Here is a 57671-nt window from a genome sequence, read left to right as displayed (position 1 = left end):
AAGCTCTGCAAACACTCGTTCCAGTATTTGTTTCAATAACAATACCCTCAGGGCAAAATTCTTCATTTGGCAGGATAATTAATTGAGGCATAGTGATAGTTTATAGTTATTAGTTAAATTCATCAATTTTATGGCCTTTCATCGCGCTCATTATTGACTTGTTCATTCTCATCTCAACAAATTTTGAGCTAACCTTTTCAAGATCTAGGGTTGCATTTTTTATGAGGGCAACATCATCAGACTCTATTATTGATGATAAATAGGCTCTTGACTGAAGGATGGTTTTAAGCATCGACTCATCTAGAAGGGTTTTATCAGCCTCCAAGGCTGAATCAATTGCCTCTATTGTCCTTGTTGCATCAACTTTCTGCTCTTGAAGCTGCCTTAAGATAATATCTTCTTGGGCAAATACAACGGAGTCCTTAAGCATCTTTTCCATATCGGAGTCACTAAGACCAAATGAAGGCTTAATAATAATTTCAGATTTAACGCCAGAAGTTTCCTCTTTAGCTGAAACGGATAACAAGCCATCTGCATCCACTTGAAATTCAACTAGAATGCGAGCTCTCCCAGCAACCATTGGAGGGATTCCTTTTAACTCGAAACGTCCGAGTGATCTACAATCTTTTGTAAGCTCGCGCTCACCCTGAAATACATGAATACTCATTCCAGTCTGACCATCTTTGTAGGTCGTAAACTCTTGAGCCCTAGTAATTGGTATCGTGGTATTTCTATGAATCACCTTCTCCACCAGTCCGCCCATAGTCTCAAGACCTAAAGAAAGAGGCAGAACATCTAACAGCAATACGTCATCTCTACTTTTATTACCAACCAATATGTTTGCCTGAATTGCAGCACCCTTGGCAACTACCTCATCTGGGTTAATAGAGCATAAAACAGGCCTATTAAAGACCTCTCCAACTCGCTCTCTTATTGAGCTCATTCGAGTTGAGCCACCAACCATAATAACCTCTTTAACGTCAGATATATTAACGTCAGCATCTCTCAAAGCTCGCTTTGTTAGAAGTAAAGTTCTTTTGATTAGAGGCTCACTCATATCATCAAAATGAGATTTTGTAATCTTATAGAGCTGGTCTTCAATAGAAAATTCAGCAGCCTCATTGACTGATAGCTCTTCTTTTGCAGACTTTGAGAGTTTTCTAATTGTCTGGATTTGTGAGGCAGTTAAGTTAGTCAGATTTAGTGAATGAGTGCAGTCTTCAAAAATTAAGTTATCAAAATCATCACCGCCAAGACTTGAGTCACCGCCCGTTGAAAGGACCTCAAAAACTCCTTTAGTGAAATTTAGTATTGATATATCAAACGTACCGCCGCCTAAATCATAAACCGCATGAACACCCTCTTCGCCAGACTCCAAACCGTATGCAATTGCAGCCGCTGTTGGCTCATTAAGAAGCCTTAAAACATTTATCCCTGCAAGTTTGGCTGAGTCCTTAGTAGATTGTCTTTGTGCATCATTGAAGTATGCAGGGACTGTAATTACCGCACCTTTTAGCTCACCGCCAAGAGCCCCTTCGGCGCGAGTCTTTAAGGTAGAGAGAATTTTTGCTGAAATTTCAATAGCTGAGAGGCTGCCAATTGCAGTTTTAAATAAAACGCTACCTTTATGATCTTCAAAATCATAGGGTAAATTTTTAATTTCTTTTGCTTCACTATAACCAATTCCCATAAAACGCTTAATTGATAGAATTGTGTTTGTTGGATCTTTTATTGCCAAATCAAGCGCTTCATGACCAACGATAAGCTCCTTAGAGCCGCAATAAACGACAGAAGGGAGGATTGCCCTATCGCTTTGATCTAAAACTAGCTTCGTCTCACCGCTCATTACGCTAGCCACTAGAGAATTGGTTGTACCTAAATCAATACCACAAGCCAAATTGTGGTGGTGTGGCGCAGTGGATTGGCCGGGCTCTGAAATTTGTAATAACGCCATAAACTAAATCCTTAGAGCAGTTCGTCCATTAATTTATTAGCTTCTTTATAGAGCTGATCATAAAACTTGAGTTCTCTTACATTCATTTTGATATCCATGAGGTCACTCTTAAGCTCAAAAGCCTTATAAATTGATTCTGTATTCTCTTCGATATGAAGATCAACTCGCTCCAAAAAGCCCTCTAAGCCTAAGCTATCTCGATCTTCCTCAATTACTTCAAGCTCTTCACGTAAGTCAATCTGAGAAATCAAAAAATCATGATTCATTACTGTATCTCTCTCATCAAATGGGTCTAAACCCTGCATCTTAAGTAGATAACTTGCACGATTTAATGGGGTTTTAAGAGATGTAAATGCTGTATTTAAAAGCGATGTATTTTGAAGCGCCTGAAGCTTTTCAGACTCACTCTTTGTAGCGTATTTATCCGGGTGAAACCTGGATATTTCTTTTCGATATGAAGATTTGAGCTGATCATCATCTATAAAGAATGATGTTTCAAGATCAAATAACTCAAAATAATTTTGCATTAGGGTTTTACCTTGAGAGCTAACGAAAACGAATTAAACAGTAAAGGATTCGCCACAACCACATTCAGCTTTCGAATTTGGATTGTTAAACTCAAAACCTTCGTTTAGGCCTTCTTTTTGGTAATCAACTTCAGTACCATCTATATAAATTAAGCTTTTAGCATCAACAATAACTTTAACGCCCTTGTCATCAAACAGGGTGTCATCGTCATTAACTGCATCAACAAATTCCATGTTATAGCCAAGGCCAGAACAGCCTGTCGTTTGAACAGAGAGCCTTACACCAACACCTGTGCCTCGATTAGCTAAGTAATCGCTCATTCTCTCTGCCGCTTTTTCAGTTAACGTTATTGCCATAATTATTAGCTAGCCTTACTCTTCAGATCATTAATGGCTGCTTTTATTGCATCTTCAGCCAGAACTGAACAATGAATCTTTACGGGAGGTAGCTCTAACTCTTCTACAATTTCAGTATTTTTAATCTGAGCTGCTTCATCCAACGTCTTTCCTTTAACCCACTCGGTTAAAAGAGATGATGAGGCAATTGCTGAGCCGCACCCATACGTTTTAAATTTAGCCTCTTCGATTACACCTTCATCATTTATTTGAATTTGCAATCTCATGACGTCACCACAAGCAGGAGCTCCAACCATTCCTGTTCCTACATTTGCGGCATCTTTATCTAAAACTCCAACATTACGTGGGTTTTCATAGTGATCCATTACTTTTTTACCATATGCCATAAATTACTCCGAATTTAAGTTTAATTTTACTCTATACCGTTATATTTTATTGATTTAAACACTTAGCCTACTTAGTGCGCAGCCCATTCAACTGTACTTAAATCAACCCCATCCTTAAACATATCCCATAGAGGCGATAAATCCCTTAATTTTTGAACTTTTTCACGAACCAGTGTAATTGCATCATCGACATCTTTTTCAGTTGTATATCGACCAACACTGAAACGAATTGAACTGTGTGCCAGTTCATCAGTAAGCCCTAAAGCTCGGAGCACATAAGAAGGCTCTAAGCTTGATGAAGTGCAAGCAGAGCCAGAAGACACCGCTACATCAGAAATCGCCATCATTAGAGATTCACCTTCAACGTAGTTAAAACTTATATTCAAATTTCCTGAAATTCTTTGGTCTAGGTCACCATTAACAACAACCTCCTCCATGTCAGAAAAACCAGCAAGCAATCTATCACGTAGCTTTTGAACCCTTATACCTTCATCTTTCATTTCAGCTTTAGCAATTGCGAACGCTTCACCAATACCAACAATTTGATGGGTAGCTAACGTGCCAGATCGCATTCCGCGCTCATGTCCACCACCATGCATCTGAGCCTCAAGTCTTACTCTTGGCTTACGAGACACATAAAGCGCTCCCATACCCTTAGGTCCATATATCTTATGCGCTGAAAAACTCATTAAGTCAACCGGAAGTGACTCTAAATTGATCTCTAACTTACCAACTGATTGAGCAGCATCAACATGGAAAAACACCTTATTTTCTCTACAAATATCACCAATAGCCTGTAAATCTTGGATGACACCAATCTCATTATTAACATGCATAATTGAGGCAAGAATTGTATCCTCTCTTATTGTTTTCTTAAAAACATCCATATCTAACAATCCGTTCGGCAATGGGTCTAAATAAGTGACCTCAAAACCTTCTCTTTCAAGTTGGCGGCATGTATCTAGGACAGCCTTGTGTTCAGTTTTTAGGGTAATAATATGCTTACCACGCTTTTCATAAAAGTGAGCAATACCTTTGATTGCCAGATTGTTTGACTCAGTCGCGCCTGAAGTCCAGACAATCTCTCTTGGATCAGCCCCTACTAGATCAGCTACTTGTGAGCGCGCCTCATCGACCGCTTTTTCAGCCTGCCATCCATAAAAATGAGAGCGTGAAGCTGGATTCCCAAAATCACCTTCCATTGTTAAGAATTTAGCCATTTTTTTAGCAACACGAGCATCTACTGGAGTAGTAGATGAATAGTCCATATAAGTTGGAGTTAGCATTATTTATATTCCTTAATTATTAATGTAATTGTATATCTTGATTAATTTTATAATCATCAATGACCTGTTGAAGATTTCTGGTACTCAGAAACCCTCTTATTTGGTCACTTACCTCACACCACAAGTGATGTGACAAACACTGCTTACCCCTTAAGCAATCTTTTGAGCCGTGACAGCGACGTAAATCTATGTTCTCATCAACAGCTTCAATAATTTGTGTAAGAGTAACGTCCACAGCGTTAACATTTAAAAGGTAACCGCCACCTGGACCTCGAACACTTTTAACCAATGATGCTTTTCTTAGCTTAGCAAAGAGCTGCTCTAAGTAAGAAAGTGAGATATTTTGCCTTTGAGAAATCATATCCAGTGTGACAGGTTTAGCTGACTCATTAGATGCAAGATCAAGCATTGCAGTTACTGCGTATCTTCCTTTAGTAGTTAGTTGCATAACATTATTAGTTTATTAAAAAATTCAAGTAAATTATACTAGTAACCAACGAAAATAGTCAAGTATTAAATTCACTCAACAATTACTTATTTTCAACAATTTATGAGTCTTCTTTTATGGGCTTAGAATCAACAGGCAGATTGGCTATTTTCTTGTCGATTTCAGCCAAGCGCTCAATAATAGAATCTACAGCTTGAATAGTTGGGTCATTAGAGCGACCACTTGAGCTTGCAGCGTAAGAGTCAAACGTATCACTCTCACTAGCCTTCTTAACAACGACGCGTCCTGGGATGCCAACTACAGTGTCATTGTCATCAACTGACCTTACTACAACTGAATTTGAACCAACACGAACATTAAGGCCTAGAGTAATTGGACCTAGAATTTTTGCACCTGCTCCAATAACTACGCCGTCTTTTAATGTGGGATGGCGCTTCTCTTTATCCCAAGAGGTTCCGCCGAGAGTAACTCCGTGGTACATCATGCAGTCATCACCAATCTCAGCAGTTTCACCAATAACAACGCCCATACCATGGTCAATAAAAAAGCGTCTCCCAATGACAGCGCCAGGATGAATTTCAATGCCAGTAAACCAGCGCGCAAAAGTAGAAATAAAGCGCGCAAGCCAGAAGAGTTTATAACCCCATAATAAATGAGTTAAGCGATAAATAATTACAGCCTGAACCCCTGAATAACAGGTAAGTATTTCAAATACATTTCTTGCCGCTGGGTCGCGGTCAAAAACGCTTCTTACATCTTCAAAAATTCTCATAGATAAATTATACCATTATTGATAATGACAAGATTTTTGTGACAATAAAATAACAATTACTTGGATTCAGATAATTAGCCGTATGTATGCGTTGATTTAAATCGTTTGTAACTCCACATATACTGCTCTGGTATCTTTCTAATTAAATCTTCAATACAGTGGTTCATGGATGCAACGTGATCTTCTAAAGTATCACCATTTAAATTAAGTTCAACAGGCTCGAGATTAAGCTCATAACCCCTTCCTTTAGGAAGTCTTTTGGCCCAAAACATTAATACCTGCAGATCATTCTTATTTGCAATTTTAGCAAGCAAGGTCATTGTGTTGGCCTCTTTATTAAAAAATGGAGACATAATGCCCCCTTCCCCTCCTGGGTCTTGATCAGGTAACATCCCAATAAGTTCATTATTTTTTAATGCGCGTTGAATCTTTAAAATTCCAGATTTATCAGCGCTAGCCATAGTCAAGTTACCTTTATTTCTGCGCTTAAATAAATAATCATTTTGTTTTTGACTTCTCAGTGGTTTATACATAAACGTAACTTTTCTTGTATTAGCAAGAACCCTACCTGTTAGCTCCCAGCATCCAATATGAGGCACCAGTAGAATAGTTTTTTTTTGATTGTCTAAATAATGCTCACCATTAAAATCACGAACATAGTTCACATTTTTTGAAAAGCTTTGATTCCAAATTAAACCAGATTCAGTTAAATTTTTGCCTGTATGAATAAGTGCATTTTTAACAAGAGACTTTTGGTCTTTAAGGCTGAGCTCAGGAAAACAGATTTCAACATTTTGAACTGAAACTTTTTTTGCTTCAGAACCAAAAATATAGAGTAATTTACCTATTAATGCCCCAAATGTATGATTAATCTTCAGAGGCAAAATAGAGCATAAAGATAAAAACAGGCGAATCATTTTTATTTATACAATTGATCGATTGCTGCTTTGTAATCAATTACTATTTTTTGGTAAGTACCAGCTGCTTGCAGATAAGTCAGGTTTGCAAGGTTAGCATTTCTTTTTGCTGCAATCACTAATGATTTTTGACCACGAGCCTCACCAAACTTGATCTGTTCCTCAATAACCATTTCTTCGGCTAAAGAGCCCTGCTCCAAGTAAAGCACAACAAGTTCGGACAATAAGTCAACTTGTGCAAGCAAATAGTTAATTTGTTGAACATTTGTAATCTCAGTCTCTTGCCTTTTAGCATCCACATTATCAATGCTAATTTCAGCGCGCTCAACATCTATTAGTTCTTTTCTAGAGCCTAATGGATAAGAGATATCAACACCAACACTCCAAGAGTAATCCCTGTTACCAAAGCTGCCAAAATACTTGTCGTCCTCACCCAACGAAGATAAGCCTAAATTTAAATTAACACTAGGCATTGTTTTATCTTCAAAAGTTATTAACTGCCTTTGAAATCTAGCTTTATCAAAGTCAAACTTTTGAATTAATCTTGAGTTTTTGACAAAAGAGCTAGGATCAATTTCAGTTAAGTTATGGACTTCGAATAAGTCAAGTTCAACAATCATATCTGACTCTTTAGAGCCTATTAGATTAGCGAGCTCTCTTCTTTCGATAATTAATTCTTTACTGGACTGGAGTAATTGCTGCTTAGCTTTAACATATGAGTCTTTTTGCTGAATTAAAACAGACTTATCAATCAGCGAGTTTTCATATTTTTCTTCATCCAAATCAAGCTGCTGCTTTGATAAATCAAGTGAAATTTGATGGTTTTTTACAACTTCTTGTTTGAGGGCTAAATCGATAAATTTAGAAAGCTTAGACGCTAAAAATGTTTCAGCTTGCTCTTCAAGGCTCACTTGCTTTGCCATCATATCTAACGAAGCTAGATCAGTAGCAAGACGGTCATTCAAGCCATCTTTATTTTGAAGTAACGGGCGAACATAATCAAACGCCAAGAGATTTGAATGAGAGGCATTACTGTCTTTATCATTTCGAGTTAAAGAGTGCTTTAAATTAACGCTAGCACCTGAGTCTTCAACTTTTCTATTTGCAGAAACTTCATATTTAGTTGAATACAAATCTTTATAGAGTCTTGAAGAAGAATCTTCACCACCTGTAAATGCCTCACTTACGCCGGCCTTTATATTCCAGTCAGAGTAAGTTAAAGATGCTTTTTGATCCAATAGGCTTGTTTTTTCAGATAGAGATAGCTGAACAAAATAAGGGTGCGTTTCCACTAACCTTTCACTGAATTCATTTAGGGTTATGGCACTTGCATTTGATGATATTAACAAAAATACCGAAAGACTAGCTCTCTTTAACATCCTATCCCCTTTGTCTGTTCAAAACAATTAACATAAAAAAGTATCATTTTAGAGTAACAAATAAATATTTTAGTGAAGTTTTGATGAATTTTATGCAAAAAATAAAAATATAAAGCCTATAGCGCTTCAATAATTTCATCAATCACTTCATTAAGTTTTTTTCCATTGGTATTAATAATGACTGAAGCAACCTCTTTGTATAAGGAATCCCTAGCTTCTAAAATATCAGTAATCGTTTTTCTTCGATTGTTACTTTTTTCAAGTAGAGGCCGAGTTTTTGACTTTGCGGTCCTTCTAAGAATTTGATCAACGGATGATGAAAGATAAACCACTGCACCTGCTTTCTTGATCAGTTCACGATTTTCCTTAAGGATTACTGCGCCGCCTCCAGTTGCTAAAACTATATTAGGAGTAACACATAATTTTTTTATTACATCAGATTCTCGAGCCCTAAAGCCTTTTTCACCTTCAACATCAAATATATGATCAATGCTTACGCCTGTTGTATCAATAATTTCATGATCTGAGTCAAAAAAATCAAGACTTAACTTTTCTGATAAACGCCGCCCAATAGTTGTCTTACCTGAACCCATTGGGCCAACTAGAATAATATTTTTTATTTTTGATTGCATTTTTTCAAAGGAAAAAATTTTATGTATCTAACTGATAATTAGCGCCGCAATATGGGCATTTTGATTTTCCTTCTTCCGAAAATGAAAGAAATACTTTAGGGTGCATATTCCATGTCTTTTCACCTTTTGGAGGGCAATGGAAAGGGATTTCATTTTTGGAAACTAAAACAAAGGTGGAGTCAGGATGATTTAGTTTTTTCAAGAACATCTCCCACTCTCAATCCAATATTTATAGTCTTCATTACGCCCATGAACGCAATCAAAATATAAAGCTTGAAGCTTCTCAGTAATTAGGCCTCGTGATCCTATTCCTATTTGGTTTCCATCGAGGTCTCTTATTGGCGTAACCTCTGCTGCAGTTCCTGTAAAGAATGCCTCATCAGCATTATAGATGTCATCACAAGAAATTTTCTTTTCAGTAATTTTATAACCCAAAGATTTTGCTAAAGTAAAAATAGTATCTCGAGTTATTCCTGGCAAAGCAGAAGTTAAATGAGGCGTATAGAGAACTTCATCTTTAATTACAAAAATATTTTCACCGCTACCTTCCGAAACAAAGCCATCAACATCAAGCATTAAGGCCTCATCAAAGCCATGATCTTGGGCCTCTTTAAGGGCCATCATTGAATTAATATAGTTACCATTCATCTTTGCCCCACTTAAAGAGGGATGAGCATGATGCCTAATATAAGAAGAGGTTCGAATTCGAATGCCTTTTCTCATGTTGTCTTCACCTAAATAAGAGCCCCACTCCCAAGCAGCTATCATTACGTGAACCTTTAAATTGTCGGCCCTTAAGCCCATACCTTCTGAACCATAAAAACACATGGGTCTAATATAGGCAGAGTTTAGATTATTTTTTGTAACAACCTCTCTTTGAGCTTGGTTTAGAATATCCGCATCAAAAGGGATGCTCATTCCAAGAATCCGAGCTGAATTAAATAAGCGCTCAGTGTGCTTTTCAAGTTTAAAAATTGCAGGTCCATCGGATGTTTCATAAGCGCGAACACCTTCAAAAGCGCCCATACCATAATGCAAGGTATGTGTTAGGACGTGAACTTTTGCTTCACGCCAATCAACCCAATCTCCATCCATCCAGATGAATCCATCTCTGTCTTCCATTGTCATCATAAAAAACCTTAATTTTTAAAAATTAAACTATATATATTTGATATTTATCACGAAATTATACCCAGCAATTTATGAAATTTTCAATATCTAATATATGTTAAATCACTAGGTATAATTAGATCTGAAAACTTTTTCCCTTCTAAATTAAAAAAAATGGAATTCAACTTATTTACTTTTATTTTTTTATTCGCAATTTCAGCGTCTGTTTTATCATTACTTTGGCTTAACTTTAGACAAGATAAAGCAATAAATAACTCTTTTAATGCTGTTCCAGAAGGCTTTAGTGAATCCATTAAGCTTGAAGATCATCAAAAAGCAGGTAACTACACCAAAGCCAAACTTCTTTTAAATCATTTTGAAATCATTTTTTCTACAGTTGTGCTTCTTATTTGGACGCTTGGTGGGGCCATGGATTCACTTGATTCCTATTGGAGCCAAAGAATTTTAGATCCTGTTTTAATGGGGACAGTTTTTGTTCTGAGCATCATGTTAATTGCAAGCCTAATTGACCTCCCCTTTAGCATCTATCGCACCTTTGTTCTTGAACAAAGATTTGGATTTAACCGGATGACTATTAAAACTTTTGTAGGGGATCTATATAAAGAGATCTTATTAACTTTAATTTTAATGCTTCCTCTGATCTATGCAATTTTATTTCTTATGAATATTGAAGCTATTGGGAATTACTGGTGGATTTATGTTTGGGTAATTATTAGTGGATTTTCACTAATAATGATGTGGGTTTATCCTTCTTATATAGCACCAATTTTTAATAAATTTAATCCACTAGACAATGAGAGCCTTAAAAGTAGAATTACAAGCCTACTTACTCGAACAGGATTTGGGAGTAATGGTATTTATGTTATGGATGGATCTAAAAGATCGTCTCATGGAAACGCATACTTCACAGGAATTGGTAAAAATAAAAGAATCGTGTTCTTTGATACACTCCTCAAAGGTATGGAAGATAAAGAAATTGAAGCGATACTAGCACATGAACTGGGACACTTTCATCATAAGCACACGCAAAAAAGGATGGCAAGTTCTTTTATATTTAGTTTTGCTAGTCTTGCTTTGTTAGGTTTCCTAATAAATCAAGCTTGGTTTTATAATGGACTTGGAGTGTCTGAGCCATCATCTCATGCTGCGCTTGTTCTTTTCGCTTTGGCACTTCCAGTCTTTAGTTTTTTCATTACGCCTTTCAGTAACCTTGCATCTAGAAAGCATGAGTTTCAAGCAGATGCTTTTGCAGCTGGTCATACAGATGCAAATGACTTAATTTCATCTCTAATTAAACTTTATAAAGAAAATTCATCGTCATTATCTCCAGATAAGTACTACTCAGCCTTTCATGATTCTCACCCAAGTGCAGTTCTCAGAATTGAGCGCCTACAATTATAAATTGATCATTTAGTGGCCCTTACTAGAAGACAGCAGTGGCGAATTGATAAGGTTCAATCTGAAAAAATTGCCCGGTCAAATAAAGCATCTATTAAAGCAGAGTCAAATGTAGACAATAATGAGGCTGGACATAAGGGTTTAGTTATTACAAGGTACGGCCAGCGGCAACTTGTTGAACTTAAAAGTGGTGAAATTTTTCAGGCAGTCAGTCGTCAAAATATTGGATTTTCTGTCGCAGGAGACCAGGTTCTACTACAGACAACAAAAGAAGGTGAAGGAATAGTAACAGCAATATTCCCAAGGAAAACAGAACTAAAGAGGCAAGAGCGTCTAATAGCTGCCAATATTGATCAGCTTTGGCTTATTGTCGCTATTGAGCCCCACTATCAGTTTGAGCTTATTGATCGTTATCTTGTAATCGCAGAAGACTCCAATCTGCCAATTAACATTGTTGTTAATAAAATTGAACTTTCAAAAAATAATGAGCAATTAGAAAGTGACTTTTCAAACTACCAAGAGCTTGGGTATGACGTCCACTTTTTAAGCGTTAAAAATGAAACAAACCTGAAAGAATTCAAAACAAAGCTTGTTAATAAATCGCATATTTTTCTCGGTCAGTCTGGCGTTGGAAAATCGTCACTCATTAATTCATTAATCCCAGATTTAGAACTTAGAGTGAATGAAATTTCTAGTAAGAGTAAGCTTGGCAAGCATACCACGACAAATACAACTATTTATCATATCCCTAGTGGCGGTGACTTAATTGACTCCCCAGGAATACGAGAGTTTCAACTGGATAACCTTTCTGAAAAACAAATAGTTAATGGCTTTAGAGAATTTAAATCACTAGCCGGTGAGTGCAGGTTTAGAAACTGTCACCATATTAATGAGCCAGGATGTGTTGTTAAAGAGGCTGTTGAATTAGGAGAAATACACCCTAATCGCTACGAAAGCTATCTTAACATCCTTCCTTAACTATTTTTTTGGAAGAAAACCACCCTTTCTGAAATAAAATAAACCTCAATATTCAAATAGCTTGCTAAGAAACTTAGCGACTTTTTAGTAAAAAAGCCTATATGAGATGGGTCATTCTTGTAATACCATGAGCTAAAGTCAATTTGAGGGGTTAATATTTGGGTCATTACAGCAAGGTGACCTTGATTATTAAGCATTTCAATAAGTCTGCTTATCTCTGCCATAGGCTCACTCAAGTGCTCCACTACTTCAGTAGCACTAATAAAGTCATACTTTTTCTCAAATACAGAAATATCATTAGCATAGAACTTGTCATAGAGATCCACAGAGTGTCCACATTCTTCAAGCATAAGAGAAAGCGTTGGGCCAGGGCCTGAGCCGAAATCAAGGCCATTTGATTTTTGTGGGATCCTTTCTAAAAGGGGCACTAATAGTTGGGATAAGAAGTGTCGATAACGATGATCATTAGGATCATTATTATGGGTATCGTATCTTGATTTTTCCTCAGCATCTGAGAGGTGATACATTTTTGGAACAAAAACAAAATCACAACTTAAACAGCATAAATATTCACGAAACTTCTCTTTATAGAATTTAGAGCTATTAGTTATCTTACAAAGCGGACAAGCAATCTTATTAATCACTTTAGTCCGCTAAGAGTCATATTTATTTAGTGGGAGTGTCCACCAGCAGAGTGAGCATGACCATGAGAAACCTCCTCTTCCAATGCATCTCTAACGTCTTCAATAGAGACTGAAAAGTGAAGAGTTTCTCCAGCCAAAGGATGGTTTGCATCAACAGTAATCTTTTCATCATCCAGCTTAATAACAGTCACAACAAAAGGGCTTCCATCTTGGTCTTGAGATTGGAGCTGCATCCCAATAGTTACCTCATCAATTCCTTGTAGGGCAGTTCTTGGAATTTCTTGAATTGCATCATCCATTTTAAGGCCATAACCCTCTTCAGGCTCAATAGAAACCTCAACCTTATCGCCTTTCTTAGAGCCCTCTAAAGCTGTCTCTAATCCTGGAATTATGTTTCCATGACCCTGTAAAAAGTCCATAGTTTCTTTGCCTTCAGACGAATCAATAACGTCTCCCACATCATTCTTAAGGGTGTAATGCATTGAAACGACTTTATCTTTAGTTACTTTCATATCTTCTCCAAAATTTAATACAAAAAAAAGACCCTCCAAGATGGAAAGTCTAAAAGTAATTCTTTGTTACAGGGTGAAACTCAATATTATATTTTATCATATACCAAAGAAACTTCAGGCTAAAGCATTAAAAAATCTTACTAAGTAAGATCATCCATTGCACTCTTAATATCTGGATAATCAAAAATGAAGCCTTCCTCAAGTATTTTTTTTGGGATAACAGATATACTCTCTGTCAATATTTGTGATCCACTTCCAAAAAGTAGCTTTAACTGCCATTCCCAAAGCGGCACTAAAAATGGTCTTTTTAAAGCACTAGCAAGAGCTTTGCCCAATACCTTTTGAGGAATAGGCTCTGGCGCAGTAATGTTATACACACCCTTAGCTTTTGGATTATTTAAAATAAAATTAACAGCTCTTACAAGATCTTTTATGTGAATCCAAGAAAAACATTGGTTTCCACTTGCAATTGGGCCGCCTAATCCAAAAAAATAAGGCCAATAAAGCTTCATAAAAGCGCCTCCACTTCTTGAAAGAACAACCCCAAATCTTAAAATTATAGTGTCTTCTGAGATTGACTTTGCAGCGCTCTCCCATGCAACAGAAAGCTCAGCAAGATAACCCTCACCTCTTAAGCCATTCTCAGAGTGAGGGTTACTGCAATCTGACTCAGGATAAAAACTAACCCCTGAAGCGCACATAACCTTTGGCTTGGTTGTCATCATGCTTATTGCTTTTGAGAGCATTTGAGTAGTATCGATTCTACTCTCCCAAACTTCTTTTAGATGACTCTTAGTCCATCGCTTTGCAATAGTCGATCCAGACAGTTGAATAACAAGATCACTATCTTTTAATGACAATGACAAAGTATCTATAGATTTGAAAGCACTTCTATTTAAACACTGAACTTCATGACTAGCTGAAAGATTTTTTGCAAGCGCATTACCAATTAATCCCGAACCACCAAAGATGACAATCTTCATCTTATTACATCCACCCTACTGCATTTTTTAGTAGAAGCTGTGTTAGGAATTCAATGTGGTCTTTTCTGTCATTAAGTGCTGGAATATAGCCAAATTTTTCACCGCCTGACTCCATAAAGTAATCATGATTTTCTTCACTAATCTCTTCAATCGTCTCAAGACAATCTGCAGAAAAACCAGGACAGATAACTTGAACATTTTTCACGCCTTTGGCTGGAAGTGCCTTTAATGTTTTGTCAGTATATTCCTTCATCCATTCGCCAGCTCCCAGTCTAGATTGGAACGTCATAGTATATTCATTAGGCTTTAAATTTAACTTAGATGCCAAAAGAAACGTAGTTTTGCAGCACTGACATGGGTAGTTATCTCCCTTATCAAAGTAGCGCTTAGGTATTCCGTGGTATGACATTAAAAGGAGATCGGGCTTACCATGAGCTGCTTGATATTCTTTAACACTATTAGCTAAAGCTTCAATATATAAATCTTCTTTACTGTAGCTACTAATAAACCTTAAGTCAGGAACATTTCTCCAGTTCATCAGCTCTCTAGCAGCTGCATCAAAAACTGAACCAGTTGATGCCCCAGCATATTGAGGATATAAAGGTAAGATAATAATATTATTACATCCCTGAGCCTCAAGCTCGTTTAGTGCAGAGCCCATTGATGGATTTCCATAGCTCATACCTAAAGACACAGCAAACTTACCAGGTGCAAGCTTTTCAAGCTCTATTGCTATTGCATTTTTTTGTTTTTTTGCAATTGATAGAAGCGGTGATCCTTTTCCATGCGTATCCCAAACAGTTTGATAGGCCTTCGCTGATTTTCTTGGTCTTAAGTTAAGAATTACCCCATTTAATATAATTTTCCAAATCCAGCGAGGAGGAGGAGGCTCAATAACCCTTGTATCTGATAAAAACTGCCGTAAATAAGGCTTAACTGCCTTCTTCGTAGGTGCATCAGGAGTTCCCAAATTAGACAAAAGAATCCCAATTTTTGCGTCACTCGCAGATTCGTGTATTGAAGTACATTGGTACAATTTAGTCTCTCAAATTTATTTTTTCAAGGTGATAAGATACCCTATAAAGTGCCTTTCACTGTAAAACATGTTATCTATATCTATTGTAGTTATTTACATATTACGACTTTCATTATTATATAAAAAATATGCATATATTATTACTAGTTGCCCACGGCAGCAGAAGAAAAGAATCAAACATTGAGATTGAATCTTTATCAGAAAAAATTTCGACACTAGAACCGAAAGAATTTGACAAAGTAATGCCTGCCTTCTTGGAGTTCGCCTCACCTTCTATTCCAGAAGCAATTAAAGAGTGTACTGAACTAGGCGCAACTAAAGTTACAATATTGCCTTATTTCCTATCTGCCGGGGTTCACATCACCAAAGATATACCTAATGAAATTACTGAGGCCTCTGAAGGAAGTCCAGGTTTAGAAATTAAAGTAGCAAACTACTTTGGATCTCGTGATGAGATCGCGCAAATCCTTCTTAAAACGGCCCTAGACATTAAATAAAGCTCTTTACTTGTTTAGTTGGTAAGTACTTCCAATTAGGCCCATATTTTCTTTTTTTGATATAAAGATTGGAATATCAGTCATATAATATTTTAAGCGCCCTTTGTCTTCAAAACTTTTTAAAAAGTCACTATCAATAAAGAAATCTAAAAAGTTTCTTACCAGATCACTTGTAATATAAATGCCACCTAAGCAGCCTGTTGATAAAGCAATAGTTCCAGTGACTGAGCCAAATATTTGACAAAACAAGTGGAGTGTTTCTTTGGACATTGAATCTGGATTAACTTTTATTGCAGCAGAAGTAATCTCTGAGGGTGAATTAAACAACACTTCTTTTTCATTAATTTGGCATAAAGCTTTATACAAATTAACAATACCTGGCCCAGACAATATTCGCTCAACTGCAACATGGCCAAATTGCTTTTTTAATAAAGTCCAAATCTCAATTTCTAAGTTAGAGTTTGGCGCAAAATCTGAATGCCCTCCTTGCGCAGGAAGTGGAACCCATCCGTTAGATGAATTAATCAGTCCGCAAGTTCCTAAGCCCGTCCCAGGACCAATAACCAGCCGGACTCTTTCAGGCTGAACAGCTCCCTGATTAATAATAATAACATCATTATCCTTGAGTGTAGTAGTTGCAAGGGCTTGCGCTGAAAAGTCATTAATCCAATTAACCTGAATATCATTCAAAGCTGAAGAGACATTACTTTTATTAATAACCCAATCATTATTTGCAGGTTTAAAGATGTCTAAGTGCGTTGTTCCTGCAGAGGCTATGCATGCTGAAATAATTTCAGCGTCATTAATTGAAGAAATATAAGAATTAATTGCTTCCTGAACTGTTTCAAACTTTGTGCACTGAAGCGTTTTTATACTCATTAGCTCAGACTTACCTGGAGCAACAAGGGCAAATCTAGCATTTGTACCGCCAATATCTCCTACCAAATTATAAGGCTGATTACTAATAATTAAACTCTCCAGAAATAGTTAGGATTTATAAACATTTTCTCGCTCTCCATCAAATATGCAAACCATATACAAATCGACTTCGCCCAAATTATGAACCCGATGAAAAACGCCATCCTCAATCAGAACCATATCACCACCCTCGATTAATATAGTCTTGTCGTCAAGATCCATTTTTCCATTTCCACTCATAATCATGTAGACCTCTTCTTTACCAGCATGGCTGTGACCCTTTGTTGATTTGCCAGCATGAAGCGTTGTTGAGCTTATTACAAAGTTATTTAGTGAGGTGTTATCCTTAAGAATATAAGTTTCATTATCTTTAACAACTTCGCCGTCAATATTATTAATTTTCATAAGTGAATTTTAAATTTAACTATTAAACAGATTATTATCCATTGCTTTTTCAAAAAATAAAGTGCATTATGACAGACAACTTAAAATAAAATTATTTAAGGGCTCCAGTAGATGCTAAGTCCATTTTCTAAAAAAGTATAGATTGGCATTTTGCTTGAATCTTTATACTCCATTACACTTTCTAGAGTATGGAGTTTGCTGGACCCATTCAGATGCAGAAAAACATTTTTAGCATCAATAATTACCCTTGCGGTAAGGCTTAAGCGCTCATAAGGCGCAGTCTTTGGAGAGGTCGAAATCAAACAGTTTAAATTATTTAGATTCATCCCCTCAGAAAGCTCTTCCGAGCAAGGAAAAAGAGATGCAGTATGTCCATCAGAGCCCATACCTAAAACAATAACGTCAAAAGGAAGCTTGATATTTTTTAACATCTCTTCACTATTTCTTTGACCATCTTTAGCTGTTTTTGAGTCATTTTTTAACGGAATAAAATTGACCTTGGACGCCTTATTTTTTATAAAAAGCGTTCTCACAAGCAATTCGTTACTATCTTTACTCTTAGGGTCAACCCATCGATCATCAACTAATGTTAAATCTACTTTTTTCCAATCAATATTTAACAACGAAAACTTTTTAAAAAGCGGAATAGGCGTACTTCCTCCAGAAACAGCGATACTTGCACGGCCTCTTTTTTTGATTGCTTCAGTTAAAATTTCACCAATACTTTGAGATAAATCTATAGCCAATGATTCACTATTATTTGTACTATAAAAGTCAACAGAATCGGGCAAATAATAAGTTTTACTACTCCTCATACCATTCATGTCCGTTGCTCTGAATAAGTAGCTCACTCTCCTTAGGTCCATTAGTCCCTGCAGGATAGAAATAAAGCTCTTGATTTGTTTTTTTGTGGGCTTCTAAAGCATTATCACACCACTGCCAGGCAAGCTCGACCTCTTCTTTACAGAGAAATAAACTCTGGTTACCATTGAGAATATCCATCAAGAGACTTTGATAGCCGCTTGGAATATTGAGTAATTTTTGCGTTTTTATAAAATCTAGGCTCATAGGGTCAGATCTTAAAGTTGAGTGCTTGTCAACGCCGTGGGGCTTAGTAAAAACCTGCAAAGAGATACTTTCAGAAGGATGTAAACTGATAATTAAGGTGTTACCTTTTAAACTTTCAGTGTCTTGATCAAAAATATAGTGCCCATCAGATTTAAAATGAATAACAATTTGCGTCATTTTACTTGTCATTCTTTTGCCAGTTCTTAAGTAGAAAGGGACCCCTTTCCAGCGCCAGTTCTGTATTTCTGCCTTAATACTTACAAAAGTCTCTGTGTCACTTGTTACGACTGCACCTTCTTCATCAATATAGGCAAGTTTATTTTTACCATTGGTATATTGCGCAGAAACAAAATTCGACTCAATCCCTTCCTCATTAATCGGTTTTAAAGCTTCAAGAACCTTCACCTTCTCTGAGCGAATGCTCTGATCATTAAGGTGGTTGGGTGGCTCCATTGTTATTAGGCATAGTAACTGAAGAAGATGGCTTTGCACCATATCTCTTAGCTGCCCCATTCCATCAAAATAACCCCAACGATCCTCAATACCAACAGATTCTGTGGCAGTTATCTCAATATAATCAATACCCTTACTGTTCCATTGACTTGAAAACAATGAATTTGCAAACCTAAGAGTGATAAGGTTTTGCACTGTTTCTTTTCCTAGATAGTGATCAATTCGATAAATTTGAGACTCATTAAAGTGCTTTAAAAGTTTGGCATTAATGTCCTTAGAAGACTCAAGATCATACCCAATAGGTTTCTCAACAATAATTCTGCATGAACTGGTTATTATTTGTTCGCTATTTAGACCATCAAAAACACTTTCAAAGAGCTTTGGGGAGATTGCTAAATAGTAAGCGACTGGCTTACTCCACTCCTTAAGACTTAAACTTAACTCTTGGTAACTATTAGGATTCTGAAGATCACAGCAACAGTAATCAATGCGATTCAAAAGTCTAGAAATAATATCAACGTCTAAGTACTCATCTGAGACATTAGTGCTCAGAGCATTATTTACTTTTTCTTTGAACTGAGACTTCGTTAGCACCTGTCTTCCAACACCTAAAATCTGTAAATCATTATCAAGCTTATGGTCACGCTCTAGATAATACCAGGCAGGTATTAACTTACGAATAGATAGATCCCCTAGGGCCCCAAAAAGCACAAAGCTTTTAATTTTTATAGCAGCTTCAGGCTTCATAATTAACTATCCTTGATCCACTCAGTATGAAAAAATTCACCTTTTTTTGCATCTAGCCGCTCATAGGTGTGGGCACCGAAATAATCGCGCTGAGCTTGAAGTAGGTTAGCTGGCAGTCTCTCAGTCCTGTAACCGTCAAAATATGACAGAGAGGAGGTCATTGCAGGTATTGGCACGCCATGACTAATTGCTAATGAGCAAACTCGGCGCCAGCCATCTTGAGATTTATTAATCTTATCTTTAAAAAAAGGATCTAGTAATAAGTTTTGCAACTCAGAATTAGCGTCATAGGCATCTTTAATTTTAGTTAAGAAAGCCGAGCGAATGATGCAGCCTCCGCGCCACATAAGAGCAATACCGCCGTAGTTAAGATTCCAATTAAATTCTTTAGCTGCTTTTGTTAGTAAGGCGTATCCTTGGGCATAAGAAACAATCTTTGAAGCATATAGTGCATCATGAATATCATTGAGAACTTGCTCCTTGTTACCTTCAAAAGCATGGCTTGGGCCACTTAACAACTTTGATGCCTCGATGCGTTCTTGCTTAATGGATGAAAGGTATCTTGAAAATACTGCTTCTCCAATTAACGTAAGAGGCGTGCCAAGTTCAAGGGCAACCGTTGCAGTCCACTTCCCAGTTCCTTTTTGACCCGCCGCATCTAAAATATTATCAACAAGATAAGTCCCATCTTTATCTTTAAATTTAACTATGTCTGCAGTGATTTCGATTAAATAGCTACTAAGCTCTCCCTCGTTCCACTTTTTGAATACTTGATGTATTTCATCGTTCGAAATATCCAAGACATCTTTCATGACTTGGTAAGCTTCACAAATAAGCTGCATGTCACCATACTCAATGCCGTTATGGACCATTTTTACAAAGTGGCCAGAGCCATCTTCACCTATCCAGTCACAACAGGGCTCGTTATTTTCAACTTTAGCGGAAATTGCCTGAAATATACCTCTTACTTCAGGCCAAGCAGATACTGAGCCTCCTGGCATGATTGAAGGGCCCTTTAGAGCACCCTCTTCACCTCCAGAGACGCCGGCACCAATAAACTGAAAGCCCTTGTCTTCTAGCTCTTTAGTTCTTCTAATAGTGTCGGGGTAATGAGAGTTGCCACCATCAATAATGATGTCGCCTTTGTCAATAAGAGGAATAAGTTTATTAATATAATCATCTACAACTGTTCCAGCTACTACCATCAGCATAATTTTTCTTGGCTTCTTGATAGAATCAACAAAATCATCGAGATCAACAAAACCTAAGATATTATTGTTTTTAGATCGCTTATTTACTAAATTATCTATTTGTGGGGACGTGCGATTATGAACAGAGACTCTAAAGCCATTACTCTCCATATTTAAAGCAAGACTAGATCCCATTACACCTAGACCTATTAGGCCAATATCCGAATGTAGTTTATTCATAAAGTCGCTAAAAAAATATTTAAAGTAGAATGCAAAAACTTTCTAAATTTTAAACTATGAGATTTTTTAATTTGTGTCAAAGTGTCACAATTTATTACCTTTAAGGTTACATTTGTACGCAATATTTAGACTATTTCTAAACCAATAATCCTTGTTTCCGAGCCTTTAAAAACTCCTGGAACTTAATGGCACTTCGCTTAAGCGTTCTTTTTTGAGTTTCATAGTCAACATATACAATACCAAAACGCATTTTGTAGCCCTCTGCCCACTCAAAATTATCCATAAGGCTCCATGCAAAATAACCTCTAATATCAACTCCTTTGTTAATTGCTTGATCAACCATAGACAAGTGATTTTGGTAATAACGATAACGCTGCTCATCATCAACCACCCCATCGATTAAGTGGTCATCTACTGCAGCTCCATTTTCAGTAATATAAATCGGTGGTAAGTTGTATGTTTCATGAAGATCCGTTAACAATTTAAGAAGCGCTTTTGGGTGAACTTCCCAACCAATATGTGTTCGCTCTACTTCATCTAAATCAACATTTTGATAGTGAGAATTTTTTTGATTCATTAGCTTTTGTAGCTGCTCTGCCTTAGTGTCCTCAGCAGAAACATCATTGAACTCTTGAACACGAGCTTCTGCACGCTCGAGTTTTTTCAAAATAGTATCAGAAACCTTTCCTTGTCTGCCACTCTCAACCATACTTCGGGAGTAAAAATTGACCCCCAAGAAGTCAATTTTCTCACTAATAATAGACATATCATTGTCTTCAATGGTCGGCATTGCATCAATAAAATGCTGAAACACAGATTCAGGATATTTCCCTTCCATAATTGGTTTAATAAACCAATGGGAATGCTCATCATCTGCAAATTGTGCAGCTTCAATAGCGGAATCATCAACAGGATAATTAGGAGTAAAGTTTAGTACAATTCCGTGCTTAGAGTTTGCGGCATTTTTTCTTAATATTGGCATTGCCAAGCCATGAGCCAACAGCAAATTATGGCAAGCCAAAAAACCAGATTTATCACCTACAATACCTGGGGCATGGATTCCATAACGATAGCCATGATAAGCGCTACACCATGGCTCATTCAAGGTAACGTAAAAATCAATTCTGTCGCCAAAATAGGAACTTATAACCTCGACATACTCAGCAAATTTAGTTGATGTCTCTCTGTTTAACCAGCCACCTTCATCCTCTAAATATTGAGGTAAATCCCAATGATAAAGAGTAGCCATTATTTTAATATTTTTTTCTTCTAAGGCGCTGATTAACCTATCATAAAAATCAAGCCCTTTCTGGTTAACACTTCCATCAAGTTTTATAATACGAGGCCATGCAATTGAAAGTCTATATGCATCAACTTCTAATGATGAAATTAAGTCAACATCTTGCTGATATAAGTTGTAATGATTGCAAGCAACATCGCCATTATGTTGCTTATAAACCTTACCTGGTGTGGCGCAAAAAGTATCCCAAATTGAAGTGCAGCGCTCATCAACGTTTGTTGCGCCTTCAATTTGATAAGATGCAGTTGCAACACCAAAAAGGAATTTAGGATCATTTAATTGCGAATCTTTAGGAAATTTATACATAAATATCAACCTATATAATATTAAAAAATTAGTTATAGCCTATCTTCGCTCTCAAAGTCAAAGATAGAAATGTGAAGAGGATCGAAACCTAAGTTAATTTTTTCGCCTATATTGATAACTTTATTTCCGTCAACAGTAAATCGAAATTCATGACCATTAAAATGTGACCAAACAAGTGTGTCAGCACCCATAGGCTCAATAACCTCAACGACTACATCAAAATTAACAGGCATACTTTTATTGCCGTCATTAACCACTATATTTTCGGGCCTTACTCCTAGCCATACAGGCCTTTTGTCCTCAACAATTGTTTGAAAATTATAGCCATCTAATTCAAATAAAGTATCGTCAATTTGAAAGCTTACATTGTCCTTATTATTAATCTTTCCTTGAAGGAAATTCATACCTGGAGAGCCAATAAACTCTGCAACATATTTATTAATAGGAAAATTATAAATATTTTTTGGGTCATCCAATTGTAAGACCAACCCGTCTCTCATAATTGCTATACGATTTGCTAATGTCATTGCTTCAATTTGATCATGAGTTACATAAATCATCGTATTGTTTAATTTTTGATGAAGCCTTTTAATCTCAACTCTTAGCTCAGTTCTTAATTTAGCATCTAGGTTAGATAAAGGTTCGTCGAATAAAAAAACGTCAACGTCTCTTACTAAAGCTCGCCCTATTGCTACTCGTTGACGCTGACCACCAGAAAGCGCTGCAGGCTTCCGCTTTAAAAGATCCTCAATTTGAAGGATCTCTGAAGCATTCTTCACTCGTCTATTAATCTCATCTTTAGCAAGTTTTGCATTTTTTAAGCTAAACGAAAGATTACCCTCAACCGTCATTTGCGGATAAAGCGCATAAGATTGGAATACCATACCAATACCCCTCTGCGCTGGCTCAAGCCAAGTAACATTTTGCTCATTGATAAAAATCTGACCATCCGTAACATCCAGTAAACCGGCGATGCAGTTAAGCAAAGTTGATTTACCACAACCTGAAGCGCCTAAGAGAACTAAAAATTCTCCTTTTTCAATCGTTAAATTAAGGTCTTTAAGAACTTTAACATCACCAAAATTTAGTGAAAGATTTTTAATTTCTATACTATTCATTTTTTAATTATCCTTTTTTAACCTTTAACGGCGCCTGCAGCAATGCCGCGCACGAAGAGCTTTCCTGAAATAAAGTAGATAGCCAAAGGCACCAGACCGGTCAACAAGGTAGCGGCCATATTTACGTTATATTCTTTAACTCCTTGAACTGAATTCACAATATTATTTAGCTGTACAGTCATTGGATAATTTTCTGGTTTTGTATAGATCACACCAAATAGAAAGTCATTCCAAATTCCTGTCACCTGCAAAACAATAGCGACGGCAAAAATTGGTAGCGACATCGGCATCATTACTCGGAAATATATCCCCCAAAAACCTGCTCCATCAACCCTAGCTGCTTTAAAAAGCTCTTCAGGAATGGTCGTGAAATAATTACGAAATAATAACGTTAAAATAGGCATTCCAAATATAGTATGAATAAGAATTAAGCCAGGTAATTTTGTATAAAGTCCCAAATCACGCAGCAATATTACAAGTGGATAAATCATAATCTGATAAGGTATAAATGCGCCAAATATTAAGATTGTAAAAAACAGATTGGCTCCCTTAAAGCGCCAGTTTGCCAGAGCATAACCATTAATTGATGCAATTACTATTGATACAAAAACTGAAGGGATAGTTATCTTTACTGAATTCCAAAAACCCCTAGATAGACCGTCGCAATTAAGACCAGTACAAGCCTGTGCCCATGCCTTTACCCAGGGCTCAAAAGTAACCTCAATTGGAGGTGAAAAAATATTACCTAGACGAATTTCGGGCATTCCTTTTAATGAAGTAACAATCATCACATAGAGAGGAACTAAGTAATATATGGCAACAAATATAAGCGTCCCATAAAGAATAATATTTCTTCGACTTAGCATCTTGCGTGGTTTTGGCCCTCTAGGGCCATCTGTCATTTTTACATCTGAAGAATTAGGCATTTTTACGTCTCCCAAATTCCAAATATGTAAATGGAATTAATACAATTAAAACAGAAACTAACATCATAGTTGAGGCAGCAAAGCCTTGAGCTAGATTTTGTGCGCCAAACATGTAGTCGTATACGTATTTTGCAGGGACCTCTGAGGAAATTCCTGGTCCGCCTGAAGTCTGAGCAACAACTAAGTCATATACTTTAATAATTCCAGCAGCAATGATAACAAGTGTTGTAATAAAAACTGGGCGCATCATTGGAATGACGATTTGAATATATGTTTTCCACATTGGAATACCGTCAATTCTTGCAGCCTTCCATATTTCTTGATCAATGCCGCGAAGACCAGCCAACATAAGGCACATAATAAACCCTGTACCCTGCCAAAGCCCCGCTGCTAGAATTCCATAGATGACAATATCCATATTGTAAAGTGGGTTAAATACAAATGAATCAAACCCTAACGATCGAACAATTTTTTGAACACCATAATCTGGGTTTAAAATCCATTGCCATACTAGCCCTGTAACAATAAAACTAAGAGCAAATGGGTATAAAAAGATAGTTCTAAAAGTATTTTCAAATCTTGTTTTTTGATCCAATAAAGCCGCTAACATAAAGCCAATAACTAAAGAAAAAATTAAAGAGCAAGCGCCATAAATAGCTAAATTCTCTATAGACATGTACCAGCGATCAGAGTTCCAAAGTCGTTCGTATTGAGCAAGTCCAATAAACTCACTTTTTGGAAGCATGCGGCTATTCGTAAACGAATGATAAACCGTCCACAAGGTTGCTATAACGAAAACACCAACGGCAGTTAACACCATAGGTAATGCTGCAATTTTGCTAGACAAATTATGAACAAGGGAGCGCTCAATAAATCCTGGACGCTCTAATTTAGAATCTCTGGATCCAACGATAAACAATATCAAGGCAAATAAAATAAATACAACTGTCGCAAACAAAGCAAAAGGCTCAAACGTATTCCAAATCTTTCGAAACTCCTTAAGAGCTGGAAATACTAGCTGAGTACTTTTATGAGCAAATGACCAAAGAGCTGTTGAGAATGTTGCTGCAATAAGCCAAGCCACTGCTCTATTGCGAAGTCGATTCGTAATAATATCAAATTTACCTGCTTTAATCCCAATCCAAATTACTAAAAGGAGAGATACAAATAATATTAGAAACTGAAGACTTTGAAGCAGTTGAGGCTTAATACCAACAGTAGCCATGATTAATAATGCAAAGGCCAACATAATTGAACCAATAAATAATCTTTCAGGATGGACTTTTGTAAGCATAGATATTAATATAATTTACACAAAAACGGTTAAAAAAATTATTAGAAACTAGGGTTATCAAATAAAGAACTGCCGAGCCCCTAGTTAAGCTCAGCAGCTTTTTTTATTTAATGCCTAGTCAGCACTTGCAATGATCTTAGCATATTTAGCTTGAGCATCCTCAGCACTCATATACAAATCACTCCAAAATGTTGTCATCAGTTCATTAATCTGATTGCTTGTATCAGGTGAAAGAAGAATATCACCTGAAGGCAGAACATTTCCACCAGCAAGAATCTTCAAACCTTTCTGCATACAATCATTCGCAGTTGACATATCAATGTCTCCACGGATTGGTAGCGAACCTTTCTTCAGGTTAAAAGCGACTTGAACTGCTGGAGATACAAGAAGTGCAGCAAGCTCTTTTTGAGCTGCTTCGACATCCGCATCATCCTGAACTGGGAAGTAAAAAGCGTCTCCTCCAGTGTCCAGTATTTCACGATTTCCTAAACCAGGAAGACATGAATAATCAGTTCCAGCAACTGAACCAGCTACACTAAACTCACCTTGCGCCCAGTCTCCATGAATTTGACCACCTGCTTTACCAGTTATTACTAGATTAGTAGCCATATTCCAGTCACCAACGTTTGATCCAATAGCCATTTTACGAGCATCATCAAAAGCCTTCCATACACGAGCATATTCAGAACCACCCGCAACTATAGCGTCTTTATCGCGATTAACTGCATACCAAGCATCTTCACTAACTAGTGCTGTAGCTAATACACCAAAAGTTAGGCCAGTTTGCCATCCCTGCTGACCTTGGGCCAAAGGAACAATTCCATTAGCACGAAGTGCAGGACCTGCAGCCACAAACTCATCCCAGTTTGATGGAACAGCTACACCAGAACTTTCATAAGCTTCATGACTTAGCCACAACCATTGAGCTGAGTGAATGTTCACAGGCGCACAATAAACACGACCATCAACAGTACATGCGTCTAGTAAATTGCTTGGATAGATAACATTTCTCCAGTTATTTTCTGAAGCAACATCAGTTAAATCCAAAAGTAGTCCAGCTTCAATTAATTCTTCAGCTTGACGTCCATGGTTAAGTTGAGTAGCTCCCATTGGCTCACCACCAATGATTCTACTGATAATAATAGGTCTTGCAACACCGCCTGAACCGGCAATCGCCCCATCAACCCATTTGTTACCAGTTGCATCAAAAGCTTTAGCAAGCTCTGCAACAGCATTCGCCTCTCCACCTGATGTCCACCAGTGTGTAACTTCTAGTTCAGTTGCTGATGCTACATTGACCACACCTGTTATAAGTGCAGTTGCAACAAGAGCTGACCTTTTTATCATTTTTCTCATAGTCTCTCTCCTAATTTTAGTTAAAATACAAAAAATATTCCATAAGATAGTAAATAATGGAACCGGTTCCAATTATAAATAAATAAATTAATCACTTATGTGTCAAAGTGTGTCAAATTGTAATGTTTAATATCAAAGTTTAATTTATAAAATAGCTTACAATTAACTATGAAATAGGATTTATCGATAAACTATGAGTTATTATGTCAACAATTAGAGATGTAGCAAGGCTAGCCGGTGTTGGAATTGGAACTGTTTCCAGAGTACTGTCTGAAAATGGATCTGTTTCTCAAAAAACCCTCGCAAAAGTTAATGATGCCATGGCCGTACTTAATTTCACACCCAACAGCTCGGCGCGCGCATTATCCTCAAAAAAATATAACACAATTGGTATTTGGGGCACTGAAACTTCTGGTGAGCTTGACAGGAAAACTCTTATAAAAATTGAACACGAGCTTGAGCCATTTAATATCAAAATAATTGTTACTGATGGTGATAAAAAATCTACGAAAAACAATACTCATAATAGTCCTCAAACAACACACAGAAAATCTATTGAAAATATTTTTAGAAGCGGTTGTGATGGCTTAATCATATGGGGATCTGACATTCCAGATCTTGAGATTATTCAAATTGAAAATGAATACCCTAACATCGTCCTACTAAATAATAAAATTGACCTTTTGCCAAATAAATGCTTTACTTTTGACCACTATCAGGCAGGTTATCTTGCAGCTAAAAATTTAATTGATAATGGTCATACAAAAATTGCATGCATTACTGGTTGGCTTGATACTGATGATGGAAATCTGAGGCAACAAGGATTTTTAGACGCCCTTAATGAAAATAATATTGACATCCCAAACACTCTAATTTTTGAAGGAAATTACACTTTCCGCAAGGGTTATGAAGGCGCGTTACATTTATTAAATCAAAAAACTCCCTTTACCGCTATTTTTTGTGGAAACGATCAATCTGCTATGGCAGCAATTTCAGCTCTTACAAAGAAAGGTTTTAATGTGCCTAATGATATTTCAATTATGGGTTACGATGATATGAATATCGCATCCTACACCTTGCCTCCATTAAGTACTATTCATATGCCTTTTCAGAAAATGGCTATCTCTGCAACTAGACGTCTATTAAATCTATGCTATAACTTAGATCTAGAAGTTAATTATGATTTTCCAATTAAACTAATTAACAGAGAGAGTGTCAGAAATTTAAAAGATTAAGTTTAATCCAGCCCTTGAAAGGGCTTTAGTCATAATGGAATTATAATCGACTTTATCGTATTCTTAAACCTGAGTTAGGGTCAAATAATATAGCCTTACTGGTATCTACTTGAAGTTCAAATCCCTTGCCCGCAGAATTTCCAGATTCCGGACTTAATCTTGCCATAACCTCATTTTCATTCCATTGACCTATCGCTACAGTATCTGCGCCCATAGGCTCTATAACTTCAACATCAAATTTAATTTTTTGAACAAATGAATTATCAGAAACTGAAGGTTGGATTTCAGTGAGCATCTCTGGCCTTATACCTAACAAAACAACATCTAAATTTGATTTAATTAGAGCCTCAGTACATGGGATTATTAATTCATATTTTTGTCCTCCACTCTCAATTATCAAGTTTTGGTCTTTAACAATACATTCGATGAAATTCATCCCAGGCGAGCCCATAAAATCAGCAACAAAATGACTTACTGGATCATTATATATTTCATAGGGTGTGCCTATCTGTTGTAACTCTCCGTCTTTAAGGACTGCTATACGATCTGCTAAAGTCATTGCTTCAATTTGGTCATGGGTTACATAGACCATAGTTGTTCCAATACGCTTATGTAATTTTTTTATTTCTGTGCGCATCTCAACTCGAAGCTTTGCATCTAAATTTGATAATGGCTCATCAAAAAGAAAAACTTTTGGAGATCGCGCTAATGCCCTTCCCATAGCTACTCTTTGGCGCTGTCCACCTGAAAGTTGCCCTGGCTTTCTGTCCAGCAAATGATCAATTTGTAAAAGTTCCGAAACTCTTTTAAGTATAGATTCTTGCTCATTTTTTGGAACTTTATTCATTTCCAATCCAAAACAAATATTCCTTGCTACATTCATTGTTGGATACAAGGCATAGGATTGAAAAACCATGGCAATGTCTCTATCTTTTGGAGACTCTCCAGAGACATCTTTTCCGTCAATAACAATTTCACCAGCATTTAGCTCTTCAAGCCCAGCAATTAAGTTCATTAATGTTGACTTTCCACACCCTGAAGGACCAATTAAAATTAAAAATTCTCCATCTTTAATATCAAGATTTATGTTTTTTAATACTTCGGTTGAGCCGAATGACTTATTAATACCGTTTAGGCTTATACTTCCCATTTTTATTATCCTGTTTTAATTATTTCTTAAAATTTATTAAATATCATCATAGATTTTTTGGCACATTCAATACATAAAGCTACTGTTAGCCTTTAACTGCTCCAGCGGTAAGCCCCCGAACAAAATATTTACCTGCGATTACATATACAGCTAAAGTAGGAAGTGCTGCAATAATTGCGGCAGCCATATCAACGTTATACTCTTTGCCACCAACTGAGGTATTAACTAGATTATTAAGCGCTACAGTGATTGGCTGGGTTCCAGAGCCTGAATAAACAACTCCAAATAAAAAGTCATTCCAAATCTGAGTAAATTGCCATATTATTGTTACAACAAAAATTGGAGCAGACAATGGAATAAAAACATGCCTAAAGATTGCAAAAAATCCAGCGCCATCAAGTTTTGCAGCTCTGACAAGCTCTGTTGGAATTCCTACATAATAATTACGAAAGAAAAGTGTTGTAAAGGCGACGCCATAAATAACATGAACCAATACTAACCCTGTGACTGTATTTGCCAGGCCCAACATGCCAAGTAATTTTGCCATTGGCAAAAGGATTACCTGAAATGGTATAAAGCAGCCAAATAACAGGGCACCAAATAAAAACTCGCTACCTTTAAATTTCCATTTAGCTAAAACATAACCATTAAATGCCCCAACAATTGTTGATATTATGACTGCTGGAAAGACAATACGAACACTATTCCAGAAATATGGCGCTAAGCCATTACAATCACTACCAGTACATGCAGAAGACCAAGCTTTTTTCCAAGCATAAAAAGTTGGATCAATAGGAATCGCCATCAGATTGCCACTTCTAATTTCTTCAATATCCTTAAGAGATGTTGTAAACATTACATAAAGAGGGGCTAAATATATAAACGCAAAAAAAAGCAATATAAGATATATAAATGCACGCCCAATATTATATTTTGTTAATTTAAAACTAGTCATGATTTTTCTCACGTAATTCAGAGTACAAATAAGGAATTAATATAGCCAGAACTCCAAAAAGCATAATCATCGCACTTGAGGCGCCAAGACCAATTTGCGCTCTATTAAAGGTAAATGTGTACATGAAGTTTGCTGGAAGGTCAGATGCATATCCTGGACCACCTCCAGTAAGCGCCTGAACCAAGTCAAAGCTCTTAATTGCTATATGGGTCAGAATAACAATTGCACTAAAAAAAACAGGTCTCATTAATGGCAATACGATATGCCAATAAAGTCTAAACGTTGATGCACCGTCAATTTTAGCCGCCTTAGTAAGGTTTTCATCTACGCCTCGTAATCCTGCTAAAAATAAGGCCATTACAAAGCCACTAGACTGCCATACAGCTGCAATAACAATCGTATAAATTGCCATATCTTGTTCAACAAGCCAGCGAAATTCAAAACCAACAAACCCCCAGTCATTCATTAACTTTTCAATACCTAAGCCAGGGTTGAGAATCCACTTCCATGCAGTTCCTGTAACTATAAAAGAGATCGCCATTGGGTATAAATAAATAGTTCTTATAGCGCCTTCAGCGCGTATTTTTTGATCAAGAAAAATTGCTAAGAGTAGTCCTAAAACTAGTGCAATAACAATAAATAAAATTAGAAAGATAAAAAGATTGTCGACTGCTACGTCCCATCGAGGGTTAGCAAACAAACGTCGATATTGATCGAGACCCACAAAGTCCCATTGAGGCATCATTCTGCTTTTGGTTAGCGATAGTAAACCAGTCCAGACAATGAAGCCATACATACAAATAACCATCACAATCGTAGTTGGTGCTAATACAATTTTTGGTAGATTTTTTTCTAGAAAATTTAGCACAGTGATTTATTATATTGTTTAATTAAAAAAATGGGGTACCTAAATTAGGCACCCCTAATCTAAACATTAACCAAAAAAAAGGAGATCTTAGTGGTATGTGCTTAGAAAACTAACAACTATTACATTGCAGCCTTGATTGAAGCAACTAACTGAGCAACACCTTCTTTTGCACTCTGATCAGAGTTGAAGAAGTTTGTTGCAGTGTCTGTTACCGCTCCACCTACTGCAGAAGACATCGCCATACCATGTGCAAAACTAGGTACTAAAGATCCACTAGCAGAAGCTGAAACAAATGCGTCCATTGAATCATGGGCACACGTGTCAAACTCAGCTCTTGAAACGCCTAAACGCGCAGGAATAGATCCTTTGTTTAGATTGAACACTGTTTGAAAATCAGTACCTAAAATTTCAGCAGCCATTATGTTTTGAGCTTCAGTGCTTGCAGAATCTGATTGCGCAAAAAATGCAAACGAGTCTATGTTAAATGTATGAGCACCTGAAGTTCCTGGAGCTGCAGTACATACATAGTCAGTTCCAACGCTCTTACCAGCTACTTTGAATTCACCTTTAGCCCAGTCACCCATAATTTGACTACCCGCTTTACCTTCAATTACCATTGAAGTAGCAACGTTCCAGTCACGTCCTGGTGAGTTTGCATCAACAAACTGACGTAAGTTTCCAAATGTTTCAAAAACTTTTACAGTTGTATCACTGTTCAAAGCATTCATATCTAACTCAACAAAAGCCTTGTTGTAGTAATCAGCACCACCAACACCAAGAACAACTGCTTCAAATACAGTTGCATCCTGCCATGGCTGGCCACCATGTGCTAAAGCAACAAAACCAGCTGCTTGTAGTTTTTTCGCTTGAACCATGAAGTCATCCCAAGTTGTTGGAATAGTAGCGCCTGCATATGCATATACTTCAGGATTAGACCACATCCAATTTACACGGTGAACGTTTACTGGAGCAGCAACATATTTACCATTGTGCTTCATTACATCAGAAACAACTGCTGGCAATAAATTGTCCCAGTCATTAGCTTGTGCAACACCATCAATGTCAGCTAAAAATCCTAACTCACCCCATTCCTGGATTGATGGGCCTTTTATTTGAGCAGCTGTAGGAGGGTTTCCTGAAATAGCTCTTGACTTTAAAACAGTCATCGCATTTTCACCACCACCACCAGCAACAGCGAAGTCAGTCCAACCAACTCCAGCTCCACTTAGCTTTTCTTTTAAATAGTTCACACTCGCAGCCTCACCTCCACTAGTCCACCAATGCAAAACTTCTACATCTGCAGCACTTACTGAAGTCGTACTTGCTAGAAGCGCTGTAGCTGCTAGCGTAGATAATGTATTCTTCATTTTTTTCTCCATTTATATAATATTAATTCTAAACATCATTGATCAGAATTGGCATCCAGTTTATTACTGGCAACATGTCGGATTGTGGAGTTTTGTGTCAAAGAATGACAAATTGAATCGAATAATGATCAATATGTATTTGAATTTAATGGAAAATTTTTTATTGATCAGTTCAGACTTAGATCGAACTCAAATGGAACCCTAGAGGAGTGGTGATGTTTAATTGGCGCATCATCAGACAGGTCTATTAAAAAGCTATACCAAGATAAATATTTTTTACCCCCCTTACTGCCTAAACAAAAAACATAACTACCCGTCATTAAAAAAATATTTCCAGATAGTTTCTTTTTTATAGCATCTTTTACGTTAACCTCAACAGAAGCACCCCCATTAAAAGCAACTTCAAAATAACCTTTAATCTCATTATTACTTTCTAAAAGTTTTGGTAGAAAGGTCGGTAAAAGAGTTGCATTATCATGATACAAGCTCAGAATAGCTTTCATATCAGCATTATTAAAACACTCTGCCCATTGCTCAATTATATTTTCAGGTGTCATAAATATATAAATCTTAATAAATTAATTAAGTATTTTAAACAAGGTTTCTTAGATTATTTTTAAAATTTCGTAGCAAGCGCCCATTGTGTGATAATCCGTTTTTCCAGCTGGGCTTTTAAGGTCATCATATTTATTATTATTTGAATCTAAAATACGAAACCACGCACCATACTTATGATCAATCATGTGCTTCCAGCTATAACTCCAGATTCGATCATACCATTCCCAATAATAATCATCGCCTGTTCGATTAGCTAATACTGCAGCAGCAGCTAATGATTCTGCCTGGACCCAAAAATATTTATCTTTATCACTGATATCTCCATTTGGTGCAAAACCATAAAATAGTCCTTCTGATTTTTCATCCCAACCCATCTCAACTGCATCATCAAACAATTCTTGCGCCCTAGGAAGCAACCAATCTTCTTTAACATGCCTCTCAAGGATTAATAATAATTTTGCCCACTCGGTAAGATGCCCAACTTGAAAGCCCCAAGGGCGAAATAGATCATCAGGACGATTTTTATTATAAACCCAGTTAATTTCCCAGTTACTATCGTAATGCTCCCAAATTAGGCCTTCTGCAAGACCAGCCTGCCTAATACATATGTTTTTCCCAATGAGAAGTGCTCGATCTAAATATTTTTGACTACCTGTGGCTTCAAAAGCCATAATAAGGGCTTCACAAGAATGCATATTCGCATTTTGCCCACGATAACTAGAAACTACTTTCCAATCAGTAGAAATTTCATCAGAATAGAGTTCGTACTCTTTTGACCAAAAATGCTTTTCCATTAATTGATAGGTTTCTTCAATATAATCTTTTGCTTTTAAAATGCCAGCCTTATAAGCACTCGAGTAAGCCAGCAGAACAAAAGCTAAACCATAACAGTAATTAGTTGAATCATTTACCTCTGCGCCTTTCATAGTCCATGCATAGCCACCAGTATTTTTATTAAGATGTGAATCTCTTAAATAATCTATGCCATGAAGAGCGGCATCAAGATAATCTTTATTATCGAACTGAATAGCAGCCATTGAGTAATTAAATATAAAGCGAGTACTACTTACCAAATGCTTGGAATCAAAATCATAAATACTGCCATCGTCTCGAAAGTACTGGAAAAAACCGCCAGTATTATTATTAATACAATGAGGGTGGTAAAACTTCATAATCGCCTCAATGTGGTCAATTAAAAACCTTTTATCATTAAATATTGGGTTACTCATTAAACAGGAAAATAGACTTCAACAATTAGGCCGCCACCTCTTCGGTCTTTAAGCTCAAGCTCACCGCCATGAATATTTGCAATATTACGTGCTATTCCCATTCCAAGACCAGAATGAGCATCACTTAACTTATGCTCTAAGCGGTAATAAGGTTTAAATACATTTTCCTTATCAGCATCGCTCAAACCTGGCCCTTTATCTTTTATCTGGATAAATATTCCAGTCTCTTTTTTCTCTCCAGTCACCTCAACACCTTTGCCATATGTAATCGCATTATTAATCAAGTTTGAAAACAAGCGCTCAATTGCAAGAGCTCGACCTTTCATTGAGATATTACCTTTTATATTTATCTTAATAGGAAGATCATGAATCTCTTCTTTTTTGAGGATTGAAACTAACAATGATGACAGCTCAATCTCGCTAGTATTTTCATGTTCAACACCATCTGTCATAATCTGAAGACTTCCTTTAACCATCGTTTCAAGGTAGTCTAAATCACCAATTAGATTTTCTTTAACAGGTCCATCATTAATTTCTTCAACTCTTAACCGAGCTCTAGTCAATGGTGTCTTAAGGTCATGAGAAATTGCTGCAAAAGAGCGCTCCCTATCGGCAATAAATTTTTGAATACGTTTTGCCATAGAATTAAATGCTCCTATCGTTGCTACCATTTCTTTAGAGCCTTTTTCTTCGAGCTGACGAGGGTTACGTCCTTTCCCTAGAAGATTTGCCTGATGCGCTAATATTTTTAGTGGATGAACGAGCCAACGAACAAACAAAAAAGTTAGCAAGAGTACTGTGAGTGATACTGCTGAAAGACTAAAAATTCTCTCGCCATTAATCCAGTCAACGCCTAATAATAATTCTCCTTTAGGAACTACCGCAGCTAGATACATCCATTCATCTGCATCAATTGGAAATTGAATTACGACAAACGGACTTCCATCCCCAGGCTCTAGGAGTGCAAACCTTTTCCAAGTTGGCGATAAAGACACCATCAAGTTGTTACCTGTTAATATTTTTAAATTATCAAAATCAACAAATGTAATCTCCATATCATCAACCTGTCCTAACTGGGCTGTCATACTTTTATGTAGGTTATCCCGCACGAGTGATGAAAATCCTGACTCTTCAATTTGCACTAGATTAATATATTGCTTATTTACTGAGACAAAGAAGCGAGTTCCACCCATATCTCTTAATTGATCCAGAACAATATGCCGATACTGTTTTGGTAATTTTTCAAAAAAAGCAATAGTTTGAGCTATACGAGAACCCATAGCTTCTGAAACCTCTACCATTCTGTCTCTCTCAGATGATTGCAGTTGCTCCACCCATAACCAAGTTCCTAGCAGCTGAGCTATAAGAATTCCAATAAAGAGCACTGAAGTCATTCTTGCAACAACAGTTTTTGGGGTGATCCAATTAAGAATCAAGTTTACTTTTGTCAAGCTTTCAAAAGGAGAACGTACCCTTTTCCTCTAACGCTTTGAATAATTTCACCATCGAAATGGCTACTCAATTTATGCCTTAGTCTACTCACAATTGTGTCAATTGATCGGTCTAATGGGTCCACTTTTCTGCCATGAAGTAGCTCACCAATTTCATCTCTACTTAAGACTTTACCGATCTGTTTATGAAAAACGCACAATAAGTCAAATTCTGTTCCAGTTAATTCAAGTTGCTTACCATCAACGAATGCGCTTCTTGCAGCAAAATTCATTACTATATGATTATCGACATCCTCATCTTTTACTTCTGAGCGCCTCAAGAGGGCTTTAATTCTTGCTAAAAGTTCTCTTGGATTAAAGGGTTTACCCATGTAGTCATCAGAGCCTAACTCTAAACCTAATATGCGATCTAAATCATCACTGGCGGCAGTAAGCATAATAATTGGAACGTTAGACTTTTGCCTCAATCTTCTGCAAACTTCAAGGCCATCTATCCCTGGCAGACCAAGATCTAAAACTACTAAACTAAATTTTGATTCGTCACTTGCTAAGAAAGATTCTCCATTAGAAAAAGCTTCAACTTTAAATCCATTTTTTATTAAATATTGATCTAATAATTTAAGAATTTCTGGGTCATCATCAATAATTGCAAGTTGTTTCATTCCTTAACATTATTCAGCAAAAAAAGGATTCATTATAGACAATGAGCATATTTATGCAATTTTAGTAAAAAAAAAATGACCTCTGAGCCTTAAATTATTAATAATTCACTCCAGCTTGTTGTGTACCTATTTGATCGAAAATTAGCTCTTGGGAGCCACCTATCATTGCCCACTTCACTGGCATACTTAACTGACTCATTAAATCTTTTATTAGCACCCTTTATAGCATTAGATTTTTGACGAGCTAATACCTGTGGCTGACTATCTTGAGTTATTGAAAAAAGATCTTGCTGTCGATAGTTTTTGGTTAAGTTACTCAATACTACCCCTCCTTTATTAAAGGAATAACCAGGTTTATAGATAAGTCTTAATATTTGAGATGCCAATGGAATAATTTGAGATTCATCCTCAATAGCAATTGGCATTCCTACAGTTTTTGATAGGTATGCACGGGGCTTATCTTTTTTATGAGGATTGGTATAAATAAAGACAGTCATAGTTGTCATTGCAAGTTTATGGTTATTAAGCTTATTGACAGCCTTTCTAGTAAGAGCAGTTAAAGCTTGATTTAATTCATCAAAGTCGCTTAAATCAACGCCAAAAGAGCGAGAGGAGACAATCTGCTGCCGTGTTGGAGGAATCAACTCGATAGGAATACACGATTTACCACGAAGCTCTTGATAAATCTTTTTTCCATTAACGCCTAAAAGAGTTTCAATAACGCCAATATCTGCCTGATAAAAGTCATAACTTGTATTAATTCCAATATGGTTAAGCTTTTTAGCGCTTTGTCTGCCTATTCCCCATAAATCACCTACTTCGACCGATTGCAGTAATTTGCAATATCTTTCATGGGGAAGGTCATCTATATCAAAAACGCCATTAAATTTTGAATACTTTTTAGCAATACGATTAGCAAGTTTTGCTAGAAGTTTAGTACTGCCTATGCCAATACACACTGGAACTCCCGTCCAGTTTTTAACTTGAACTCTTAGAGACTGCATGTGATCTATTAAATTAAAAGGAAGTCCTGCTAAATCTATAAAACTCTCGTCAATAGAGTACACCTCTTGGATAGGAGAAAATTGACCAATAACCTTCATTACTCTAGACGACATATCTCCATACAAAGGATAGTTTGAAGACTTGACTACAACGCCCCTATTAGCAATCAAATTCCTTACTTTAAAGTAAGGAGCTCCCATTTTAATGCCTAGTGCTTTAGCCTCATTAGAACGAGCAATAATGCAGCCATCATTATTAGAAAGAACAACGATTGGTTTGCCTTCTAGTTTTGGTTCAAAAACTCTTTCACAGGAGGCATAGAAGTTATTACAGTCGACTAGTGCGAACTTAGCTCGGTTATTCATACTGATGTATAACCGATGTCACAACTCCCCATATAATAAGTTCGTCAGTACCTCCAATTTTGATGTCTTCAAAATCAGGGTTTTCAGCTTTAAGAGTTATATTTCCTTTGTATTTATGTAGACGCTTAACAGTGAACTCACCATCAACAACTGCAATAACTATCTTGCCACTTTTAGCGCTTAAAGACTTATCAACGATTAGTATATCGCCCTGCTGGATACCAGCACCTAGCATTGAATCTCCTTGCGCTTTAACAAAGAAAGTGGCCTCTTTATGATGGATAAGATGTGTATTTAAATCAAGTGCATCCTCCAAATGATCATCTGCTGGAGATGGAAATCCTGCCTGCACACGAGAGGTAAAAATTGGAATTGAAAGCTCTGTTGGATTTTCTTTAGTTAAAAAGACTTCTACTTTAGATTTAACTTGAGACTTGTAAACTTCAATCGTAGGAATAAGCGAATCTACAAGACTAATAGGCACCCTAATTACTTTGGTTTCCTGTTTAAAGCTGCCTGAGTTTTTTTTACGGCCAGCACCCTTTCGGGCGCCTCCATGACTAGGTGTATTCATAACTAACTTGATTTATGTAACAATATTCAAGTTGGAATTATAAATTAACTAATATAGCAAGTCAATGATAGTATTAAGAAAAAATTATGCGTTAGCTAATTGGCGTAATTTTTTTGCTGCATTGCTATGGCGACTGATTAATTCAGACTCATCTTGCCCAATAATTTTTCCATCCATAACTTTCCACTGACCAGCAATCATAACTCTATCTGCTTTTTGAGCGCCGCACAGAAGTAGCGCTGCTAAAGCGTCATGACTACCTGAAAATCTAAGTTCATCTAATTTAAACAAAGCTAAGTCTGCCTGTTTTCCGACTGCAATTTCACCAATATCAGACCTACCTAAAAGCGCAGCTGAGCCTTTAGTTGCCCAATCATATGCCTTTTGATGGGTAATCTTGGAAGCTCCATATCGTAAGCGCTGCAAGTACATTGCTTGTCTAAGTTCAGCAATCATATTAGAGCCATCATTAGAGGCAGAGCCGTCAACGCCAAGACCGATAATGGACCCAGCTTCTTCAAGTTCAAGACTGTGACAAATGCCAGACGCCAACATCATATTTGAAGTTGGACAGTGACAAATACCAACGCCGTTCTGGCCTAGTTTTTCTATCTCTTGCTTATTAAAGTGTATGCCATGAGCTAGCCAGGTACGATCTGACAACCACCCTACACTTTCAAGGTAATCTACCGTCCTTAAGCCAAATTTCTCTAAACAAAATTTTTCCTCATCTATCGTCTCCGCCAAGTGCGTATGCAATCTAACATCATACTGCTCAGCAAGCGCTGCAGTCTCTATCATTAAATCAGTGGTCACTGAAAAAGGAGAGCAAGGAGCTAAAGCTATTTGAATCATTGCGCCTTCCTGATTGTCGTGGTATGTTTTAATGAGTCGCTCACTATCGCCTAGTATTTGCTCTTTTGTTTGAACAACAGATTGTGGAGGCAAGCCACCATCTTTTTCTCCAAGACTCATCGAGCCTCTCGTTAAAACAACGCGCATACCGAGCTTTTGAGACTCTTCCACCTGTATATCGATAGCATTTTCCAGTTGGCTTGGAAACAAATAGTGATGATCACTCGCAGTAGTGCAGCCAGAAAGGAGAAGTTCAGACAACGCAAGCTCTGTAGAAACAGCTAGCATTTCAGGCTGAATATTAGCCCAAACCTTGTATAGGCTCTTAAGCCATGGAAAGAGTTCTTTATTTAGAGCTTCTGGATAGGCTCTTGTTAGTGTTTGATAAAAGTGGTGATGCGTATTTATTAAACCTGGAAGCAAGACACTTTCACACGCATCGTAAGTATCATCAATTTGAGTTTTAGGGCTCTGCCCTAACTTAACAATTTCAATAATTTTTTGGCCCTGAATAACGACACCACCTTCACAATTCTGTGCGAAGACAGCTGCTGGGTTTTTAATCCAAATAACGGGCTCATTTATATCGACCATAACAGCATTTGCTTAACCTTAATTAATTGATGATACACAGTCAAAAATTAAGGGAAACACCTTTTTCATTGAACCAGTGTGTGTCTTTTTTACTAAAACCAACTTTAACAGACTCGCCGCTCTTGATAGTGGTTTGAGTATTTAATTTTATAGAGATTTCCTGATTGTCTATTGTTTCACCATAAAGATAGCTATCAGAGCCTAGCTGCTCAACTGTCTGAACTCTCAATGACAGAGAATATTTATCTTCTATTTTAAGGTGTTCTGGTCTTATACCAAAAGTAGTTGCACCCTTTGGAGAAAGCTTTTTAATGTCATCAGGAAGTGAGGCACAGTCTAAAAAATTCATTTTTGGTGAGCCAATAAATCCAGCAACAAATAAATTAGCTGGCTTATTGTATACATCCAAAGGGGAGCCAGTTTGCTCAATAATGCCGTCATGCATCACAACAATTTTATCAGCCATAGTCATTGCTTCAACCTGGTCATGTGTGACATAAATCATTGTATTGCCAAGTCTTGCATGGAGCGCTTTTAGCTCAACTCTTGTTGCTACGCGAAGCTCTGCATCAAGGTTTGATAATGGCTCATCAAAAAGATAGATTGACGGCTCTCTAACAATCGCCCTTCCAATCGCAACGCGCTGTCTTTGACCTCCAGATAGCTGCCCTGGCCTTCTTTTTAGATAGTCCTGCATCCTCAGCTGATTTGCAGCCTTTGTTATCCTTTGCTCAATATCATCCTTATCAAGTTTTAGGTTTTCAAGTCCAAATGCAAGATTTTGACGAACCGTCATATGTGGATATAAGGCATAAGACTGGAACACCATTGCAAGGCCTCTTTTTGCTGCAGAGACATCATTAACTTTTTCATCATTTATTGAAATCGTCCCTTCTGTAATCGCCTCCAAGCCAGCAATCATTCTTAAAAGTGTTGATTTACCACAGCCGGATGGGCCAACTAAAACACAAAACTCGCCATCTAAGACCTCTAGATCGAGCCCATGAACAACCTCAGTTTTGCCATATGATTTTTTAATGTCATTTAATTTAAGATTTGCCATAATTTATTTCATGCCTGTTGAGGCAATGCCTGTTGTAATATATTTTTGAAGAAAAACAAAAACCAGTGTTGTTGGCACCAAGCTAACTACGGTCATTGCTAAAGCGTAGTGTTCTCTTGCAAGGTACTCACCATTAAAGTCAAGTAAACATAGCTGAATGGTATAAGCAGCCTTTGTAGTTGACACAGCTATCATTGGCAGAATTAAATCATTCCAGCGCCATATAATTGAAAGAATACCTAGAACAGCTATCGCCGGGAGAGCCAATGGAAATATAATTCGCCAATAAATTGTCCACTCACTCGCAGCATCCATTCTGGCAGCTTCGAGAAGCTCATCTGGAATAGTAAGCATATACTGCCTAAGCATAAAGACTCCAGTAGGCGTTGCAGCCCCTGGAATAATCACCCCCCAAAGAGAGCCTGATAAGCCAGTCATTGTTACCATTTTGAAAATACCAACAATTAATACAGACGCAGGCACCATTAGAGTTGCAAGTATTATTACAAAAAAGACTACTTGCCCATTAAATCGATACTTAGACAAAGCAAAAGCTGCCATTGAATTAATCAATAACGTTATCAAGGTTGCCACAATAGTAACAAATACAGAGTTATTTAGACATCTAACAGCATCAAAGCTCCCTAAAGCCTTTTTAGTCAAAGGGTCTGTATAGTTTATCCAGGAAGGCTTTAAGTTTTTATTGATAATAATTTCGTTCTGAGGAAGTTTAGCTATTCCTCCCTCAGGGTTAGATACAAGCCTTGCATTAACAGTGTCTTTAGTTGGGTTAATTCGACTTACCGAATACTCAACTAACTCACCCGTTTGAGGATCAGCCATGGAGATTAGAATTTGAGCAGTAAAGCCATTAGGTTTATAAGGCTTAAGTCCTAAATATTCTGATAATAATCTAGCATCTTCTTGATCTAGATTGTCTACTATAGATTGAGGATCATAGTCTTTCTTCGCACTAGGGAACATGCTTGGATACTTAATAAGCCAATCAGGTAAATTTTGATTGGCAATTAAGTCTTTTGCCATAACTGAAACCAAACCAAAGTGAGATCTTAGAGCGTAATATTCATTTCCACTAAAATTATTAATATAACTGGCAACATCTTTTTCAGCTCTTTCTTCGTCATCTAAGTTTTTCCAGAACATGACCCAAGGCTCAAGGTCTTTCATAATCAATATATTTTTACCATCTGGACCATAGGTTGTCGCTCTGGCGATTCGCTCATAGTCCATTGGTAGAAAATTAGTATCGTATTTTTGAAGTAAAAACTGTGATTTAACTGAGTTCATAACTAGCCATAAAACTGGCAAAAAGATAATTAAAAACCCAAGAAACAAAAAACCATAAGAAATCCAATCAGTCAGACTAGCTTTCTTTTTTCCTTGCCTGCGAGTAAAAAATTTAATGACGTCTGTCATAGCTTCACTTGCCTCCTAGTTAAATAGAATTGCAGTAAAGAAAGAACAATTAGTATCAGCGCAACAATTAACGATGCCATTGCTGCTATTCCAAGACCAAAAAATGTTTTTTGACCCCTAATTCCAGCATTTTCAACGATATAAGAAACAAGAGAGATCCAGCCAACTTGAAGTGCGTATAGCTCTTCGAATGCTTGGACGGCTTTAATTAATGATAGTACGGTTACAACTAGCAAGATTGGCATCAATAAGGGTAATGTAATACGCCAAAAAACTCGCCTTTCAGAAGTTCCATCCATTTGTGCAGCTTCATAAAGATCCCTTGGAATTGACTGAAGTCCAGCCAGCAAGATGAGCATATAAAAACCCATATGAGCCCATGTATAGACAAAGATTGACCAAAACATAGTCCAGTTTGGATCCATTAACCACTGTATCGGTTCACTGATCCAGTTCCAGTCCATTAGCGTTTGAGACAACATGCCTTGCCTTTTTAATATTAGAGTCCATAGAAATGCAACAACCACCGGACTCAGCATGACTGGATAGAAAAATACAGCCCTCCAAAAACCTCTTCCTATGACCTCTCTATTAAGAACTATTGCAGTAAAAAGTGCAATGAGAATCATAATAGGGACTTGAAGAATAACAAAAACAAATGTGTCGTATAGAGCTGACTTGAATTTAGCATTTTCAACGTTGATACCGCCAGTATCAATTTGAACTTCCTGAGTAATTCTTGCCAGGTTATCAAGCCCTGAAAAGGCTCTATTTTCAAAGTTAATACTTGTTCCATCGGTAACAGAGAAGCCAAAGTTCATAAACAATGGAAGAAAAGTAAACAGGCCAAAAATAAGGATATTTGGAAACAAAAATAAATAAGGTAGTGATTTAGTACCAAATAATTTTTGAGTAAACTCGATTGGCCATCCAATGCTTGACATTAATTTTGGCAATATGCCGTAGACATCTTTAGACAATACAAAACCTATCAAAAGATAAAGGGCAAAGAACAAGAACCAGCTATTAAGATTTAGAAGAGACTCAAACATTTTATGGGTTGAATTTTAAATATAATTAAGGCCGCCTCAAGAGACGGCCTTAAAGTTTATAACTTCAGTATAACTGAATAGTTATTATTCAGCTATCTTTGCTGCTACGTCAGCATCAATCGCTGCCAAAGCTTCATCAAGGCTCATTTCACCTGTAATTGCTTTAGTTATGTAGTCAGGAACAATACCGTAAATGGCAAAGTTCTTATTGTAGCCTTGGAACCAATAGGCTTGCGGTGTAGATGAAGCCGCTTTACCCGCATTAGCTGCAAAAGTTGATAGTCCTGCAGAAACCCTTGGGCTCACGCTATCATAATCAATACCTGCCTTTTGAAGGCCTTGGTGTGCAGTAATATTTGAAGTGTTAGCTGCAAAGAAACCAGCTCTTCCAGCTTGTGACAAGAAGTCAATGAAAGAAGCGGAAACTTCAGGGTGCTTAGATGAATTAAATGCAACAACTCCAGAACCTCCTGGCATTGCTCCACAGCCTCCAGAACCACATGGAATTGGAACAACTTTCCACTCAAAATCAGTGATGTTTGCATCATAGTTACCAAGCATCCAAGAGCCTGACATGTGCATAGCTACAGTTCCGTCAAGGAAAAGAGGTGCTGCATTTTTATAAGCAGTTCCTCCACCAGCAGGCCATCCTTCAGCAGGCATTAAGCCCTCTTTATGCCATCCAACAAATGTTTCAGCAAAAGCTCTAAAGCCATCATCAACTAAAATAGGAACGCCATTTTCATGGAATTTAGCACCGTATGAGAATGCAGGTCCAGCCCATCTATGAGCTGTTCTATCCATTGCAAGTCCAGCAGTCAAGCCAAGCTCTGATTTAACTACTCTTAAGGCATCAGCCCAATCATCCCATGAAGCTCCTTCCTCAGGCATATCAACACCAGCATCTTCAAACATAGTAACGTTTACATATGGACCAGTAACCGTTAGCTGAGCTTGCCAGCCATAAATACCGTTATCGCCAGATGGTTTTCTATACCATGGCAAGGTAGCACCATAGTTTTCTTCCCATTTTGCAGCATCTACATAAGGGGTCAAATCAAGATAATATTGATTAAGTCCACCTAAGTTTGTAACACGCGCAACGTCTGGAGCAGAACCTGCCTCTAGTTGGTTTTCAAGTTGATCTCTCACTACATCATAACCAACAATTTCAAAATTTACTGTATTTCCAGTTGAGCTCTCCCAGATTGAAGACATCTGTTGCAAAACATCACACTCATTAGCATCTTGGTAGCAGACAAACTTAATTTCTGCAGCGTTGACACTAAACGATGAGATGGCTAGAAACGATGCCAATAAAATACTTTTTTTCATATCTCTCTCCAATAGTTATTTTAAAAAATTATCTTTTTTCTATCAAATTTAAACGAACAATAAATTTAATGAAATTCGAGTATACATGAATTGATATATATCAGTAAAATAAACGAAAGTAAATTGAACCTAGGTCTCACTATATGAAACTTACTATATTTTAAGACTTTTTTTTTGAAATTAATAATAGAAAAATCATGAATCAAAACCTTGGAAAGCTAATACATTTAAAGAAACTTTGTACGGACAATAGCCACTTTCAAATGCTCGCTGTGGACCAAAGACCGCCTATATTTAATATCATCTCATCAGCCAAGGGAAGAAAGCACAGCTATGAGGAAGTAGTAGAATGTAAAAAATTGATTACATCAAACCTGTCTCATTTAGCAACAGCAATACTAATGGATCCCCACTATTCAATTCCAAACCTCTTGCAACATAATAACTCTAAAGGCCTTGTAATAACCCTTGAAGAGCATGATTTTAAAGAAACTCTCCAGGGTCGATATTCAAGTGACATAGATAACTGGAGTGTTGAAAAAATTAAAAAGGCTGGCGGAGATGCCGTCAAAGTTCTTGCTTGGTACCGCCCTGATGCTGAAAAAAAATCTCTTGAATATCAACAACAATACGTTCAAAGGATTGGTGAAGAGTGTGAAAAATATAGTATTCCCTTCTTACTAGAGCTACTTGTGTATCCCTTTCAAGACGATGACCACCACACTAAAGAATATATTGAACAAAAACAAAAAAAATCTCAACATGTTATTGATAGCGTCAAAGAGTTTGCAAAAGAAAAATATAAGGTTGATATATTTAAATTAGAGTCTCCAGTTGATAGCAATGATCTAGAGGGTGATATTTTAAAAGAAACAGAGGATGCATTTAAAAACCTAGCCAAAGCTACAAACAATAAGCCATGGGTTGTTCTTTCTTCTGGGATGGGAAAAACATCATTTTATAAATGCCTTGAGCTAGCCTATCAAAATGGCGCTTCAGGTTACTTAGCCGGAAGAACAATCTGGTTAGATGCCTTTAAGAACTACCCAAACATCGAAAATGTGGATAAAGGATTAAAAACTGAGTCAGTGAGTTATATTAATAAGCTAAACGACTTGACTGCACGAAAAGCCTATTCCCTTAAAGATTACTTTAAGAAAGGCTTTAAAATTCAAGAACCTGAAAACTTTACTAAGAATTTTGGAGGTTTTAAATGATTGGTTACTTATCCCTGGCAAGAGAAACCTTTGATGTTGAGTTTGCTCAATCTAAATTTAAACAAGCTAAAGGTCTTTTAGAGTCTATAACATCAGAAATAATTGGCTTTGACCAGTTAATTACAAACGATGAAATTGCAAATGAAGCACTAGATTTTTTTAAAAGAAATGAATGCGAAAAAGTCTTCCTTTTTCAAACAACTTTTACTGATGCAAAATTTATATTAAATTTTTCTAAAGTAATCAATAAACCAATTTGTATTGTTTCATTTCCTGAGCCAAGAACGGGGGGAAGACTGAGGCTGAACTCAATCTGTGGCCTCAACCTTGGAACTCACTCTTTAATTAAAAATAATATTTTTCCTGACTTCATCATTATGGAAGATGATGATAAAGCCAATGAAAAATCATTTATAGAATTTATTAATTCAGAAAATAATAACACTCAAGTTTCATGGAATAAAGCTGTTATTAGTAATGATCAAATGGATTTTAACTACACAATTGACAAACAAACTATTGGAATTATTGGAACAAGACCAGAAGGCTTTGATACCTGTGATTATGATCAAGACGAGGTCACCAATAAGCTCAATGTTTCTTTAATAAACCTTGAGCTTGATGACTTATTTGATGAAGCAAAAAATGTTGGTAAAGACACAATTGCTTCTACAAAAAATACCATTTCTGGCTACCTTCAAGGCACTGAAGAGCTTGTTCAGGATGAGTTTGACAAAAGTATTTCAATCTTTCATGGCCTAGAGGGTTTAAAAGACAAGCATAATCTTGATGCCTTTGCTATCCGATGCTGGCCAGAGACTTTTACAGAATATGGCTGTGCTTCTTGCGGCCCAATGGCAATGATGAATGAGAAAAAAGTAAGCTGCGCCTGTGAAGCAGATGTTCTTGGAGGTATCAGCTGCAACATACTAAATCAAATGAATGATAGTCCCTCCCTTCTCGTAGATATTGTTGATGTTGACAAAGCAGACAATTCTTTAGTGTTTTGGCATTGCGGCTTAGCACCAATCAGCATGGCAAAAGAAGGCACAGCTAAGTCTGGCATTCACTCTAATAGAAAAAAACCACTCCTTCATGACTTTAGTCTTAAAAAAGGTGAGATAACTATTTTTAGAGTTTCAAAAGCTCAAAATAAACTTCAATTTTTTGTTTTAAAGGCGTCTGTTATAGATAGACCAAACTCTTTTTCAGGAACATCAGGTGTAATTAGCTTGGGCGATGATAGCGCACTTAAAGCTCAACAAATGTTTAAAGGTGGCCTTGAGCATCATGTCGCTTTTACTTATGGAGATGTATCTGATAAGCTTATTCATTTTGGTAATAAAATGAATATTCCAACTTATACACTATGACGAGCAAAATTAAATATGCAATTATTGGCGCAGGATGTATGGGCCAAGAGCACATACATAATGTTGAAATTATAGAAGATGCAGAAGTTGTTGCACTTTGCGATACCAGTGAAAAATCTATTAAAGAGTGCCTTAATTTATTAAAAAATAAAGTTGAAATTTTTGATAATTATGAGGATCTTATCCAAGCAAATATCGTAGATGCTTACATTATTGCAACGCCGAACTTTACCCATATAGAGGTCTTAAGAGCCTTAATCAAAACCAAAGCACACCTATTAATCGAAAAGCCTTTATGCACGACTGTTGAAGACTGTAAAGAGTTTGAAAGGCTAGCCATTGATTATCCCGGCATCATTTGGACCGCTATGGAATACCGATATATGCCGCCTGTCCAAAGAATGATTCAAGAGATTCATAATAAAACAATTGGCAATTTAAAAATGCTATCTATACGAGAGCATCGATTTCCTTTTCTACATAAAGTTGATGACTGGAATCGTTTTGCAATAAAAACGGGTGGAACCCTAGTTGAAAAATGTTGTCACTTCTTTGATTTAATGAGATTAATAGCGCAGAGTGAGCCCTTGAAAGTCTATGCAAGTGGAAATCAAGATGTAAATCATTTGAATGAGAAATATGATGGAATGGTGCCAGATATTCTTGACAATGCTTTTGTAATTGTCGATTTTGAAAATGGAGTTAGAGCATTCCTGGATCTTTGCATGTTCGCTGAAAATTCAGAATTTCAAGAAGAATTATGTGCAGTTGGAACTTTAGGAAAGGTTGAAACAGAAGTGCCATCAAATAGATCAGGCATTGCCAGTTCAGATATTAGAATTGGCCTCAGAGAAATTACCCCGGCATTAAAAGAAACTATAGCTGTAGATCCCAAAATTCTTGAAGCTGGTAACCACCATGGCTCTACATACTATGAACACCAATCATTTATTAACGCTATTCGCAATAATACTAAGCCTGAAGTGTCACTAAATGACGGCCTCATTGCTGTTGCAATCGGAGAGGCGGCTGAAATTTCTATCAAAGAAGGTAGGGTTGTTCAAATGAGTGAGTTTAACCTTTGATAATTTGTGTTGGACCTATTTTTTTAGACAGAGTTGTTAGGATTGACAGCTTTCCTGAAAAACCAATAAAACTAGTGGCTAAGGGTCTTGAAAAGAGGCTCGGAGGTCCTGCTGCTGTTGCTAGTTTTGCAGTTAGTATTCTTGGTGAAAATTCTGAGCTGGTTAGCCGTTTTGGTGACGATGATGCTGCTGAGTTTTTGCAGTCTGAGCTTGATGAATACAATATCAACTTTGAAAATTCTATTACAGTAAATGGCGCGCTTTCATCTCAGAGTCATATTTTTGAAGACAATCATGGTGAAAGAATGCTAGCAGTTTTTAATGAGAAAAAATTGCTCAATGAAAAAACACTCCCTAACTTTAATTTTACAAATAAGCAAACCTATTTAATTGACACGCATTGGATTGAAGCAGCCCATCATGTTGCAAAAAATACTTACGATCGTGGTATTAAGTGCGTTGTTGACTTAGATAATTTCACTAAAAGTAAAGCACTTGAAGAGACTATTAATTACTCGTCTCACCCCATTTTCTCTGAAATTGGCTTACTGCAATTCACAAATGATAAATCAGTAATTGACTCTTTAAAAAACTTATACAAGTCTAACAATAAATTTTATGCAGTCACTCTTGGCTCAAAGGGAGTTTATTGGATTGATAATGGTAGGGTTTTTCATTGCTCAGCGCCAAAGATAAATACAGTAGAAACTAACGGTGCAGGAGATGTATTTCATGGCGCTTTTGTTAGATTTATCCATGCAAATAAAACGATACAAGAGTCTATAGAGTTAGCAACAGCAGCCGCATCTCTTAAATGCTCTAGAAGCGGCGGAATAAGATCAATACCCAATTACAATGAGCTTATTAAATTCTCAAGTCAATTTAAACCAACAACAGAAATAAAATAACTATGAAAAAAATATTAATTACTGAATTTATGGAGCAAGATAGTGTCGACAGTATTTCTGAATTATTCGAGGTTATTTATGATCCAAGTCTTCATGAAAATATCGAAAGCTTAGAGTCTCAAATAGAATTAGTTGACGCTGTAATAGTTAGAAATAAAACTCAACTTAATAAATCTTTATTATTAAAAGCTAAAAACCTGAAGTTTGTTGGCCGCTTAGGCGTTGGTTTAGATAACATTGATACTAATTATTGCCATGATAACAATATTTTTGTTCAGCCTGCAACTGGAATGAATGCTGACTCTGTTGCTGAGTACGTTATCGCCTGTACACTTTCCTTGTTAAAAAATATTCCTATTGCTCATAGCGGCACATCTTCAGGCGAATGGCCTAGAACATCTGTTAAATCAAGAGAGTTGGGAGGTAAAACATTAGGTCTACTTGGTTTTGGCGTTATTGGTAAGAAGGTCAGTCGACTAGCCCAAGTTTTTGGTGCAGATGTTATTGCCTATGACCCATATGTCGAATCTTCAGATGCAAAAAATCTAGGGGTTTCATTAACTTCTCAAGAAGAGCTTTTTAAGCTTTCAGATGTTATAACTATTCATCTCCCCCTGACTATTGAGACTAGAGACCTAATGAATCTTAGTTCATTCAAAAAGATGAAAAAAAACCCAATCATTATTAACTCATCAAGAGGTTCAATAATCAATGAAAATGATCTCTTAATAGCCTATAAACAAAAATTTATTAGTGGATTTGCTCTTGATGTGTATGAGTCAGAGCCAGTTAATGAAAGCTTCTATAATGAGATTAAAAGCTCTATGAATTGCATTCTAACTCCACATACCTCTGGAGTTACAGTGGAATCAAATATAAGAGTTAGTCAGTTTATCGCTGATAAAACTATAAAGTTTTTAGAATAAAAATCAAGAAAAAGTTAGAATAACTGGCTGATGATCAGAAGCATCAATACTTTCATTAACTTCAATGCTATTAAGACTTCTTTCTAAATTAGAACTTATAAAGCCAAAGTCTCGACAATGAGGGCCTTCAGGCCATTGTTTTTTATCAAAAATACCACACGTTGGACTATGAGATGAATTTGGGTTTAGCTGCTTCCAGGCGTCAAGAAAGAAATTTGAGTTTATTTCATTACTAGTTAATAAATTGTACTCAACAGAACCAGGGTTAAAGTTAAAGTCTCCACAAAGAACAACTCTATCTGATCGTTCAAATTTCCTATATGAGCCATTATTATCAAAAAGAGGAGGCATCGTAACTAAATTATTAATCTCTCGATTAATAGATACAATTCTCCTTACTTGCTCACATCGTTGAAATTCAGAATGAAACTCTAGGTGAGTGGTCATTATGCACAAAGAAAATAACGGAGTTTTAATTGTTATTTCTGATAATTGTCGAGGCATCTGCCTAAAAGAGCTATTAACTGTTTGAGGCAATATATGGTTAAAACTAGATAAAACTGGAAATTTAGAAAGTATAAGGTTCCCATACTGCTCTCTCACTTCAGAATTTTCACGCTTAATATCATAAGCTGGGCCAAAAAAAACCGAATAATCACTAAAGAGATTTGAGAGCTCTTTGACTTGATCTGGTTGAGTGCCGTCTGAAAGTCTACAATTAACAGATACCTCCTGAAGACAAATAATATCAGGATCACATATATTTAATATTGATTCAGCAATTCGCTTTAATGAAATATTCCCATCGACGCCCTGACCATTTTGAATATTCCAAGTCAGGACAGTTATCACTTAATTCCGGCCTGCATGAATGATTGAACAAATTGCTTTTGAAATATTAAAAATGCAATGAGCAATGGCGCAACTGAAATCAATGTCGCAGCAGACATGATTGACCAGTCCACGCCAGTCTCAGGAGAACCGAAAATACCCAAACCAACAGTTAGTGGTCTAGTTTCTACCGAATTAGAAATAATTAGTGGCCACAAAAAGTTATTCCAATGATGGCTGACAGAAACTAAAGAAAACGCAATAAAAGTAGGCGTTGCTAACGGAACATATACCTTCCATAAAATGCCCATTGTACTGCAGCCTTCTAATTCAGCGGCATCCTCTAGCTCTTTTGGAATAGACTTAAACGTTTGACGAAGCAAGAAGATACAAAATGCACTTGCAACATAAGGTAATCCCATTCCAGTTATTGTATCTACCAATCCTAGTTTAGATAGAGTGACATAGTTTTGAACAATTAAGATTTCTGGAGTAATCATTAACTGAACTAAAACCAGAGCAAATGCTACATTTGCACCACTAAATTTAAAACGCACAAAGGCATACGCAGCCAAAGTTGAAATTAATAGCTGCCCAGGAAGTATAAAAGACACCAGTAAAAATGTATTCAAACCATAACGCAGAAAAGGAGCTTGACTCCATGCCTCACGAAAATTATCAAGCGTTAAAGGAGAAAAAATATTAAAGTGAATAGCATCATTACTATAGTGAAAAGCCGCCCAAAAAGCATAAAGAAGAGGCAGCACCCAAAATGCCGCCAAAATGTAAGCACCCATTAACTCCAAACTCGATGTAAATTTATTTTTGTATGTCATCTGTAGTGGACTCGTTTTTCAATAAATAAGAATTGTGCTAAAGCTGTAAGCGCCAGAAGCACAAGTAAAAATATAGTTAATGCAGAAGCATACGAAACATCTAGAAATGCGAATGCAGTTTCATAAATGTAATATAAGATTAAGTTACTTGCATTGTCAGGTCCGCCCTTAGTTAATACAAATAAATGATCAACGAGTTTAAAAGAATTTAAAAAGGCATTAATAAGAACAAATAATGTAGTTGGGAGAAGCAAAGGGTATTGAACACGCCAAAAATAATTCCATCGAGAAGAGCCCTCTAGTTTTGCGGCTTCCTCAAGTTCTGGTGAGATTGTTTGAAGACCAGCCAGATAAAAAACCATAAAAAAACCTGCCTCTTTCCAGACAGTCATAACCATAATAGAAGGAAGGACAGTTGACGGACTTCCAAGCCAGTTGGTACTTTCAAAGCCAAAAATAGATGTTGCCTGATCAATTAATCCAATTTCAGGTGCGTAGAAGAATAACCATATATTCGCTACCGCAATCATTGGAAGCATTGTTGGTGTAAAGTAGGCCATTCTAAGCAACCCCCTTCCCGGGATAGCTTTATTAACAATCAAGGCCATTATGATTGCTAAACCAATAGATGTAGGAATTGTTCCAAGAGCAAGCCACATATTATTGGCAAAAACTTTCCAGAATATTGGATCGCTTAACATACTCTCATAACCTTCAATTCCAGAGAATCTTCTTGGTCGTATGATTGATTTATTCGTATATAAACTATTAAGAAAAGTTGTGATAGTTGGATAGTGGGTAAACGCCAGAAGCAATATCGCTGCAGGTGCAAATAATAACCAACCCTGAAAATTTCGAACGTTATCTTTCATTATTATTATTTTAAAAGTCTAAATAATTAAGTGGCGGGCAAAATTTAAATGCCCGCCAAATTTACCTAATCAGTTTAACGATAAGGTTTTAAAATACGCTCAGCAGCGGCTTGCGCGTCTGTTAGAGCTTCTTTAGCTGTTTTACTTCCTACAAGTGTTGCTTGGATAGCATCATTCAATCCTTTTTTAACTCGACTTGTTTGGTAAGTTGAAAATTCAGCTGTTGCATATTTCAGTTGATCACGTGCAACCGCTGCTGGTGGGAAATCTGCAACATATGATTTCAAAGTATCTGTCTCATATGCATCAGGACTAACGCCCATATAACCAGTAGCTACAGACCACTTAGCAGAATTTTCAGGAGCAGTCATAAATTTAATTAGCTTCATTGATGCTTTACGTTCCTCATCAGAAGTGTCCTTAAAGATATAGAAGTTTCCTCCACCTGTTGGCGTACCACGACGCTTTCCTGCTGGAAGCATTGCAACACCAAAGTCAAAGTCAGCCTTCTTTTTAACTGTCGTTAAGTTACCAGTTGAATGCCACATCATAGCTGTCTTACCTTCTAAGAAGTTTTGACGAAGCGTACCCCATTCAATTGTGCCTTTAGGCATAATTTTATGCTCTTCACCAAAGCTCTTCCATACTTCAAGAGCTTCAATAACATCTGGATGATCAAAGTTAGTTTTATCACCACTAGTCATAAGAGTTTGGCCATTTTGCATTGCAAGGGCACCAAACATCCAGTAAGGATAACCTGTCGATGGAATCATAAGTCCCCATTGAGAGCCGTCATCTTTAGTCAGCGCTTTAGCTGCTGCAACTAGCCCACCCCAAGTTGCAGGAGGTGTTTCTGGATCTAAACCAGCTTCACGAAATGCATCTTTGTTATAGTACATAACAATTGTTGAACGCTGAAATGGAATACCCCATGTTTTACCTGCTGCAACTCCATTTTCCATCAATGATGGATAGAATGAATTTAACCAGGCCTTCTCTTCACTTGTTGAAACTAAGTCATCGAAAGGTACAATTGCGTCAAGCTCACGAAGCTCATGAACGTCAATTGAAAACATAACTGATAGCTGTGCTGGCTTTCCACTTTCCAAAGCAGTAAGTGCCTTTATTCTGGTATCGTCATAGTTACCTGAATAAATTGCATTTACTTCAATGTCTGGGTTTTTAGACATAAAGTCCGCAACCATTGCATCAACAGTTTGTGTTAGAGCGCCACCCACAGCAACTGGATAGTACATTGTTAATTCCGTTTTAGCTATTGCAGCACCCGATATCATTGAAATACCAAGGGCAACAGTTAAGCTATACGAAAGTTTTTTAAAAAACTTACTCATTTAACTTCTCCTCATTAAAAAAATCGTAGTAACTTTCATTTGTTATTTATCAATACCCCTACGAAGTAAAGCGTTGATTATTTTTTTTAAACAAATGCATATCCTCAGGATCCCAGCTAATATTTAGTTTGTCATCCAGATGAATTTTGGGTTGTCTTGGCTCACGTAGAAAGAAATTTTGGTCTAGGTGGCTAATTTTAAAAACAGTTTCACCACCAAAGTAATCAATTCCTTTGACAGTTACAGGTAGTCCTTTTTTTGAAAAATTAAGATGCTCTGGTCTAATTCCAAGATTAATAGAATTTTTACTAATTTCAATCTTCTTTTGGTTTTCCTTACTAAGAGCTGTTATATCGATTTTCTTAAGATTTAAGATATTCATTGGCGGAAGACCAATAAATTGCGCACTAAAAATACTGTTTGGGTAATTGTATATTTCTTCAGGCGCGCCTTTTTGAACAATTTGACCAGAGTTAAGAAGAATAATTTGATCAGCCATGGACATTGCCTCTACCTGATCGTGAGTAACATAGACTACTGTTAGCCCAAGCCTTTGCTGAAGATCGCGAATTTCGTCACGCATTTCTGCGCGTAATTTGGAATCCAAGTTTGATAATGGCTCATCCATTAGGCAAACTGACTGATCAGAAACAATTGACCTTGCTAATGCAACACGTTGACGCTGGCCACCAGATAGGTTCGACGGCTTTCGATCTAATAAATCAGATAATCCAACTGCATTAGCTGCTTCAGCAACACGTTTTTCACGTTCAGCTGGGGGTACTTTTCTTACTTTAAGACCAAATTGGATATTTTCTTTAACATTTAGGTGTGGAAAGAGTGCGTATGATTGAAACACCATAGAAACACCTCTTTTTGATGCCTCTAGATTTGTAACATCTCGATTTTCAATTTTAATAGAGCCAGAAGTAACGCTTTCTAATCCTGATAACATTTTAAGAATTGTAGATTTTCCACAGCCAGATGGTCCTAACAAAACTGTAAATGATTTTTCTGGAACAACAAAAGACACATTCTTAACGGCCTCTATTTCTCCCCAGCTTTTAGATAAGCCTTTAACTTCAATTGAACTCATAATTCATCCTTCTCACAAATAATTAATTCTGATTCAGAATCATTCAAAATCTTACATATTTCGTTAGGTGGCTTTTGATCACATATAACTTTAGATACATCTTGAATTTGGCCACCACGTACATGTGCAGAACGACCAAACTTTTCGTGATCTAAAACTAAAAGGCTTTCACGTGAGTTATTAAGAATCACCCTTCTAATCTGAACCTCTTCGTCATCAAAGTCTAAAAGAACTCCATCCATATCAACACCGCCAACGCCAAATACACTGAAGTCTGTCATATATGAACTAAAAAAGCTCTCTACAGGACTTCCAAGCATATCAAAATCTCCACTACGAATACGTCCACCAGAGCAATTGACTTCAAAAGTAGAGTTTGCACTTGCGGTTTGAGCAATTATTAAGTTGTTTGTGTAGATTTTTAAATCTTTGTGTCTTAAGAGTGCCCGCATAACCATTTCAGGAGTGGTTCCAATTCCAAGAGATATTGAACTGCCATTTGGAATTAGTTTGGCAGCATGCTTTGCTATCGCTCTTTTAGCAACCCTGTTAAGAACTTGCCTTGTTCCATAAGCAAGATTACCTTCGGTCGATATTGACTCAATTCCGCCATGCTTACGTCTTGCTTGTCCATAATCACATAGTGCATTTATGTCCCTTCTCACTGTTTGAGTAGTTATATCAAAACGCTCAGCTAGACTCTCAACTGTAATAAATTCCTCTTGGCGAAGAAGATCTGAGATTTCAGCTTGTCGAGCAGTTAGATCCATTTTTATAACCTAAAAAGTTCATTTGAACTATAATTCTACCATAATACTAATGATTTGAATATTATTTTTTATCAAGCGAAGATATTAAGCTAATAACCCCATAAATAGTGCTTAATTATGATAAAATGTTAACTTAATTGTTCATATGAACATATAATCATTACAAATATCAATATTTATTACATTATTGCTGCAGTATTAATATTGATAAGTTGAATGTAATTAAAAACTATTTAAGAATTAGGAGATCAAATGGATAACATTTCTACTATGTCTAAGCAGCAATTAAATGAGGTAAAAATCATTCTTACAGATATAGACGATACATTGACCACTGAAGGAAGACTAAAAAGCAATGCATATACCGCTCTAGAGAACTTATCAAATTCTGGCTTTATCGTTATCCCTGTTACAGGTCGATGTGCGGGTTGGTGTGATCACATTGCTAGGATGTGGCCAGTCAATGGTGTAGTTGGAGAAAATGGTGCTTTTTTCTTTAGTTATGATCACCAATCTAAAAAAATGCAGCAGACCTATTGTCAGACTCCAAAAGAACGAAAAGAGAATCATCTTGCTCTTCATGAAATTAAAAAAACTATCCTTAAAAATGTCTCTGGTTCAGCACTAGCATCTGATCAGGATTATCGGCACACAGATCTAGCTATTGATTTTGCTGAAGATGTTGCGACATTATCATCTAACAAGATTAAGGAAATCGTCACAATTGCTGAAAATGCTGGTGCAATTGCAAAGGTTAGCTCAATCCATGTAAATTGTTGGATTGGAAGCCATAATAAGTTATCTACAAGCCTTACAACACTTGAACAAGTATTCGGGGTAAGTAATTCAAATATACAAAATGAAGTTCTCTTTATTGGAGACTCGCCAAATGACTCTATGATGTTTAATTACTTTAACAAATCAGTTGGCGTAGCTAATGTTATGGATTTTATTAAAGAATTGGATAAGCCGCCAAAATATATTACTCTAAACCACTCAGGTGAAGGTTTTGTTGAGCTTGCTGATTCTCTTTTAAGGAGATAGTTTTTTAAACTTTATTGTCCAAAATAGATGTCAAAAATAAACGATAAAATTTATGATGTATTTATAGCTGGTGGAGGTATAAACGGAGTTGGGGTAGCTCGTGATGCTGCTGGGCGCGGTTACTCAGTATGCCTTTGTGAAATGAATGATTTTGCTTCTGGTACTTCATCATCCTCAACCAAACTAATTCATGGAGGTCTTCGTTATCTTGAGCATTATAAGTTTCGGCTAGTTCAGGAGTCTCTAAAGGAGCGTGAAATTTTATTAAATATGGCTCCCCATATAATTTGGCCAATGAGATTTATTCTTCCTCATACAAAAGGAATGAGGCCTAGATGGTTCTTAAGATTAGGATTAGCAATTTATGATCACCTAGGGTATCGAAAAATTTTACCGGGCACAAGTAATGTAAATTTTGCCAGTCAAAAAACAAATTCTCCACTTAAAG

59 protein-coding genes (2 of these 59 only partly in view) are annotated in these 57671 nt (G+C 36.7%); 11 read left to right on the top strand and 48 right to left on the bottom strand.

Annotated features, from left to right (window positions below; all coding sequences use genetic code 11):
- From fdx to AC5YGD_RS04515, 13 genes are all read right to left on the bottom strand, one after another.
- On the bottom strand, positions 1-91 hold the beginning of the coding sequence (fdx, locus tag AC5YGD_RS04575; RefSeq protein WP_271558565.1) for an ISC system 2Fe-2S type ferredoxin. It extends 248 nt beyond the left edge of the window; 91 of the gene's 339 nt are visible here — the first part of the coding sequence; its start codon is at positions 89-91; its stop codon lies beyond the left edge, outside the window.
- An 18-nt stretch (positions 92-109) separates the two neighbouring features.
- Positions 110-1954, bottom strand: coding sequence for a Fe-S protein assembly chaperone HscA (gene hscA, locus AC5YGD_RS04570; protein WP_496142328.1), 1845 nt, complete (start codon positions 1952-1954; stop codon positions 110-112).
- Between the two features lie 11 nt (positions 1955-1965).
- Positions 1966-2481 carry a Fe-S protein assembly co-chaperone HscB gene (hscB, locus tag AC5YGD_RS04565; protein WP_496142327.1) on the bottom strand — a complete coding sequence of 172 codons (516 nt, stop codon included), beginning with the start codon at positions 2479-2481 and terminating at the stop codon, positions 1966-1968.
- Between the two features lie 33 nt (positions 2482-2514).
- Entirely contained in the window at positions 2515-2838 is a 324-nt protein-coding gene (gene iscA / locus AC5YGD_RS04560; RefSeq protein ID WP_271541741.1) for an iron-sulfur cluster assembly protein IscA, read from the bottom strand.
- A 5-nt stretch (positions 2839-2843) separates the two neighbouring features.
- Complete coding sequence (gene iscU, locus AC5YGD_RS04555; protein ID WP_271541743.1) at positions 2844-3224, bottom strand: Fe-S cluster assembly scaffold IscU; 381 nt, start codon at positions 3222-3224, stop codon at positions 2844-2846.
- Positions 3225-3295: 71 nt separating this feature from the next.
- Positions 3296-4510: an IscS subfamily cysteine desulfurase gene (locus AC5YGD_RS04550; RefSeq protein WP_271558569.1), complete on the bottom strand. Its 1215-nt coding sequence runs from the start codon at positions 4508-4510 to the stop codon at positions 3296-3298.
- A gap of 19 nt (positions 4511-4529) precedes the next feature.
- Positions 4530-4958 carry an Rrf2 family transcriptional regulator gene (locus AC5YGD_RS04545; RefSeq protein WP_271541747.1) on the bottom strand — a complete coding sequence of 143 codons (429 nt, stop codon included), beginning with the start codon at positions 4956-4958 and terminating at the stop codon, positions 4530-4532.
- A gap of 100 nt (positions 4959-5058) precedes the next feature.
- Positions 5059-5730, bottom strand: a complete 672-nt coding sequence (cysE, locus tag AC5YGD_RS04540; protein WP_271557183.1) for a serine O-acetyltransferase — start codon at positions 5728-5730, stop codon at positions 5059-5061.
- 74 nt (positions 5731-5804) lie between these two features.
- Positions 5805-6647: an LpxL/LpxP family acyltransferase gene (locus AC5YGD_RS04535; protein WP_496142326.1), complete on the bottom strand. Its 843-nt coding sequence runs from the start codon at positions 6645-6647 to the stop codon at positions 5805-5807.
- 2 nt (positions 6648-6649) lie between these two features.
- Positions 6650-8026: a TolC family protein gene (locus AC5YGD_RS04530; RefSeq protein WP_496142325.1), complete on the bottom strand. Its 1377-nt coding sequence runs from the start codon at positions 8024-8026 to the stop codon at positions 6650-6652.
- Between the two features lie 116 nt (positions 8027-8142).
- Complete coding sequence (locus AC5YGD_RS04525) at positions 8143-8658, bottom strand: shikimate kinase (RefSeq protein WP_496142324.1); 516 nt, start codon at positions 8656-8658, stop codon at positions 8143-8145.
- Between the two features lie 19 nt (positions 8659-8677).
- Positions 8678-8866, bottom strand: coding sequence for a zinc-finger domain-containing protein (locus AC5YGD_RS04520; protein WP_496142323.1), 189 nt, complete (start codon positions 8864-8866; stop codon positions 8678-8680).
- A complete protein-coding gene (locus tag AC5YGD_RS04515) occupies positions 8857-9786 on the bottom strand; it encodes a branched-chain amino acid transaminase (protein WP_496142350.1) in 930 nt (309 codons plus the stop codon). The genes AC5YGD_RS04520 and AC5YGD_RS04515 overlap by 10 nt, the downstream gene beginning before the upstream one ends.
- A 156-nt stretch (positions 9787-9942) precedes the next feature.
- On the opposite strand from AC5YGD_RS04515, the gene AC5YGD_RS04510 reads away from it, so the two are divergent.
- On the top strand, positions 9943-11190 hold the full coding sequence (locus AC5YGD_RS04510; protein WP_496142322.1) for a M48 family metalloprotease: 1248 nt from the start codon (positions 9943-9945) through the stop codon (positions 11188-11190).
- A 12-nt stretch (positions 11191-11202) separates the two neighbouring features.
- Complete coding sequence (gene rsgA, locus AC5YGD_RS04505) at positions 11203-12165, top strand: ribosome small subunit-dependent GTPase A (RefSeq protein WP_496142321.1); 963 nt, start codon at positions 11203-11205, stop codon at positions 12163-12165.
- On the opposite strand, the gene AC5YGD_RS04500 is transcribed toward rsgA, so the two are convergent.
- The 4 genes from AC5YGD_RS04500 to hemH all read right to left on the bottom strand — a co-directional run bounded on the left by AC5YGD_RS04500 (position 12162) and on the right by hemH (position 15340).
- A complete protein-coding gene (locus AC5YGD_RS04500) occupies positions 12162-12809 on the bottom strand; it encodes a methyltransferase domain-containing protein (protein ID WP_496142320.1) in 648 nt (215 codons plus the stop codon). The two genes, rsgA and AC5YGD_RS04500, sit on opposite strands and share 4 nt — an antisense overlap.
- Before the next feature lie 26 nt (positions 12810-12835).
- Positions 12836-13321 (bottom strand): FKBP-type peptidyl-prolyl cis-trans isomerase, encoded by a 486-nt coding sequence (locus tag AC5YGD_RS04495; protein ID WP_496142319.1) that lies wholly within the window; start codon positions 13319-13321, stop codon positions 12836-12838.
- 140 nt (positions 13322-13461) lie between these two features.
- Entirely contained in the window at positions 13462-14304 is an 843-nt protein-coding gene (locus AC5YGD_RS04490; RefSeq protein ID WP_496142318.1) for a TIGR01777 family oxidoreductase, read from the bottom strand.
- 4 nt (positions 14305-14308) lie between these two features.
- The gene (gene hemH / locus AC5YGD_RS04485) at positions 14309-15340 is read right to left on the bottom strand and encodes a ferrochelatase (protein WP_496142317.1); all 1032 of its coding nucleotides are present in this window, start codon (positions 15338-15340) and stop codon (positions 14309-14311) included.
- Between the two features lie 128 nt (positions 15341-15468).
- Between hemH and AC5YGD_RS04480 the strand changes: the two genes are divergently transcribed.
- On the top strand, positions 15469-15837 hold the full coding sequence (locus tag AC5YGD_RS04480) for a CbiX/SirB N-terminal domain-containing protein (RefSeq protein WP_496142316.1): 369 nt from the start codon (positions 15469-15471) through the stop codon (positions 15835-15837).
- Positions 15838-15843: 6 nt separating this feature from the next.
- On the opposite strand, the gene glk is transcribed toward AC5YGD_RS04480, so the two are convergent.
- From glk to AC5YGD_RS04430, 10 genes are all read right to left on the bottom strand, one after another.
- A complete protein-coding gene (glk, locus tag AC5YGD_RS04475) occupies positions 15844-16782 on the bottom strand; it encodes a glucokinase (protein ID WP_496142315.1) in 939 nt (312 codons plus the stop codon).
- A 42-nt stretch (positions 16783-16824) separates the two neighbouring features.
- On the bottom strand, positions 16825-17160 hold the full coding sequence (locus tag AC5YGD_RS04470) for a cupin domain-containing protein (RefSeq protein ID WP_496142314.1): 336 nt from the start codon (positions 17158-17160) through the stop codon (positions 16825-16827).
- 95 nt (positions 17161-17255) lie between these two features.
- Entirely contained in the window at positions 17256-18011 is a 756-nt protein-coding gene (pgl, locus tag AC5YGD_RS04465; RefSeq protein WP_496142312.1) for a 6-phosphogluconolactonase, read from the bottom strand.
- On the bottom strand, positions 17965-19428 hold the full coding sequence (gene zwf / locus AC5YGD_RS04460; protein WP_496142311.1) for a glucose-6-phosphate dehydrogenase: 1464 nt from the start codon (positions 19426-19428) through the stop codon (positions 17965-17967). Before zwf ends, pgl begins: the two co-directional genes overlap by 47 nt.
- Before the next feature lie 2 nt (positions 19429-19430).
- Positions 19431-20858, bottom strand: coding sequence for a decarboxylating NADP(+)-dependent phosphogluconate dehydrogenase (gene gnd, locus AC5YGD_RS04455; RefSeq protein WP_496142310.1), 1428 nt, complete (start codon positions 20856-20858; stop codon positions 19431-19433).
- A 136-nt stretch (positions 20859-20994) separates the two neighbouring features.
- On the bottom strand, positions 20995-22464 hold the full coding sequence (locus AC5YGD_RS04450; RefSeq protein WP_496142309.1) for a family 1 glycosylhydrolase: 1470 nt from the start codon (positions 22462-22464) through the stop codon (positions 20995-20997).
- Between the two features lie 32 nt (positions 22465-22496).
- Positions 22497-23582, bottom strand: a complete 1086-nt coding sequence (locus tag AC5YGD_RS04445) for an ATP-binding cassette domain-containing protein (protein WP_496142308.1) — start codon at positions 23580-23582, stop codon at positions 22497-22499.
- Between the two features lie 17 nt (positions 23583-23599).
- Positions 23600-24508, bottom strand: coding sequence for an ABC transporter permease subunit (locus tag AC5YGD_RS04440; protein ID WP_496142307.1), 909 nt, complete (start codon positions 24506-24508; stop codon positions 23600-23602).
- Positions 24501-25328, bottom strand: a complete 828-nt coding sequence (locus tag AC5YGD_RS04435) for an ABC transporter permease subunit (protein ID WP_496142349.1) — start codon at positions 25326-25328, stop codon at positions 24501-24503. Before AC5YGD_RS04435 ends, AC5YGD_RS04440 begins: the two co-directional genes overlap by 8 nt.
- 588 nt (positions 25329-25916) lie before the next feature.
- A complete protein-coding gene (locus AC5YGD_RS04430; RefSeq protein ID WP_496142306.1) occupies positions 25917-27158 on the bottom strand; it encodes an extracellular solute-binding protein in 1242 nt (413 codons plus the stop codon).
- Positions 27159-27361: 203 nt separating this feature from the next.
- Between AC5YGD_RS04430 and AC5YGD_RS04425 the strand changes: the two genes are divergently transcribed.
- Positions 27362-28393 carry a substrate-binding domain-containing protein gene (locus AC5YGD_RS04425; protein WP_496142305.1) on the top strand — a complete coding sequence of 344 codons (1032 nt, stop codon included), beginning with the start codon at positions 27362-27364 and terminating at the stop codon, positions 28391-28393.
- A gap of 52 nt (positions 28394-28445) precedes the next feature.
- On the opposite strand, the gene AC5YGD_RS04420 is transcribed toward AC5YGD_RS04425, so the two are convergent.
- The 15 genes from AC5YGD_RS04420 to AC5YGD_RS04350 form a co-directional block, all read right to left on the bottom strand.
- Entirely contained in the window at positions 28446-29543 is a 1098-nt protein-coding gene (locus AC5YGD_RS04420) for a sn-glycerol-3-phosphate ABC transporter ATP-binding protein UgpC (RefSeq protein ID WP_496142304.1), read from the bottom strand.
- Between the two features lie 85 nt (positions 29544-29628).
- Positions 29629-30498 carry an ABC transporter permease subunit gene (locus AC5YGD_RS04415; protein ID WP_496142303.1) on the bottom strand — a complete coding sequence of 290 codons (870 nt, stop codon included), beginning with the start codon at positions 30496-30498 and terminating at the stop codon, positions 29629-29631.
- Positions 30491-31306, bottom strand: a complete 816-nt coding sequence (locus tag AC5YGD_RS04410; RefSeq protein WP_271541864.1) for a carbohydrate ABC transporter permease — start codon at positions 31304-31306, stop codon at positions 30491-30493. Before AC5YGD_RS04410 ends, AC5YGD_RS04415 begins: the two co-directional genes overlap by 8 nt.
- A 179-nt stretch (positions 31307-31485) precedes the next feature.
- Positions 31486-32733: an ABC transporter substrate-binding protein gene (locus AC5YGD_RS04405; protein WP_496142301.1), complete on the bottom strand. Its 1248-nt coding sequence runs from the start codon at positions 32731-32733 to the stop codon at positions 31486-31488.
- Positions 32734-32900: 167 nt separating this feature from the next.
- Positions 32901-33290 (bottom strand): nuclear transport factor 2 family protein, encoded by a 390-nt coding sequence (locus AC5YGD_RS04400; protein WP_496142300.1) that lies wholly within the window; start codon positions 33288-33290, stop codon positions 32901-32903.
- Positions 33291-33338: 48 nt separating this feature from the next.
- Positions 33339-34520, bottom strand: a complete 1182-nt coding sequence (locus tag AC5YGD_RS04395; protein WP_496142299.1) for an AGE family epimerase/isomerase — start codon at positions 34518-34520, stop codon at positions 33339-33341.
- A complete protein-coding gene (locus AC5YGD_RS04390; protein ID WP_496142298.1) occupies positions 34520-35971 on the bottom strand; it encodes an ATP-binding protein in 1452 nt (483 codons plus the stop codon). Before AC5YGD_RS04390 ends, AC5YGD_RS04395 begins: the two co-directional genes overlap by 1 nt.
- Entirely contained in the window at positions 35968-36633 is a 666-nt protein-coding gene (locus AC5YGD_RS04385) for a response regulator (RefSeq protein ID WP_496142296.1), read from the bottom strand. The genes AC5YGD_RS04390 and AC5YGD_RS04385 overlap by 4 nt, the downstream gene beginning before the upstream one ends.
- An 89-nt stretch (positions 36634-36722) precedes the next feature.
- Positions 36723-38003 (bottom strand): Y-family DNA polymerase, encoded by a 1281-nt coding sequence (locus AC5YGD_RS04380; protein ID WP_496142295.1) that lies wholly within the window; start codon positions 38001-38003, stop codon positions 36723-36725.
- The gene (locus AC5YGD_RS04375) at positions 37996-38577 is read right to left on the bottom strand and encodes a translesion error-prone DNA polymerase V autoproteolytic subunit (RefSeq protein WP_496142293.1); all 582 of its coding nucleotides are present in this window, start codon (positions 38575-38577) and stop codon (positions 37996-37998) included. The genes AC5YGD_RS04380 and AC5YGD_RS04375 overlap by 8 nt, the downstream gene beginning before the upstream one ends.
- Positions 38578-38661: 84 nt before the next feature.
- Complete coding sequence (locus AC5YGD_RS04370; RefSeq protein WP_496142291.1) at positions 38662-40026, bottom strand: 8-oxoguanine deaminase; 1365 nt, start codon at positions 40024-40026, stop codon at positions 38662-38664.
- Between the two features lie 40 nt (positions 40027-40066).
- Positions 40067-41089, bottom strand: a complete 1023-nt coding sequence (locus tag AC5YGD_RS04365) for an ABC transporter ATP-binding protein (RefSeq protein WP_271540801.1) — start codon at positions 41087-41089, stop codon at positions 40067-40069.
- 3 nt (positions 41090-41092) lie between these two features.
- Entirely contained in the window at positions 41093-42526 is a 1434-nt protein-coding gene (locus AC5YGD_RS04360; protein WP_271540802.1) for a carbohydrate ABC transporter permease, read from the bottom strand.
- The gene (locus tag AC5YGD_RS04355; RefSeq protein WP_496142290.1) at positions 42523-43578 is read right to left on the bottom strand and encodes an ABC transporter permease subunit; all 1056 of its coding nucleotides are present in this window, start codon (positions 43576-43578) and stop codon (positions 42523-42525) included. Before AC5YGD_RS04355 ends, AC5YGD_RS04360 begins: the two co-directional genes overlap by 4 nt.
- 84 nt (positions 43579-43662) lie before the next feature.
- Positions 43663-44913, bottom strand: a complete 1251-nt coding sequence (locus AC5YGD_RS04350; protein ID WP_271537646.1) for an ABC transporter substrate-binding protein — start codon at positions 44911-44913, stop codon at positions 43663-43665.
- Positions 44914-45110: 197 nt separating this feature from the next.
- Here AC5YGD_RS04350 and AC5YGD_RS04345 point away from each other — a divergent pair, with 197 nt between their 5' ends.
- Genes AC5YGD_RS04345 through AC5YGD_RS04325 form a run of 5 tightly spaced genes read left to right on the top strand, consistent with a single transcriptional unit; the run spans position 45111 to position 50422 of the window.
- Entirely contained in the window at positions 45111-46130 is a 1020-nt protein-coding gene (locus tag AC5YGD_RS04345) for a tagatose 1,6-diphosphate aldolase (RefSeq protein WP_496142289.1), read from the top strand.
- Positions 46127-47503, top strand: coding sequence for a hypothetical protein (locus AC5YGD_RS04340; RefSeq protein ID WP_496142288.1), 1377 nt, complete (start codon positions 46127-46129; stop codon positions 47501-47503). The genes AC5YGD_RS04345 and AC5YGD_RS04340 overlap by 4 nt, the downstream gene beginning before the upstream one ends.
- Positions 47500-48588, top strand: coding sequence for a Gfo/Idh/MocA family oxidoreductase (locus AC5YGD_RS04335; protein WP_496142287.1), 1089 nt, complete (start codon positions 47500-47502; stop codon positions 48586-48588). The genes AC5YGD_RS04340 and AC5YGD_RS04335 overlap by 4 nt, the downstream gene beginning before the upstream one ends.
- On the top strand, positions 48585-49496 hold the full coding sequence (locus AC5YGD_RS04330; RefSeq protein WP_496142286.1) for a PfkB family carbohydrate kinase: 912 nt from the start codon (positions 48585-48587) through the stop codon (positions 49494-49496). The genes AC5YGD_RS04335 and AC5YGD_RS04330 overlap by 4 nt, the downstream gene beginning before the upstream one ends.
- 2 nt (positions 49497-49498) lie before the next feature.
- On the top strand, positions 49499-50422 hold the full coding sequence (locus AC5YGD_RS04325) for an NAD(P)-dependent oxidoreductase (RefSeq protein WP_496142285.1): 924 nt from the start codon (positions 49499-49501) through the stop codon (positions 50420-50422).
- Between the two features lie 3 nt (positions 50423-50425).
- Here the strand turns inward: AC5YGD_RS04325 and AC5YGD_RS04320 are convergent, their stop codons facing one another.
- From AC5YGD_RS04320 to AC5YGD_RS04295, 6 genes are all read right to left on the bottom strand, one after another.
- Entirely contained in the window at positions 50426-51274 is an 849-nt protein-coding gene (locus AC5YGD_RS04320) for an endonuclease/exonuclease/phosphatase family protein (RefSeq protein WP_496142284.1), read from the bottom strand.
- Positions 51271-52089: a carbohydrate ABC transporter permease gene (locus tag AC5YGD_RS04315; RefSeq protein WP_271537639.1), complete on the bottom strand. Its 819-nt coding sequence runs from the start codon at positions 52087-52089 to the stop codon at positions 51271-51273. The genes AC5YGD_RS04320 and AC5YGD_RS04315 overlap by 4 nt, the downstream gene beginning before the upstream one ends.
- A complete protein-coding gene (locus AC5YGD_RS04310; RefSeq protein ID WP_271537637.1) occupies positions 52086-52961 on the bottom strand; it encodes a carbohydrate ABC transporter permease in 876 nt (291 codons plus the stop codon). The genes AC5YGD_RS04315 and AC5YGD_RS04310 overlap by 4 nt, the downstream gene beginning before the upstream one ends.
- Positions 52962-53035: 74 nt before the next feature.
- Positions 53036-54313 (bottom strand): extracellular solute-binding protein, encoded by a 1278-nt coding sequence (locus tag AC5YGD_RS04305; protein WP_496142282.1) that lies wholly within the window; start codon positions 54311-54313, stop codon positions 53036-53038.
- Between the two features lie 58 nt (positions 54314-54371).
- A complete protein-coding gene (locus AC5YGD_RS04300) occupies positions 54372-55409 on the bottom strand; it encodes an ATP-binding cassette domain-containing protein (RefSeq protein ID WP_496142281.1) in 1038 nt (345 codons plus the stop codon).
- Positions 55406-56179 carry a DeoR/GlpR family DNA-binding transcription regulator gene (locus AC5YGD_RS04295; RefSeq protein WP_271540818.1) on the bottom strand — a complete coding sequence of 258 codons (774 nt, stop codon included), beginning with the start codon at positions 56177-56179 and terminating at the stop codon, positions 55406-55408. The genes AC5YGD_RS04300 and AC5YGD_RS04295 overlap by 4 nt, the downstream gene beginning before the upstream one ends.
- Before the next feature lie 252 nt (positions 56180-56431).
- On the opposite strand from AC5YGD_RS04295, the gene AC5YGD_RS04290 reads away from it, so the two are divergent.
- A complete protein-coding gene (locus AC5YGD_RS04290) occupies positions 56432-57223 on the top strand; it encodes an HAD-IIB family hydrolase (protein WP_496142280.1) in 792 nt (263 codons plus the stop codon).
- 27 nt (positions 57224-57250) lie between these two features.
- Positions 57251-57671: the start of a glycerol-3-phosphate dehydrogenase gene (glpD, locus tag AC5YGD_RS04285; RefSeq protein WP_496142279.1), read on the top strand. It continues 1145 nt past the right edge of the window; only the first 421 of its 1566 coding nucleotides appear in the window; the start codon lies at positions 57251-57253; the stop codon falls past the right edge of the window.

This window comes from Candidatus Pseudothioglobus sp. uisw_070 (assembly GCF_059512545.2).
Note: the sequence above shows the minus strand (reverse complement) of the source record. Positions and strands in the feature narration are given on the sequence as shown.

Bases quoted from the DNA above. Each gene is read 5' to 3' on its own strand.
- hscA (WP_496142328.1), bottom strand. From the start codon at position 1,954: ATGGCGTTATTACAAATTTCAGAGCCCGGCCAATCCACTGCGCCACAC.
- hscB (WP_496142327.1), bottom strand. From the start codon at position 2,481: ATGCAAAATTATTTTGAGTTATTTGATCTTGAAACATCATTCTTTATA.
- iscA (WP_271541741.1), bottom strand. From the start codon at position 2,838: ATGGCAATAACGTTAACTGAAAAAGCGGCAGAGAGAATGAGCGATTAC.
- iscU (WP_271541743.1), bottom strand. From the start codon at position 3,224: ATGGCATATGGTAAAAAAGTAATGGATCACTATGAAAACCCACGTAAT.
- AC5YGD_RS04550 (WP_271558569.1), bottom strand. From the start codon at position 4,510: ATGCTAACTCCAACTTATATGGACTATTCATCTACTACTCCAGTAGAT.
- AC5YGD_RS04545 (WP_271541747.1), bottom strand. From the start codon at position 4,958: ATGCAACTAACTACTAAAGGAAGATACGCAGTAACTGCAATGCTTGAT.
- cysE (WP_271557183.1), bottom strand. From the start codon at position 5,730: ATGAGAATTTTTGAAGATGTAAGAAGCGTTTTTGACCGCGACCCAGCG.
- AC5YGD_RS04535 (WP_496142326.1), bottom strand. From the start codon at position 6,647: ATGATTCGCCTGTTTTTATCTTTATGCTCTATTTTGCCTCTGAAGATT.
- AC5YGD_RS04530 (WP_496142325.1), bottom strand. From the start codon at position 8,026: ATGTTAAAGAGAGCTAGTCTTTCGGTATTTTTGTTAATATCATCAAAT.
- AC5YGD_RS04525 (WP_496142324.1), bottom strand. From the start codon at position 8,658: ATGCAATCAAAAATAAAAAATATTATTCTAGTTGGCCCAATGGGTTCA.
- AC5YGD_RS04520 (WP_496142323.1), bottom strand. From the start codon at position 8,866: ATGTTCTTGAAAAAACTAAATCATCCTGACTCCACCTTTGTTTTAGTT.
- AC5YGD_RS04515 (WP_496142350.1), bottom strand. From the start codon at position 9,786: ATGACAATGGAAGACAGAGATGGATTCATCTGGATGGATGGAGATTGG.
- AC5YGD_RS04510 (WP_496142322.1), top strand. From the start codon at position 9,943: ATGGAATTCAACTTATTTACTTTTATTTTTTTATTCGCAATTTCAGCG.
- AC5YGD_RS04495 (WP_496142319.1), bottom strand. From the start codon at position 13,321: ATGAAAGTAACTAAAGATAAAGTCGTTTCAATGCATTACACCCTTAAG.
- AC5YGD_RS04490 (WP_496142318.1), bottom strand. From the start codon at position 14,304: ATGAAGATTGTCATCTTTGGTGGTTCGGGATTAATTGGTAATGCGCTT.
- AC5YGD_RS04480 (WP_496142316.1), top strand. From the start codon at position 15,469: ATGCATATATTATTACTAGTTGCCCACGGCAGCAGAAGAAAAGAATCA.
- AC5YGD_RS04470 (WP_496142314.1), bottom strand. From the start codon at position 17,160: ATGAAAATTAATAATATTGACGGCGAAGTTGTTAAAGATAATGAAACT.
- zwf (WP_496142311.1), bottom strand. From the start codon at position 19,428: ATGAAGCCTGAAGCTGCTATAAAAATTAAAAGCTTTGTGCTTTTTGGG.
- gnd (WP_496142310.1), bottom strand. From the start codon at position 20,858: ATGAATAAACTACATTCGGATATTGGCCTAATAGGTCTAGGTGTAATG.
- AC5YGD_RS04450 (WP_496142309.1), bottom strand. From the start codon at position 22,464: ATGTATAAATTTCCTAAAGATTCGCAATTAAATGATCCTAAATTCCTT.
- AC5YGD_RS04445 (WP_496142308.1), bottom strand. From the start codon at position 23,582: ATGAATAGTATAGAAATTAAAAATCTTTCACTAAATTTTGGTGATGTT.
- AC5YGD_RS04440 (WP_496142307.1), bottom strand. From the start codon at position 24,508: ATGCCTAATTCTTCAGATGTAAAAATGACAGATGGCCCTAGAGGGCCA.
- AC5YGD_RS04435 (WP_496142349.1), bottom strand. From the start codon at position 25,328: ATGGTGTTAACTGCCGTTGGTGTTTTCGTTATAGCAACCTTGTGGACG.
- AC5YGD_RS04430 (WP_496142306.1), bottom strand. From the start codon at position 27,158: ATGAGAAAAATGATAAAAAGGTCAGCTCTTGTTGCAACTGCACTTATA.
- AC5YGD_RS04425 (WP_496142305.1), top strand. From the start codon at position 27,362: ATGTCAACAATTAGAGATGTAGCAAGGCTAGCCGGTGTTGGAATTGGA.
- AC5YGD_RS04420 (WP_496142304.1), bottom strand. From the start codon at position 29,543: ATGGGAAGTATAAGCCTAAACGGTATTAATAAGTCATTCGGCTCAACC.
- AC5YGD_RS04415 (WP_496142303.1), bottom strand. From the start codon at position 30,498: ATGACTAGTTTTAAATTAACAAAATATAATATTGGGCGTGCATTTATA.
- AC5YGD_RS04410 (WP_271541864.1), bottom strand. From the start codon at position 31,306: ATGGTTATTTGTATGTATGGCTTCATTGTCTGGACTGGTTTACTATCG.
- AC5YGD_RS04405 (WP_496142301.1), bottom strand. From the start codon at position 32,733: ATGAAGAATACATTATCTACGCTAGCAGCTACAGCGCTTCTAGCAAGT.
- AC5YGD_RS04400 (WP_496142300.1), bottom strand. From the start codon at position 33,290: ATGACACCTGAAAATATAATTGAGCAATGGGCAGAGTGTTTTAATAAT.
- AC5YGD_RS04395 (WP_496142299.1), bottom strand. From the start codon at position 34,520: ATGAGTAACCCAATATTTAATGATAAAAGGTTTTTAATTGACCACATT.
- AC5YGD_RS04385 (WP_496142296.1), bottom strand. From the start codon at position 36,633: ATGAAACAACTTGCAATTATTGATGATGACCCAGAAATTCTTAAATTA.
- AC5YGD_RS04380 (WP_496142295.1), bottom strand. From the start codon at position 38,003: ATGAATAACCGAGCTAAGTTCGCACTAGTCGACTGTAATAACTTCTAT.
- AC5YGD_RS04375 (WP_496142293.1), bottom strand. From the start codon at position 38,577: ATGAATACACCTAGTCATGGAGGCGCCCGAAAGGGTGCTGGCCGTAAA.
- AC5YGD_RS04370 (WP_496142291.1), bottom strand. From the start codon at position 40,026: ATGGTCGATATAAATGAGCCCGTTATTTGGATTAAAAACCCAGCAGCT.
- AC5YGD_RS04365 (WP_271540801.1), bottom strand. From the start codon at position 41,089: ATGGCAAATCTTAAATTAAATGACATTAAAAAATCATATGGCAAAACT.
- AC5YGD_RS04360 (WP_271540802.1), bottom strand. From the start codon at position 42,526: ATGACAGACGTCATTAAATTTTTTACTCGCAGGCAAGGAAAAAAGAAA.
- AC5YGD_RS04355 (WP_496142290.1), bottom strand. From the start codon at position 43,578: ATGTTTGAGTCTCTTCTAAATCTTAATAGCTGGTTCTTGTTCTTTGCC.
- AC5YGD_RS04350 (WP_271537646.1), bottom strand. From the start codon at position 44,913: ATGAAAAAAAGTATTTTATTGGCATCGTTTCTAGCCATCTCATCGTTT.
- AC5YGD_RS04345 (WP_496142289.1), top strand. From the start codon at position 45,111: ATGAATCAAAACCTTGGAAAGCTAATACATTTAAAGAAACTTTGTACG.
- AC5YGD_RS04340 (WP_496142288.1), top strand. From the start codon at position 46,127: ATGATTGGTTACTTATCCCTGGCAAGAGAAACCTTTGATGTTGAGTTT.
- AC5YGD_RS04335 (WP_496142287.1), top strand. From the start codon at position 47,500: ATGACGAGCAAAATTAAATATGCAATTATTGGCGCAGGATGTATGGGC.
- AC5YGD_RS04325 (WP_496142285.1), top strand. From the start codon at position 49,499: ATGAAAAAAATATTAATTACTGAATTTATGGAGCAAGATAGTGTCGAC.
- AC5YGD_RS04315 (WP_271537639.1), bottom strand. From the start codon at position 52,089: ATGACATACAAAAATAAATTTACATCGAGTTTGGAGTTAATGGGTGCT.
- AC5YGD_RS04310 (WP_271537637.1), bottom strand. From the start codon at position 52,961: ATGAAAGATAACGTTCGAAATTTTCAGGGTTGGTTATTATTTGCACCT.
- AC5YGD_RS04305 (WP_496142282.1), bottom strand. From the start codon at position 54,313: ATGAGTAAGTTTTTTAAAAAACTTTCGTATAGCTTAACTGTTGCCCTT.
- AC5YGD_RS04300 (WP_496142281.1), bottom strand. From the start codon at position 55,409: ATGAGTTCAATTGAAGTTAAAGGCTTATCTAAAAGCTGGGGAGAAATA.
- AC5YGD_RS04295 (WP_271540818.1), bottom strand. From the start codon at position 56,179: ATGGATCTAACTGCTCGACAAGCTGAAATCTCAGATCTTCTTCGCCAA.
- AC5YGD_RS04290 (WP_496142280.1), top strand. From the start codon at position 56,432: ATGGATAACATTTCTACTATGTCTAAGCAGCAATTAAATGAGGTAAAA.